The organism is Brevibacillus sp. MS2.2 (assembly GCF_013284345.1).
GTDB classification, from domain to species: domain Bacteria; phylum Bacillota; class Bacilli; order Brevibacillales; family Brevibacillaceae; genus Brevibacillus; species Brevibacillus brevis_C.
Genome location: NZ_JABSUZ010000001.1, coordinates 57,672 through 115,342 on the forward strand (window position 1 = coordinate 57,672; position 57,671 = coordinate 115,342).

At 49.0% G+C, this 57,671-nt stretch carries 57 protein-coding genes (2 of these 57 cut by a window edge); 2 read left to right on the forward strand and 55 right to left on the reverse strand.

The annotated features are described in order from the left end of the window. The 37 genes from nuoL to HP568_RS00390 all read right to left on the reverse strand — a co-directional run. Nucleotides 1–1,440 carry the 5' portion of an NADH-quinone oxidoreductase subunit L gene (gene nuoL / locus HP568_RS00210; protein ID WP_173628001.1) on the reverse strand. It extends 474 nt beyond the left edge of the window, so the window shows 1,440 of its 1,914 coding nt (coding positions 1–1,440); its start codon is at nt 1,438–1,440; the stop codon falls past the left edge of the window. A 27-nt stretch (nt 1,441–1,467) separates the two neighbouring features. Then, nucleotides 1,468–1,779, reverse strand: a complete 312-nt coding sequence (gene nuoK / locus HP568_RS00215; protein WP_007722089.1) for an NADH-quinone oxidoreductase subunit NuoK — start codon at nt 1,777–1,779, stop codon at nt 1,468–1,470. Further along, nucleotides 1,776–2,285 (reverse strand): NADH-quinone oxidoreductase subunit J, encoded by a 510-nt coding sequence (locus tag HP568_RS00220; protein WP_048035075.1) that lies wholly within the window; start codon nt 2,283–2,285, stop codon nt 1,776–1,778. The genes nuoK and HP568_RS00220 overlap by 4 nt, the downstream gene beginning before the upstream one ends. A 1-nt stretch (nt 2,286) precedes the next feature. Then, nucleotides 2,287–2,700, reverse strand: coding sequence for an NADH-quinone oxidoreductase subunit NuoI (gene nuoI, locus HP568_RS00225; protein ID WP_007722093.1), 414 nt, complete (start codon nt 2,698–2,700; stop codon nt 2,287–2,289). Between the two features lie 135 nt (nt 2,701–2,835). After that, entirely contained in the window at nt 2,836–3,846 is a 1,011-nt protein-coding gene (gene nuoH / locus HP568_RS00230) for an NADH-quinone oxidoreductase subunit NuoH (RefSeq protein ID WP_173628003.1), read from the reverse strand. Further along, nucleotides 3,843–4,991, reverse strand: coding sequence for an NADH-quinone oxidoreductase subunit D (locus HP568_RS00235; protein WP_048035077.1), 1,149 nt, complete (start codon nt 4,989–4,991; stop codon nt 3,843–3,845). Before HP568_RS00235 ends, nuoH begins: the two co-directional genes overlap by 4 nt. Nucleotides 4,992–4,994: 3 nt before the next feature. Continuing rightward, the gene (locus tag HP568_RS00240) at nt 4,995–6,269 is read right to left on the reverse strand and encodes an NADH-quinone oxidoreductase subunit C (RefSeq protein ID WP_173628004.1); all 1,275 of its coding nucleotides are present in this window, start codon (nt 6,267–6,269) and stop codon (nt 4,995–4,997) included. Then, nucleotides 6,266–6,784 (reverse strand): NuoB/complex I 20 kDa subunit family protein, encoded by a 519-nt coding sequence (locus HP568_RS00245; RefSeq protein ID WP_007725455.1) that lies wholly within the window; start codon nt 6,782–6,784, stop codon nt 6,266–6,268. Before HP568_RS00245 ends, HP568_RS00240 begins: the two co-directional genes overlap by 4 nt. Continuing rightward, nucleotides 6,775–7,146 (reverse strand): NADH-quinone oxidoreductase subunit A, encoded by a 372-nt coding sequence (locus tag HP568_RS00250; RefSeq protein ID WP_007725457.1) that lies wholly within the window; start codon nt 7,144–7,146, stop codon nt 6,775–6,777. Before HP568_RS00250 ends, HP568_RS00245 begins: the two co-directional genes overlap by 10 nt. A 303-nt stretch (nt 7,147–7,449) precedes the next feature. Next, on the reverse strand, nt 7,450–8,190 hold the full coding sequence (locus tag HP568_RS00255; RefSeq protein ID WP_173628005.1) for a DUF6042 family protein: 741 nt from the start codon (nt 8,188–8,190) through the stop codon (nt 7,450–7,452). A gap of 221 nt (nt 8,191–8,411) precedes the next feature. Beyond that, nucleotides 8,412–8,810, reverse strand: a complete 399-nt coding sequence (locus HP568_RS00260; protein WP_048035080.1) for a F0F1 ATP synthase subunit epsilon — start codon at nt 8,808–8,810, stop codon at nt 8,412–8,414. A 27-nt stretch (nt 8,811–8,837) separates the two neighbouring features. Beyond that, a complete protein-coding gene (gene atpD, locus HP568_RS00265; protein ID WP_007725462.1) occupies nt 8,838–10,247 on the reverse strand; it encodes a F0F1 ATP synthase subunit beta in 1,410 nt (469 codons plus the stop codon). A gap of 48 nt (nt 10,248–10,295) precedes the next feature. Then, a complete protein-coding gene (atpG, locus tag HP568_RS00270) occupies nt 10,296–11,159 on the reverse strand; it encodes an ATP synthase F1 subunit gamma (RefSeq protein WP_048035081.1) in 864 nt (287 codons plus the stop codon). A gap of 74 nt (nt 11,160–11,233) precedes the next feature. Beyond that, a complete protein-coding gene (atpA, locus tag HP568_RS00275; RefSeq protein ID WP_048035082.1) occupies nt 11,234–12,745 on the reverse strand; it encodes a F0F1 ATP synthase subunit alpha in 1,512 nt (503 codons plus the stop codon). Between the two features lie 43 nt (nt 12,746–12,788). Further along, nucleotides 12,789–13,316 (reverse strand): F0F1 ATP synthase subunit delta, encoded by a 528-nt coding sequence (locus HP568_RS00280; RefSeq protein WP_048035083.1) that lies wholly within the window; start codon nt 13,314–13,316, stop codon nt 12,789–12,791. Continuing rightward, a complete protein-coding gene (atpF, locus tag HP568_RS00285; RefSeq protein ID WP_048035084.1) occupies nt 13,313–13,816 on the reverse strand; it encodes a F0F1 ATP synthase subunit B in 504 nt (167 codons plus the stop codon). The genes HP568_RS00280 and atpF overlap by 4 nt, the downstream gene beginning before the upstream one ends. A 175-nt stretch (nt 13,817–13,991) precedes the next feature. Further along, on the reverse strand, nt 13,992–14,222 hold the full coding sequence (gene atpE / locus HP568_RS00290; protein ID WP_017252354.1) for a F0F1 ATP synthase subunit C: 231 nt from the start codon (nt 14,220–14,222) through the stop codon (nt 13,992–13,994). 43 nt (nt 14,223–14,265) lie between these two features. Further along, a complete protein-coding gene (gene atpB, locus HP568_RS00295) occupies nt 14,266–15,060 on the reverse strand; it encodes a F0F1 ATP synthase subunit A (RefSeq protein ID WP_048035085.1) in 795 nt (264 codons plus the stop codon). A 113-nt stretch (nt 15,061–15,173) separates the two neighbouring features. Further along, on the reverse strand, nt 15,174–15,542 hold the full coding sequence (locus tag HP568_RS00300; RefSeq protein WP_056486904.1) for an ATP synthase subunit I: 369 nt from the start codon (nt 15,540–15,542) through the stop codon (nt 15,174–15,176). 13 nt (nt 15,543–15,555) lie between these two features. Then, complete coding sequence (locus HP568_RS00305) at nt 15,556–15,729, reverse strand: AtpZ/AtpI family protein (protein WP_307724157.1); 174 nt, start codon at nt 15,727–15,729, stop codon at nt 15,556–15,558. Nucleotides 15,730–15,894: 165 nt separating this feature from the next. Next, the gene (locus HP568_RS00310; RefSeq protein ID WP_173628007.1) at nt 15,895–17,085 is read right to left on the reverse strand and encodes an acetyl-CoA C-acetyltransferase; all 1,191 of its coding nucleotides are present in this window, start codon (nt 17,083–17,085) and stop codon (nt 15,895–15,897) included. Nucleotides 17,086–17,230: 145 nt separating this feature from the next. Then, nucleotides 17,231–19,213 carry an AraC family transcriptional regulator gene (locus HP568_RS00315; protein ID WP_173628008.1) on the reverse strand — a complete coding sequence of 661 codons (1,983 nt, stop codon included), beginning with the start codon at nt 19,211–19,213 and terminating at the stop codon, nt 17,231–17,233. Nucleotides 19,214–19,312: 99 nt separating this feature from the next. Beyond that, a complete protein-coding gene (gene bioC / locus HP568_RS00320; protein WP_173628009.1) occupies nt 19,313–20,131 on the reverse strand; it encodes a malonyl-ACP O-methyltransferase BioC in 819 nt (272 codons plus the stop codon). Beyond that, a complete protein-coding gene (locus tag HP568_RS00325; RefSeq protein WP_173628010.1) occupies nt 20,100–20,837 on the reverse strand; it encodes an alpha/beta fold hydrolase in 738 nt (245 codons plus the stop codon). Before HP568_RS00325 ends, bioC begins: the two co-directional genes overlap by 32 nt. Beyond that, a complete protein-coding gene (gene bioF / locus HP568_RS00330; protein ID WP_173628011.1) occupies nt 20,834–22,033 on the reverse strand; it encodes an 8-amino-7-oxononanoate synthase in 1,200 nt (399 codons plus the stop codon). The genes HP568_RS00325 and bioF overlap by 4 nt, the downstream gene beginning before the upstream one ends. A 15-nt stretch (nt 22,034–22,048) precedes the next feature. Further along, a complete protein-coding gene (gene bioB, locus HP568_RS00335; protein WP_048035092.1) occupies nt 22,049–23,044 on the reverse strand; it encodes a biotin synthase BioB in 996 nt (331 codons plus the stop codon). Nucleotides 23,045–23,064: 20 nt separating this feature from the next. Continuing rightward, the gene (bioD, locus tag HP568_RS00340) at nt 23,065–23,784 is read right to left on the reverse strand and encodes a dethiobiotin synthase (RefSeq protein ID WP_048035093.1); all 720 of its coding nucleotides are present in this window, start codon (nt 23,782–23,784) and stop codon (nt 23,065–23,067) included. A gap of 5 nt (nt 23,785–23,789) precedes the next feature. Further along, entirely contained in the window at nt 23,790–25,172 is a 1,383-nt protein-coding gene (gene bioA / locus HP568_RS00345) for an adenosylmethionine--8-amino-7-oxononanoate transaminase (RefSeq protein WP_173628013.1), read from the reverse strand. Between the two features lie 420 nt (nt 25,173–25,592). Then, nucleotides 25,593–28,757: a phosphodiester glycosidase family protein gene (locus HP568_RS00350; RefSeq protein ID WP_048035095.1), complete on the reverse strand. Its 3,165-nt coding sequence runs from the start codon at nt 28,755–28,757 to the stop codon at nt 25,593–25,595. Nucleotides 28,758–28,980: 223 nt separating this feature from the next. Then, nucleotides 28,981–30,129: a non-hydrolyzing UDP-N-acetylglucosamine 2-epimerase gene (gene wecB / locus HP568_RS00355; protein ID WP_173628014.1), complete on the reverse strand. Its 1,149-nt coding sequence runs from the start codon at nt 30,127–30,129 to the stop codon at nt 28,981–28,983. 18 nt (nt 30,130–30,147) lie between these two features. Further along, a complete protein-coding gene (gene upp, locus HP568_RS00360) occupies nt 30,148–30,777 on the reverse strand; it encodes a uracil phosphoribosyltransferase (RefSeq protein ID WP_007725492.1) in 630 nt (209 codons plus the stop codon). A gap of 182 nt (nt 30,778–30,959) precedes the next feature. Next, nucleotides 30,960–32,210 carry a serine hydroxymethyltransferase gene (locus HP568_RS00365; RefSeq protein WP_048035097.1) on the reverse strand — a complete coding sequence of 417 codons (1,251 nt, stop codon included), beginning with the start codon at nt 32,208–32,210 and terminating at the stop codon, nt 30,960–30,962. A 19-nt stretch (nt 32,211–32,229) separates the two neighbouring features. Then, nucleotides 32,230–32,799: a TIGR01440 family protein gene (locus tag HP568_RS00370; protein WP_048035098.1), complete on the reverse strand. Its 570-nt coding sequence runs from the start codon at nt 32,797–32,799 to the stop codon at nt 32,230–32,232. Further along, nucleotides 32,800–33,255, reverse strand: a complete 456-nt coding sequence (gene rpiB / locus HP568_RS00375) for a ribose 5-phosphate isomerase B (RefSeq protein WP_007725502.1) — start codon at nt 33,253–33,255, stop codon at nt 32,800–32,802. A 140-nt stretch (nt 33,256–33,395) separates the two neighbouring features. Then, nucleotides 33,396–33,866 (reverse strand): low molecular weight protein arginine phosphatase, encoded by a 471-nt coding sequence (locus HP568_RS00380; protein ID WP_048035099.1) that lies wholly within the window; start codon nt 33,864–33,866, stop codon nt 33,396–33,398. A 32-nt stretch (nt 33,867–33,898) separates the two neighbouring features. Then, complete coding sequence (locus HP568_RS00385) at nt 33,899–34,459, reverse strand: manganese efflux pump MntP (protein ID WP_048035100.1); 561 nt, start codon at nt 34,457–34,459, stop codon at nt 33,899–33,901. Between the two features lie 56 nt (nt 34,460–34,515). Further along, the gene (locus tag HP568_RS00390) at nt 34,516–35,595 is read right to left on the reverse strand and encodes an L-threonylcarbamoyladenylate synthase (RefSeq protein ID WP_173628015.1); all 1,080 of its coding nucleotides are present in this window, start codon (nt 35,593–35,595) and stop codon (nt 34,516–34,518) included. Nucleotides 35,596–35,826: 231 nt separating this feature from the next. Here HP568_RS00390 and HP568_RS00395 point away from each other — a divergent pair, with 231 nt between their 5' ends. Next, nucleotides 35,827–36,624 carry a DUF3298 and DUF4163 domain-containing protein gene (locus tag HP568_RS00395; protein ID WP_048035102.1) on the forward strand — a complete coding sequence of 266 codons (798 nt, stop codon included), beginning with the start codon at nt 35,827–35,829 and terminating at the stop codon, nt 36,622–36,624. 58 nt (nt 36,625–36,682) lie between these two features. On the opposite strand, the gene spoIIR is transcribed toward HP568_RS00395, so the two are convergent. The 15 genes from spoIIR to HP568_RS00470 form a co-directional block, all read right to left on the reverse strand. Next, nucleotides 36,683–37,465 (reverse strand): stage II sporulation protein R, encoded by a 783-nt coding sequence (spoIIR, locus tag HP568_RS00400; RefSeq protein WP_173628016.1) that lies wholly within the window; start codon nt 37,463–37,465, stop codon nt 36,683–36,685. 110 nt (nt 37,466–37,575) lie between these two features. Then, nucleotides 37,576–38,466, reverse strand: coding sequence for a peptide chain release factor N(5)-glutamine methyltransferase (gene prmC, locus HP568_RS00405; RefSeq protein WP_173628017.1), 891 nt, complete (start codon nt 38,464–38,466; stop codon nt 37,576–37,578). Then, nucleotides 38,450–39,526, reverse strand: coding sequence for a peptide chain release factor 1 (gene prfA, locus HP568_RS00410; protein WP_048035105.1), 1,077 nt, complete (start codon nt 39,524–39,526; stop codon nt 38,450–38,452). Before prfA ends, prmC begins: the two co-directional genes overlap by 17 nt. A 236-nt stretch (nt 39,527–39,762) precedes the next feature. Beyond that, on the reverse strand, nt 39,763–40,266 hold the full coding sequence (locus tag HP568_RS00415) for a sporulation protein (protein ID WP_173628018.1): 504 nt from the start codon (nt 40,264–40,266) through the stop codon (nt 39,763–39,765). Nucleotides 40,267–40,352: 86 nt separating this feature from the next. Continuing rightward, on the reverse strand, nt 40,353–40,928 hold the full coding sequence (locus HP568_RS00420) for a thymidine kinase (RefSeq protein WP_173628019.1): 576 nt from the start codon (nt 40,926–40,928) through the stop codon (nt 40,353–40,355). 28 nt (nt 40,929–40,956) lie between these two features. Continuing rightward, the gene (locus tag HP568_RS00425) at nt 40,957–42,411 is read right to left on the reverse strand and encodes a cryptochrome/photolyase family protein (protein WP_048035108.1); all 1,455 of its coding nucleotides are present in this window, start codon (nt 42,409–42,411) and stop codon (nt 40,957–40,959) included. Nucleotides 42,412–42,497: 86 nt separating this feature from the next. Beyond that, entirely contained in the window at nt 42,498–42,695 is a 198-nt protein-coding gene (gene rpmE / locus HP568_RS00430; RefSeq protein ID WP_048035109.1) for a 50S ribosomal protein L31, read from the reverse strand. Nucleotides 42,696–42,801: 106 nt separating this feature from the next. Continuing rightward, nucleotides 42,802–44,067 (reverse strand): radical SAM family protein, encoded by a 1,266-nt coding sequence (locus HP568_RS00435; RefSeq protein ID WP_048035991.1) that lies wholly within the window; start codon nt 44,065–44,067, stop codon nt 42,802–42,804. 70 nt (nt 44,068–44,137) lie between these two features. Then, a complete protein-coding gene (locus tag HP568_RS00440) occupies nt 44,138–45,040 on the reverse strand; it encodes a M23 family metallopeptidase (RefSeq protein ID WP_173628021.1) in 903 nt (300 codons plus the stop codon). A 75-nt stretch (nt 45,041–45,115) separates the two neighbouring features. Beyond that, complete coding sequence (gene rho / locus HP568_RS00445; RefSeq protein WP_048035111.1) at nt 45,116–46,396, reverse strand: transcription termination factor Rho; 1,281 nt, start codon at nt 46,394–46,396, stop codon at nt 45,116–45,118. Nucleotides 46,397–46,462: 66 nt separating this feature from the next. Further along, the gene (glpX, locus tag HP568_RS00450) at nt 46,463–47,425 is read right to left on the reverse strand and encodes a class II fructose-bisphosphatase (protein WP_048035112.1); all 963 of its coding nucleotides are present in this window, start codon (nt 47,423–47,425) and stop codon (nt 46,463–46,465) included. Nucleotides 47,426–47,453: 28 nt separating this feature from the next. After that, nucleotides 47,454–48,737: a UDP-N-acetylglucosamine 1-carboxyvinyltransferase gene (locus HP568_RS00455; protein ID WP_048035113.1), complete on the reverse strand. Its 1,284-nt coding sequence runs from the start codon at nt 48,735–48,737 to the stop codon at nt 47,454–47,456. A gap of 79 nt (nt 48,738–48,816) precedes the next feature. After that, the gene (gene fsa / locus HP568_RS00460; RefSeq protein ID WP_015893657.1) at nt 48,817–49,461 is read right to left on the reverse strand and encodes a fructose-6-phosphate aldolase; all 645 of its coding nucleotides are present in this window, start codon (nt 49,459–49,461) and stop codon (nt 48,817–48,819) included. 14 nt (nt 49,462–49,475) lie between these two features. Continuing rightward, a complete protein-coding gene (gene fba, locus HP568_RS00465) occupies nt 49,476–50,330 on the reverse strand; it encodes a class II fructose-1,6-bisphosphate aldolase (RefSeq protein ID WP_048035114.1) in 855 nt (284 codons plus the stop codon). 103 nt (nt 50,331–50,433) lie between these two features. Further along, nucleotides 50,434–50,808 (reverse strand): response regulator, encoded by a 375-nt coding sequence (locus HP568_RS00470; protein WP_007725537.1) that lies wholly within the window; start codon nt 50,806–50,808, stop codon nt 50,434–50,436. Between the two features lie 171 nt (nt 50,809–50,979). On the opposite strand from HP568_RS00470, the gene HP568_RS00475 reads away from it, so the two are divergent. Continuing rightward, on the forward strand, nt 50,980–51,774 hold the full coding sequence (locus tag HP568_RS00475) for a lipid II flippase Amj family protein (RefSeq protein ID WP_048035115.1): 795 nt from the start codon (nt 50,980–50,982) through the stop codon (nt 51,772–51,774). A 71-nt stretch (nt 51,775–51,845) separates the two neighbouring features. Here the strand turns inward: HP568_RS00475 and HP568_RS00480 are convergent, their stop codons facing one another. From HP568_RS00480 to icmF, 3 genes are all read right to left on the reverse strand, one after another. Beyond that, a complete protein-coding gene (locus tag HP568_RS00480) occupies nt 51,846–53,441 on the reverse strand; it encodes a CTP synthase (RefSeq protein WP_048035116.1) in 1,596 nt (531 codons plus the stop codon). A gap of 205 nt (nt 53,442–53,646) precedes the next feature. Beyond that, entirely contained in the window at nt 53,647–54,207 is a 561-nt protein-coding gene (gene rpoE / locus HP568_RS00485; protein ID WP_048035117.1) for a DNA-directed RNA polymerase subunit delta, read from the reverse strand. Nucleotides 54,208–54,464: 257 nt separating this feature from the next. After that, nucleotides 54,465–57,671 carry the 3' portion of a fused isobutyryl-CoA mutase/GTPase IcmF gene (icmF, locus tag HP568_RS00490; protein ID WP_048035118.1) on the reverse strand. The gene runs 45 nt beyond the window's last position, so 3,207 of the gene's 3,252 nt are visible here — the last part of the coding sequence; its start codon lies off the right edge, out of view; its stop codon occupies nt 54,465–54,467.

The following is a 57,671-nucleotide window of genomic DNA, read 5'->3' on the forward strand; positions in this document are numbered from 1 at the left end:
TAATGGTGCGTACGGTGTATTCACAAAGCCTGCGACAACCGCAAGTAACGCCAAGACCAAGAGCGGACCTGTCATGACTCTTGGAGATTCGTGTGCTTCGTGCTTGCCACGTGCCTTCCCTGCGAATGTCAGGAAGAACAGACGGAACATATAGAATGCGGTAAAGAATGCTGCTAGCAGCGCGATGAACAGCAAATCGTAGCGATGTGCTCCGTAAACAGCTCCCAGGATCGCTTCTTTCGACCAGAAACCAGCGAACGGAAAGATCCCCGCAATTGCCAAGCAACCGATCAAGAAAGTCAAAGCGGTGATCGGCATCTTTTTCCACAAACCACCCATTTCGAATACATCCTGCGTATGTACGGCATGGATGACACTACCTGCTCCAAGGAAGAGCAGTGCTTTGAAAAAGGCGTGAGTCATCAAATGGAAGGAACCCGCTACATAACCAGCAGCACCAGCTACACCCAATGCCAGCATCATGTACCCGAGCTGACTGACTGTGGAATAAGCCAAGACACGCTTGATATCCCGTTGGGTCAGACCGATCGAGGCTGCAAATATGGCGGTGAATCCTCCTACATACGCCACAACTGTCAAAGCCGTATCGGATGCGATAAACAGCGGATAGGTAGCAGCGACCAAATAAACACCAGCCGCGACCATCGTTGCCGCGTGAATTAATGCAGACACAGGTGTTGGACCTTCCATGGCATCAGGCAACCACGTATGAAGCGGAAATTGACCTGATTTTCCCATGGCCCCAACGAAAATGAGGATCGCTGCGAGCGTAATCATCCATGGTTCCAGTCGTCCGAGTGCGATACTCTCAAAAATCGCCCCATACTCAAAACTTCCGGTCCACCAGAACAACAGACATATCCCGATGAAGAGACCAAGGTCCCCGATGCGTGTAACGATAAAAGCCTTTTTGGCAGCCGCTTTTGCCTCTGTCTTGAAGTAGTAGTAGCCAACGAGCAGGAAGGAGCATACCCCGACCAGCTCCCAGAAAATATATACTTGCAACAAATTTGGCGAGATGACTAATCCCAGCATGGAGAACGTGAACAGCGCCAGATATTGATAAAACACCGGAAAGCGTTCATCTCCATGCATGTAGCCTTTTGAATAGATTTGGACCAACAGACTGACCAATGTCACAATGACGAGCATCATGGCATTCAGCGGATTCACTTCGAATCCCATGTTGATCACGATATCGCCGATATGCAGCCAATCTATCACATAATTGTAATCCGCTCCCCCACCCTGGAATCTCTCCCAGAAGATGAGTACTGCGATTCCAAAAGAAACAGCCGTCAGGGTAATGCCCACTATGGCCGCTCCTTCTTTCAATTGGCGACCAAATGAGACGATCACGATGAAAGCAAGAAGCGGAAACAGAGGGATCAGCCAGGCATAGTGCATTAGAGTATCCATCTTTGTCCTCCTTTTCAGGTTTCCCTCTTATCGTTTCATTTGGTCCATTTCATCTACATTCACGGTCTCCTTATTACGGTACAGCGCAATCAGAATCGCTAACCCTACGGCAACCTCGGCAGCTGCAACCGTCATCGTGAACAAGGTAAAGATTTGTCCCGTCACGGATGGATACAGTCCGAATTTGGAAAAGGCGACCAGGTTAATATTTACAGCATTCAGCATCAGCTCGATTGATAACAGGACGACGACTGCATTTCGCTTGGTCAATGCGCCGTACAGGCCTACACAAAAGAGAATCAGAGCGACCATTAAGTAGGAGGAAATGCTTACTGTCATTCGTTATCCCCCTCCTTTTTCGCCATGATGATCGCACCGACCAACGCGACCAACAACAGAACAGACAGCAGTTCAAATGGTATGACGAATTTGGTGAATACTTCGATACCGATTTCTTTTGCATTGTTTACTGGAACCTCTGCTGGTGGCGGTGGCGCAGGCCACGGTGTATTTTGCACACCCCAGAACAACAATCCGAACAGAACGATTACGAAGAGCAGGATAAAACGGTTTTTCCATGTCCGGCCTGTTCCCTCATCGTTCGCATCGTGCTTGGTCAGCATGATTCCAAAGAGCATCAGAATGGAGATAGCCCCTGAATAGACCAGAATTTGTGCGACCCCGACGAACTCCGCTCCCAGCAAAACAAACAGACCTGCAATGCTGATAAACGTAACGCCTAATGAAATGACCATGTGGACGACGCGCGTAAAGCTGATCATAAACACCGCGCCACCGATCGTCAGAAGGGACAGGATAAAAAAGGCTACGAATTCGCCTGTCATACTAATTCTCCTCCCTGACGTTCGTATTGTTGTCGTCCAGCCATTTCAAGTTCTTGTACAATTCGTCCCTGCTATAGGCAGCCAGTTCGAAGTTGTTTGTCATTACAATCGCTTCAGTGGGACAAACCTCTGTGCACAAATCGCATAAAATGCACAGTTCAAAATTGATATCGTACGTATCGATAATCTTTCCTTTTTTCTCCGGATCAGGATGGGGCTTCCCTGTCAGTTGAATACACTCCGTCGGACAAATGCGTGCGCATTGGTTGCAGACGATGCATTTTTCAGGAGAAAAGTGTTGAATACCGCGAAAGCGAGGCGGCATTGGAAAGGGCACATCCGGATAGAAGTGGGTTACTTTTTTCTCCGTGAGCTTTTTAAATGTATACCCCAGGCCTTTGGCCAGTCCTAGCATGTGTGTCACCCCTCAGAATTTGAGAACTTGGCTGCACCACGTTTTTGACGAAAGCAAGCTTTTGACGAAGCAAGCCTATGGCGAAGCCTGCGCTATGAAAACAGTGGGACGAAGTCGTTTTCGATCAAGTCGCTACTAGAACATGCCATTTTGGTAAGAAACCACTACGGCTGTGAGCAGGATGTTGAACAATGCCACGGGCAACAGCACTTTCCAGGCAAACGACATCAGTTGATCGACACGTAAGCGCGGCATCGTGGCGCGAATCCAAAACTGGAGGAAGACGTAAAGTGAAAATTTAAGGATAAACCACACGATTCCCGGAATGAAGTCCAGTGATGGATGAATCGGCAACCATCCACCCAAAAAGAGAATCGTAATCAGGGCACCCATCCCGAACATGTACACATACTCCGCCAGCATGAACATCGCAAAACGGAAACCGGAATACTCGACGTGGTAACCACCAACGAGCTCCGACTCTGCTTCTGGCAAGTCAAACGGCGTACGATTCAGCTCAGCCTGGGCAGCAATGATAAATACAGCAAATCCGATAAACTGCGGAACAATATTCCAGACATCCTGCTGCGCATAGACAATATCCTTGAGATTCATGCTGCCCGTCAATAGAACGATCCCCACCACGGACATGACCAGCGGTACTTCATAGCTGATCATCTGCGCAGCGGAGCGGAGACCCCCGATCAGCGAATACTTGTTATTCGAGGCCCATCCAGCCGTGATCACGCCCAATACGGTGATCCCAGACAAGGCGATATAGTACAACAGCCCTATTCCCAGATCAGCGAACCGAATGCTTTCCGAAAAAGGCATGACCGCCAATACGGCAAAAGCAGGGGCATAAGCCAATATTGGTGCTAAAGTGAACAACGCTTTGTCAGCGTGCTGCGGACGAATATCTTCCTTTAATAGCAGCTTGGCAACATCGGCAACCGTCTGGAGAAGTCCCAATGGTCCTACTCGATTCGGCCCGATGCGTAGCTGCATCCACCCAATCACTTTGCGCTCAAAGTAAATAGCGTACGTAACGAATCCCAACACGACTGCAAGCAGTAAAACGGCCGCTACGATAAACCAAAGCGTGGTTCCCCATGAGGGTGCTTGCTGCAAGAGAGTATTCATCAACAGTCAACCTCCCCGAGCACGATGTCGATACTGCCCAGGATGGCAACCATGTTCGAGAGGTTTTCCCCCTGCAACAGCTTAGGCAGAATTTGCAGATTGGTAAATGAAGGCCGTCTGAACTTCAATCTCCACGGTTTATCCTTGCCTTGACTAGCAATGTAGCAACCAATTTCTCCCCGCGGTGACTCGATGCGCACATATGTCTCCCCAGCAGGCGGGCGAATCACACGTGGTACTTTGCCCATGACTTCGCCTTCACTCGGAAATTGCTCCAATGCCTGCTCAAGAATTCGCAGAGATTGTTCAATTTCAGCCATGCGCAGATGATAGCGCGCCATGCAATCTCCCTCAGTCGCTGTCGGCACATCAAATTCAAAACGATCATAAATGCAATACGGTTCGTCCTTGCGCAGGTCCCACTTGACACCTGTCGAGCGGAGCATGACACCTGATAGCGAGTAATCCAACGCAGTTTTTGTATCGAACTTGCCGATTCCATTGAGACGGTGGATAAAAATCTCGTTACCCGTCACCAGTTGATGGTAGTTATTCAATTCCTTCTTCATATATTGGACAAATTCTTTGGCTTTGTCGGTCCAGCCTGGAGGTGCATCCCATTTCACTCCGCCTACACGCATGTAGTTAAAAGTCATCCGCGCCCCGCATAGCTCATTAAACAAATCTAGAATCGTCTCCCGATCACGGAATGCATACAGGAAGGGCCCCATCGCACCAATGTCCAATAGAAACGTTCCCCACCAAACCAAATGGCTCGCCACCCGGTTCAGTTCCATCGCGATCAATCGTAGAAACTGAGCTCGTTCTGGAATCTCCAGCCCCATCATCGTTTCTACTGCGTGACAGAGAACGTAGTTGTTGGTCATGGCGGACACGTAGTCCATACGGTCTGTATAAGGAATAATTTGTGTATAGGTCAAGTTTTCAGCCAGCTTCTCTGTGCCTCGATGCAGATAACCCATCACCGGAATCGCTTCTTTAATGGTTTCCCCATCGATTTTTACAACCAAGCGAAATACTCCGTGTGTACTCGGATGCTGTGGACCTACGTTTAATAACATCTCTTCCGTACGAAGTCCTGTTTCAGATGAGGTATCAACATGAGTCGTGAGGATGTTATGGTTCATCTGCTAAACCTCCTCGTCGTATTGCACATAATCTTTGCGGAGTGGATACCCTACCCAATCATCCGGCAACAGGATTCGACGTAAATCCTTATGTCCCGGGAAATGAATACCCAAAAGGTCAAAAGTCTCTCTTTCATTCCAATTTGCGCCATGCCAGAGGTCCATTACAGAAGCAACTTTTGACTCTTCTCTGCTTGTTTTGACCTTTACTGCCAAGCTTTGGCGATTTTTGTAGGAATAAAAGTGGTAGTATACCTCCAGGCGATCCTCGTAATCGACACCGTGAAGATCGGACAGGTACTCAAAGCTCAATTGCTCGTCATCTCTTAAAAATTGGGCAACTTGATGCCAACGTTCGTTTTGAATGGTGAGAGTTGGAACTTCCTTTCCCAGCTCGTTAATATACGAAGCCTCGATGACTTCCTGTCCAAATGCTTCGGAAATTCGTGACACGTATTTATCAAGATAGGGCTGGTTTTTGGAAGGTGCTTTTGGAGCTTCCTCTGCCGGTGTCTCATCCCCAGTCGTTTGTGTTGCTTTTGCCTTCGCTGCTGCTGCGGCGGCTGCTTTGGCTTTTGCGGCAGCTGCGGCCTTCGCCTTGGCGTCGTCATCACCGGATTCATCGCCACCTGCTTCGCGTGCAGCTTTTGCCTTTGCTGCTGCTGCGGCGGCAGCCTTGGCTTTTGCGGCAGCTGCGGCTTTCGCCTTGGCATCCGCATCTGGAGTTGAATCATCTGTATTTGCTCCATTTTCCGCGGCTTCTTTTGCTTCCTTGGCTGCTTTTGCCTTGGCTAGTGCTTCTGCGGCAGCCGCTTTCTTGGCTGCTGCCTTTTCTTCCGGCGTCATTTCAGACACGGGCTTTGCTGGTGGTGAAGCAGCTTCTGCCTGTTCCTTCGCTGCTTTTGCCTTGGCAATCGCTTCAGCCGCTGCTGCTTTCTTGGCTGCGGCTTTTTCCTCAGGTGTCATTTCGGACACGGGCTTTGCTGGTGGTGAAGCAGCTTCTGCCTGTTCCTTCGCTGCTTTTGCCTTGGCAATCGCTTCAGCCGCTGCTGCTTTCTTGGCTGCGGCTTTTTCCTCAGGTGTCATTTCGGACACAGGTTTAGCTTCTGGAGCAGAGGCTTCCTCTTTTGGCTCTTGAGCTCCCTCCACTGGGCTCGCCTCTTGGGGAGCCTGCGCTTCCTGTTCTCTTAATTTTCGCAATGCTTCGGCCTTGACACGGGCTTCAGCCGCTGCCGCGGCCTTTTCCTCTGGCGTCGGCTTGCGTTTCTCATCGCTCATAGATTGGTCACCTGCTTCCCAGTCTTCGCTTCGTAACGGATTTTTTCTTGGAGCTTATTGATTCCGTAGATCAAAGCAGCAGGGTTAGGCGGACAACCCGGAATATATACGTCGACAGGCACAATCTGGTCTACACCTTTTACCACGCTGTACGAGCGCACGTACGGACCTCCCGCTGTCGCACAGGAGCCCATGGCAATCACCCACTTCGGTTCAGGCATTTGATCATACAGCCTGCGCAGCAGTGGCGCCATCTTTTTCGTGACGGTTCCGGCTACGATCATGACATCAGATTGTCTTGGGGATGCTCGAAAAATAACGCCAAACCGGTCGAGGTCATAACGCGCTCCACCCGTTCCCATCATCTCGATCGCGCAACAGGCCAAGCCAAAAGTTAATGGCCACAACGAGTTGCTACGAACCCATCCCTTCACTGTTTCCAATGTCGTGAACATGACGTTGCGATTCAGTTCCTCTTGCAATTCAGGCGCAATGCTTGTCAGGTCTAGTTCCATTCCAGCACCTTCTTTCTCCACGCGTAAATCAATCCTACGATGAGCAAGGATATAAAGATGACCATCTCGACTAAGGCAAAGAGCCCCAGTTCTTTGTAAGCGACGGCCCACGGATACAGAAAGAGTGTTTCTACATCAAAGATGACAAACATGAGGGCAAAGATGTAATACTTCACGTTGAAACGCACCCAACTGTCACCAACAGGAATGTTACCGCTTTCATAAGTAGTTTGCTTCTCCCGTGTCGGTTTCTTTGGACGAAGTAATGGACCAACAAAACTGACTGTAGCTACGGGCAACAGCACACCAAGAATTAAAAAGATCGCGACAATCACATAATTGTTGGTATAGATGTCACTCACCCACGTTCCCTCCGCTCTTGAGAAAGGTATGAATCGTCTTGCGCTGTCCTCCAGAAGAAGTCGAGACTCCCTCAAAAGGGTACTGCTCGCAGCATCAAAGGTGTAGGTATGAACGCTGTCGCTAATTGATACTGCTAGAAAAAAATACCTTTATCATTATAGCAAATTGCCAATAGGGTGTCTAACGAAAGCCTTCCTTTTGTGCCATATAAAGGGAAAAAACTCAGAGATTTCTCCCTGAGTTTTTCCAGCATAGTATGATGACCAAACGAATATGCCTGTCTGGCTCTTATATTCTCTTCATTATTGAACGTTGTTTGAAAATTGCTGTCCGAGGAAGTCCTCGTAAATACGCTCCCATACAATTGTGAAGTTCATCTTCTCGTCTTCTGGGATCTCCAGCATATTTTCAATTGCCTCTTCCATATATGGAGTCAGCTTGATCAGAACCTCTGCCAGCATCTGGTCATTGGTGTTCAGCAATTGCTTCATTTCTGCTTTGGACATGCTGAACGTATTTTCTTCCTGCTCGTGCAGCTTCATCACGAGGCGGCTAAAAATCGGATGAACCAATGCTTCCAGTTTAACATGAGCCAATGCAAGAGATTCTGCTTCGCTCAACTTGAACAACTCAGATGCATCTGGGAATGGATAAACCGGTACATCCCAAGCATCTCCATTATCGATTACCAGACCCCACTTCACGAAAAGCTCGATCGTATCGTCAAGAGATGTCGGATATGCATAATCAGAACGGCTCATGAACGCTTTGAATCTGTTCAAGAGGTTCACGTAGCCTTTGAAATCCTCTTCAGACTTAAAGCCTTCTTGAACAGGCTCGGTGAATGTGCCTTTCAATGCATCGAACTCGTCCAAAGCTTTTCTCATTTCTTCTTTTGTCTCATGCTTGGTTACTACAAAACACATTGCCTGGAAGAGAACATTCATTTCATGAGATAGCACGCTTGTCCAGCCATTAGCCTTAAAGCTGCTAGGAATCACTACGCCATCTTGATTGTGGCGGATATCGCGAACGGTTTGCATCAATTACACTCTCCTTTAATCCCAATAGCCAATGCCGCTTTTTCCCGCTGTTTTTCATGCTAACGTAGCTCGTCGGCAGGGCATTAGGTCTATTATACACAGAAACATTAGGCAATTACCAACTGGAAATATCATGCCCGATTTCCATGGCTCATCATTCATCTCCATATAACCGAAAAATCCCCGCAGCCACATGGGCGCGGGGATATCAAGCTTACGCTTTACTTCGCTACGTCGAGACGTGCCATCGCACGTTGCAGCGCGCGTTCTGCACGCTTGACGTCGAGCTCGGCATATTTCTCAGTCAAACGCTTTTCAGCACGCTCTTTCGCTGCCTTCGCGCGTTCAACATCGATGTCTCCCGGCAATTCAGCCGTTTCAGCAAGGATGGTCACTTTATCGCCGCGCACTTCCATGAAGCCGCCGCTTACAGCCATCTTTACTTCTTTATCGCCTTCTGTCTTAATCCGAACTGGCGCTGTTTTCAGCGGGGTTACCAACGGCACGTGGTTCGGCATAATACCGATTTCCCCTTGCAAGCCGCGAGCAATCACCATTTCAGCCTGACCGCTGTAGACAACCCGTTCAGGAGTTACGACTTCAACTGTCATCTTACTCACTTACTCGTCTCCCCTTTCCAGGGTGTCTTACGCCATTTTCTTCGCTTTTTCTACCGCTTCTTCAATTGTACCTACGTACAGGAACGCGCCCTCTGGCAGGTGGTCATGCTTACCTTCGAGGATTTCCTTGAAGCTGCGAACGGTTTCTTTCAATGGAACGTATTGGCCTGGGTTACCAGTGAACTGCTCGGCAACGTGGAAGGACTGGGACAAGAAACGTTGAATGCGGCGTGCGCGTCCAACTACTTGCTTGTCGTCGTCGCTCAACTCGTCCATACCGAGAATCGCGATGATATCTTGCAGTTCTTTGTAACGTTGCAGGATTTTTTGAACGCTACGAGCCACATCATAGTGTTCTTGTCCTACTACATCAGGAGCCAGAGCACGGGAAGTGGATGCGAGTGGGTCTACCGCAGGGAAGATACCCAACTCAGCGATGGAACGCTCCAGGTTTGTTGTAGCGTCCAAGTGAGCAAACGTAGTAGCAGGAGCCGGGTCAGTGTAGTCATCCGCTGGTACGTAGATCGCTTGAATGGACGTTACGGAACCTTTTTTCGTGGAAGTAATACGCTCTTGCAACTGACCCATTTCGGTAGCCAGTGTTGGCTGGTAACCTACCGCAGATGGCATACGGCCCAAGAGAGCAGAAACTTCGGAACCCGCTTGAGTAAAGCGGAAGATGTTATCAACAAAGAGAAGAACGTCGCGGCCTTCTTCATCACGGAAGTATTCCGCCATAGTCAGACCAGTCAACGCTACACGAAGACGTGCACCAGGCGGTTCGTTCATCTGACCGAATACCATCGCGGTTTTCGGCAGTACGCCTGCGTCTTTCATCTCGTGGTACAGGTCGTTACCTTCACGGGTACGCTCACCTACACCAGCGAATACGGAAATACCACCGTGCTCTTGCGCGATGTTGTTGATCAGCTCTTGAATAGTAACGGTTTTACCTACACCCGCACCACCAAACAGACCGATCTTACCACCCTTGATGTACGGAGCCAAGAGGTCAATAACTTTGATACCTGTTTCCAGGATCTCAACAGTCGTTGCTTGGTCTACGAACTCAGGAGCTTTACGGTGAATTGGATCACGACGATCTACTTGACCAAGTTCTTGCAGGTCGATCGGCTCACCCAATACGTTAAATACGCGTCCGAGGGTGATTGCACCCACTGGAACGGAGATAGCTGCACCGGTATCAACTGCTTCCATGCCACGAACCAAACCGTCAGTGGAAGACATTGCAACGGTACGAACCAAGTTATCGCCCAAATGAGTAGCAACCTCAACAGTCAAGTTGATGTCGCGCTCACCAGCGCTTTGTGCTTTATGTTGAATCTTGATCGCATTGTAAATGGCAGGCAGGTGTCCGCGGTCGAACTCGACGTCAACAACCGGACCCATTACCTGAACCACGCGTCCATTCGCCATCTTACTTCTTCCCTCCTGTAAAGCTAAATTGGGAGCTATTCGCTGCCACTAAGCCTGTGCGTTTGCACCTGCAACGATCTCGGAAATCTCTTGTGTAATGGCTGCCTGACGAGCACGGTTGTAGCTCAACGTTAAACGGTTGATCATATCCGTAGCATTGTCTGTCGCGTTGCCCATTGCAGTCATACGGGAACCTTCTTCGGAAGCTTTTGCTTCGAGGAGTGCACTGTAAACCAGTGTTTCCGCATATTTCGGCAACAGGTCCGCCAATACTTCTTCCGAGGACGGCTCATACTCGTAATTCAATTCGCGTGCATTGTTGCTCTCGGGAGCTTCCAGTGGCAGCAATTGTTTTACGGTAGGTATTTGCGAAATTGCACTTTGGAACTTGTTGTAGCACAGGTACAGTTCGTCAATCTGCTCATTCTCGAACATTTGGACTGCTGCACCGGCAATTTTCTTGATATCAGCAAAGGCTGGGCTGACTGGCAGACCTGTAACTTCCTCCAAAAGCGGGTAGTTCCGTTTGCTAAAGAAGTCACGACCTTTGCGGCCAATCACAAAAATACCATACTCATCCTTGGACTTGTGCTTCTCGTTAATGGTAGTTACCACTTTACGGAGAATGTTGGCATTGTAGCCCCCAGCAAGTCCACGGTCGGAAGTGATGACAATATAACCAGTCTTTTTCACTGGACGATTTTGCAACATTGGATGTTTGGAACCAGAGTTCCCACTCGCGATGCTTGCGATCACTTCTTGGATCTTGTCAGCATACGGGCGTGCCGCCTCAGCTTTATCCTGGTTACGGCGAAGCTTTGCAGCCGCCACCATTTTCATCGCTTTCGTGATTTGGCGCATATCTTTTTTACTTTTGATACTGCGTCGAATCTCACGTATTCCTTTAGCCACTCGTTTTCACCACCTTGAGGACGCATGCACGGGCAACTAGCCCGGCATGCATCTGATGTCTATCAGGTTAACGATTAGCGAGTTACCGAAAAGCCTTTTTTGAACTCTTCGATCGCTGCGTTGAATTCTTTTTCATCTGGAAGGTCTTTCGTTGTGCGGATGTGCTCCAACAGTTGCGGTTTGTTGGAATCCAAGAAAGACAACATCTCTTTCTCAAAACGGCGCACTTCTGCTACTGGAATATCATCCAGGAAACCTCTTGTAGCGCTATAGATAGAAGCAACTTGCTTCTCAACAGGCATTGGATCGAACTGACCTTGTTTCATGATTTCCATCAAGCGCTCACCACGGGTCAGACGAGCTTGGGTCGCTTTGTCCAGGTCGGAACCGAACTGAGCAAACGCAGCCAACTCACGGTATTGAGCCAACTCGAGCTTGAGTGGACCTGCTACCTTTTTCATCGCCTTGATTTGCGCGGAACCACCTACACGGGATACGGAAAGACCGGTGTTAACCGCTGGACGTTGACCTGCGTTGAACAAGTCTGTCTCCAGGAAGATCTGACCGTCCGTGATGGAGATCACGTTGGTTGGAATGTACGCGGAAATGTCACCCGCTTGGGTTTCGATGAATGGCAGAGCTGTAATAGAACCAGCGCCCAGATCATCAGACAGTTTCGCAGCGCGCTCCAGCAAACGGGAGTGCAAGTAGAATACGTCACCAGGATATGCTTCGCGACCTGGAGGACGACGGAGCAAGAGGGACATTTCGCGGTATGCAGCAGCCTGCTTGGAGAGGTCATCGTATACGCACAGAACGTGTCCGCCTTTGTACATGAAATACTCACCCATTGTTACACCTGTATATGGAGCCAGGTACAACATTGGAGCTGGGTCAGACGCAGTAGCAGAAACGATGATTGTGTATTCCAGAGCCCCTGCTTTACGCAGAGTTTCTACGATGTTAGCAACGGTGGATTGCTTTTGACCGATTGCAACGTAGATACAAATCATGTCTTTACCTTTTTGGTTGATGATCGTGTCGAGCGCCACTGCTGTTTTACCAGTTTGGCGGTCACCAATGATCAACTCACGCTGTCCACGACCAACTGGGATCATCGCGTCAATCGCTTTGATACCTGTTTGGAGTGGCTCATGTACGGATTTACGTGCCATTACGCCAGGAGCTGGGCTCTCGATTGGACGGAAACCGTTGTTTGCGATAGGGCCTTGACCATCGATTGGTTGACCCAGTGGGTTTACAACGCGGCCGAGCAGCGCTTCCCCTACTGGAACTTCCATAACGCGGCCGGTACGTTTTACAGTATCGCCTTCCTTAATGTCGCGGAAAGGTCCCATAATAACGACACCCACGTTATCTTCTTCCAAGTTGAGTACCATACCCATTACGCCATTTTGGAACTCGAGAAGCTCCCCTTGCATGGCCTTTTCCAAACCGTGAACACGAGCAATACCGTCACCTACTTGGATGACTGTGCCTACATCCACAACTTCGATTTCAGATTTAAAGTTAGCGATCCGCTCTTTAATGAGGGAGCTAATCTCTTCTGGTCTGATTGCACTCACTTAATTCACCCCATTCATCCAACTTCTTAAAAGCCATCGAACTTTACGCCTTTTGCGCAAAGGTTTCCAACTTCGTTTTCAGGCTGCCATCATACAGACGGTCGCCAATTTTGATAATAATGCCGCCGAGAATCGCTGGATCTACGACTGCTGTCATACGCAGCTTTTTGTTCAGCGTTTGGCCGAACTTCTCAGCCAGCTCATTTTGCTCTTCAGTAGAAAGTGGCTTTGCACTTGTCACAATCGCATCTGCGAATCCACGAGCTTCGTTCGCCAATTGTACAAAAGAACGGTAGATATCAACCAGATCAACTTCGCGTCCGTTCTCAATCAGGACGTTCAGAAAATTAAAGGTTTCTTCCCCTACATGGCTTTTGAACAATTCGTCAGCGAGCTGGCTTTTCGCATCTGCTGCGATGTGCGGGTGCAGCATGATCTTTTTCAGATCTTCACTGCCTTCAACCGCTTCCACGATCGCACCCAGGTCTGCTTCTACCTGATCAATCTTGCTACGCTCACTCGCTACTTCAAAGAGAGCGCGAGCATAACGTTTTCCTACTGCGCTACTCATAGGCGATCTCCCACTTGTGCGAGAAATTTGTCAACAGTAGACTTTTGAGCTGCTTCGTCCAGTTCTTTCTCAATGATCTTGGAAGCCAAGAGCACGGAAAGACCAGTCATTTGCTCACGCAGTTCGAGTTTTGCTTTTTCTACTTCACGAGCCAGTTCAGCACTTGCCTCTGCCTTCATACGCTCAGAAACTGCTTGTGCTTCAGCAACGATTTTGCTTGCTTCATCAGACGCTTGCTTTGCAGCACGGTCGATGATCGCTTTAGATTCAGCGCGAGCTTCATCCAAAAGGCGGCGTTGTTCAGCCAAAAGCTTTTCGGATTCCTTGTGGTTACGTTCCGCAGTGGCGAGCTCGTTCTCAACATGAGCACGGCGCTTTTCCAATACGCTCGCAATCGGTCCTGTTGCATATTTGGAAACAACGATCAACAGCAAAATGAAAATAATCACCTGGAGTAGTAATGTGCCCCATTCCAGGGATACGGCTCCAAACTCAACCATTTTTAGTTCACTCCTTCCTGACAAACGAAAGATTCTGCAATAAGTTCTTTGCGTACTTACCAGAATTATTACTAGAAGACTTCCACGCCAAGCTTGTGGCCGAAGCCTGATTTTTCCCTACTAAAAGATAGGCGAAGGTGACCCTCCGCCTATTTAATACTGTTCAACTGTTCGCTTAGCCCAGACGACCCATCAAGATGAAGCCTACAGCTACAGCGATAATTGGAATCGCCTCTACGAGACCCATACCGAGGAACATGATACCCATCAGGTTACCACGAGCTTCAGGTTGACGAGCAACACCTTCAATTGTTTTAGAGATTACGTTACTTGCACCAAAAGCACCACCAAGTGCTGCCAAACCGAAAATAAGACCCATAGCAATAGCTACACCCATAACTTCCATGTTAAAAATACCTCCCTAAATTGTTGTAAACAAAAACTAGATTTTAGTGTTCATCATTCACAAGTTGTGAAATGTAAACCATAGAAAGAGTCAAGAAAATGAACGCCTGAATTGCACCTACGAAGACGGAGTAGCCGAGCCAGATAAACAATGGTGCCGCGGCCAAAACTCCCCCACTCAACAGGAAGGCAATCATGATCTCTTTTGCAAAGAGGTTACCGAACAAACGCAGAGGAAGCGTCAACGGTTTAATGATAAACTCCTCAAGAATGTGGATCGGGTTGAGGAATACGTGCTTAAACCAACCACCTGGACTTTTCTTAATACCGAGGTAGTGGGAGTAGAGCAACACTACCAATGCCAAACCAAATGTTACACTCGGTGTAGCAGTTGGAGACTTCCACCAGATTACATGAGCTCCTTTATCAGCCAGCTCGTGCTCAACGGTTTCGCGCTTCTTCGCTTCGGCTTCCGGCGTAGGAGCAATCGTCAGCATCTTCATAACACTTTCGCTGATTTCACCTTTGTGCACTGTGGTGACGTTGGCGATAACACCTAGCTGGTTCCCAATGAAGATGTAGAGAAACAACGTAATACCAAGCGTCATCATCATCATGACTTTCTTGTGATCCATGTATCCTGCAGTAACATTCTTGACAAAGTCAAAAATCCACTCAACTGCATTTTGCTTAGCACCAGGTACTCCTGTTTCCAGCTTTCGTGTCATTACAAACAGGAAGATAAACACAAGCAGTGCGGTAAGAACCATCATGAGAATCGTAGCGATGTCAAATACCATGCCGCCTAACTGAAACCGTAACGTATAATGATGACCCATCTTTTCACCCCTTTCCATTGATAGATAGAGGTTGTCCGAAACTCTGTCTACACATTGCTATCGAACGCTCTCTGGTAAAAATCATTTCATTAAAAGGAAATGCTGTAACAAATCTATTTTGAATTGCGGAATACGAGTAGATAACTGATCCCTTGGATCAAAAACAACCCAAGTAGAACCCCTGATAATGTGAAGATATGAGGGAAAAGAAAGGTAGCATAGGCGGCTAGCCCGGCAATCATGAACCGAAGCATCGTGCCCGTTCCTTTTGGTCTGACATTAGGGTCATCTGCCATTTGCCCAACAACCCAGACCTTGCTTGCGAGAACGCTGGTATTAATGATTCCTGTCACTGTTCCAAGCAACAAACTCTGCAAGAATACCTTGTGTTCAGGCAATACAACCATCAGCATCACAAACAATGCCATGCACCATAAAGAATAGCGAAAAGTCTTTCGCATCGCTAAAGCAAACGCTTCCATCGTTCGTCACCCCCTACAGATACGGGCGAATGAGTCGATAGACAGTGTATACACCAACCGCAATCCCTGTAATCAAGCCGATAAGCAAGAACCAAGGATCAGTCGCTAGTAGGCGATCCGCGTATCTGCCGATCATAAAACCGGCAACCACACAAATGGCAAAGTCAAGACCAAGTACGCTGACCAAACCAAGTGCTCGCCATGGATTGTCAAGTTTCGCCAGTTTATCCTTCTCCTTTCACATAAGGAGAGGGCACACAATTTCCAAATGCCCTCATCCATATTAACGAAGATTTATTCCCTTTGTCAACGCAAGCGTTTCTGTGTACACAAAGCGTTCACAATTTAAAAATTAAATTTTCTCGACAATTGTGGAAACGCCTTGTCCCCCACCAATGCAAAGAGTCGCTAACCCATATTTTACCCCTTCACGCTTTTGCAATTCATGCACGAGCGTGACCAAGATTCTCGCGCCACTCGCACCGATTGGATGTCCCAACGCGATGGCTCCGCCGTTGACATTCAGCTTCTCGCGATCAAAGCCCAACGCTTTGCCAACAGACAGCGATTGGACGGCAAAAGCTTCGTTTGCTTCGATCAAATCGATGTCAGCGATCGACAGGCCCACTTTTTCCAGTACGCGCTTGGTCGCAGGAACAGGACCGTACCCCATGATGCTCGGATCAACACCTGCACTCGCATTGGCCACGATACGGGCGAGAGGCTTCACCCCCAGCTCTTCTGCCTTCTCGCGTGTCATAATTAAGAGAGCGGCTGCTCCATCGTTGATGCCGGATGCATTCCCGGCTGTCACGGTTCCATCCTTTTTAAATGCAGGCTTCAGCTTGCCTAGCGCTTCGGCTGTCACACCAGCACGCGGGAATTCGTCCACAGCAAAAAGCACTGGATCACCTTTGCGCTGCGGAATCGGAACCGGCACGATTTCTTCTTGAAAACGACCACTAGTGAGCGCTTGCTGAGCCTTTTCCTGGCTCCAAGCTGAAAATTCATCCTGCTCTTCTCGTCCGATCTCGTATTTGGTGCACAGATTCTCCGCTGTAATGCCCATGTGGTAATCGTTGAAAGCACACCACAGCCCGTCGCGAATCATGGAGTCTACTACTTTCTGATCTCCCATACGGTAGCCTGAGCGTGCATCTTCCATTAAGTATGGTGCCTGACTCATATTTTCCATCCCACCAGCCAAGACCACTTCTGCCTCACCTGCAAGGATGGACTGAACAGCCAAATGAACGGCTTTTAGACCTGAACCACAAACTTTGTTGATTGTCAGAGAGGGAACTTCATGAGCAAGGCCCGCGTGAATAGAAGCCTGACGCGCCGGGTTTTGACCCAAACCTGCTGACAGTACATTCCCCATAATCACTTCATCGACTGCATCCTTGGAAACACCTGCACGCTCTAGCGCTGCTTCCAGTACTATTCCGCCCAGCTTTGTGGCGCTGACACCCGCAAGCGTTCCTTGAAAGCTACCTATAGCAGTGCGCACAGCACTCGCAATGACGATTTCTCTTTGACTCATCTTCCACACACCCCTCGAATACACAGGATAGGCAACCTTCTTAAGATTCCATCTTTTCATGATAATTCCTGCCAGGAAATCGCTTTCTTTTCCTGTTCATAAAAAAATGTCACTGCTCAGAGAAGAGAGTGACGGTTTGAATGATTTATAGAAGTGCCTCTGCAATTTCATCGACGATATTGTTGATGGCAATCGGGCCATAATAGGCGATCCACACGGTTGTGTTTACCTCGTACACCTTATTTTCCTTGGCTGCTTTTAGCCCTTTCCAAATGGAGCTGTTTTTGTACTCGTCTGTTAATGCTTGATTCGCTTTGTCCGTTACAACAAATAAGTGATCGGCATTTACCTCTGGCAGCACTTCCAGAGAAATCATCGTAGCTGTATCGGATTTATCCATCGCTGGCTTGGGAGGAGTCAGTCCCAAATCGGTATATAAGATAGCAGCCGTTCGGTGTTCAACTGTGTGCAGTCGAATAGCATTGTCACGAGGACGAATAAGTGCGACGGACTCACCCTTGAGCTTGGTTGCAAGCTCTGCTTTCAATTTGCTCGTTTTTTCTTGGTAGTCCTTTACGATCTGCTCAGCTTCTTGTTCTTTTTCGAGAATTTTTCCGAAGGTAATCAGCGTATCACGCCAGTCTTCGTTTCGATCAAACATGATGGTTGGAGCGATTTTAGATAAGTTATCGTAGATTTTGTCCTGGAATTCCGTGCAAATAATCAAGTCAGGCTCCATAGCCACGACTGCTTCTGAATTTGGCTCGTCCTTTGTTCCAAGTACATGAACATCTCTCAGCTTGTCCATGAGATACTCTGGAAACTTCGTACCGTCACCCGTTGTAATGACACTACCTGCTGGTAGTTCGCCCAGAGCAATCATTTGATCTGCGTATTGCGTATCCAGTACAGCAATTCTGACTGGTTTAAAATCAAGCGTCAGCTCGCCTTTTATGTGCTTGATTGTACGCGTCTCGCTTTTCTTCACTTCTTGATTCGCGCCGGATTGCGTGGTATTCGACTGCGTCGCTACCTGATTCGAAGCGCCTGTTGCAGTGCTCCCAGAATTGCTCGTGTTCGTACCGCCGCCTGAGCAAGCTCCCAACAGCAAGGTAAGGCTCAGCATCAGGTTCAGCGCCAGCATCGCTTTTGTACTCTTATACATCGGTACGGCTCCTCCATCTCTTGAGTGCGAGTGATTTTCATTTTCAATGTGATCATTATATTTCCACAGCTTTTGACCAGCAATGGAATATCGCGACAAGAGTGATGGACTTTGGCGACGCATTTCCGATGTCAGCGGATTTTCCTTATACATTGAAGGAGAGAAGCCTGTATATTTTTTAAAGCTACGACTGAAATAATAGCTGTCTGAATAACCTACTGATTCCGCTATCGCTTTTAATCCCAAATTCGTTTGACGCAGCAGTTCCTGTGCTTTTTGAATGCGCACCTGAATCAGATAGTCGATAGGGCCGACTGCTAGCTGGGCTTTAAAGGTGCGTTGCAGCGATCGGGAGCTACAGTTTAAGAGCGAGGAAAGATCATCGAGAGTAAAATTCTCTGCGTAAAGCTCCTCGATATATCTGACGGCCTGAACGACCAAATTCGGTACCGTTACCCCGATTCCTTGTGACTGCATCTGTGCCATTAGCTCACATACGAGTTGATACAGCAGAGCCTTGGCTCGTAGCTTGTCCAGATTGCCGTTCTGATTCCATGCTTGCTTCATACGTGATATTGCGACAAATACATTTACCGGATGCATGGGGGTAAAGCCGTATTGGATGTGAAAAGGTTGTGTTTTCTCCAGTAAACGTAACAGCTCCTGCCGACAAGGCAACGGCAAATGTGCTTTGTACAAAATCAGATAGTATTCCAGCTCATCCTTTATTTCCTCGATATCCACGTATGTACCTTTGCCAGCATGGGCCATATAGCAATTCTTGATCGCATGCACATTCCCGTCAAGACGAATCAGGCCACTGCCTCTCACCGAAAATAGAAAGGCACTAGCCGGCAATTGATAGGATCTGAGTTGTTCTCCGGCTCGCATGAGGATATGCCGTACATCATGTAATCGTACACTTGCCTGATTCCATAGAAAAATATGATCATCCACGTTCATTGTCCCACACTCAACTCCTTGATAGCCCTCCCATCGTTCTTCTTTTCATTCTATTTGATAATCATTCTCATTTCTATAGCAAAAATCATAGAAAGCACACTACCTCGATGAAACCGCGCGAACGTAAATAACTTCGTAGGTGACAGGGATGCCCGTTTCTCTTTTATACGTCTGCTCATAATAACGAATCATTTCTGCAAGGAGTTTTCTGTGTCCCAGACCGCTCCCTTGCTCCATACTTGCACTGGCGCCCACGGCTTTCACGGCATGCAAGAAATCGCGTACACCCGGGTAAGTGAGCCGTTCATATTTCCTCATCACCTCTACATCCGTAAACCCTGCTTGTTCCAATAGCTCGTGCCAATCACGTGCTGAGAGAAACTCCAAGCCATGACGTACTCCCTTTTCCCCCAAAATCGCATGAGCATTCGCAAACGAATCATGTAGCTCCCAAAACGTATCGGGTCCAAATGTCGAAAAAACCAAAGGTGCTCCGGGCTTCAGGATTCTTCCCAATCCGTTTAGCGTATGCGCTGGCTTGGCAAACCACTGAAAACACGCTCCTGAAACCACCAAATCCTTTGACTTCGCCTGTTGTTCCCAAACCCATTCTTCGGCATCCGCTTGAGAAAATGAACAAATTAGGCCATGCTGCTCCAGATTGCTCTTCGCCTGCTCCAGCATACCTGACGCAATCTCTACCGCCTCGTAATGGGCATCAGAAAAATGGCTGCGAATGACGCGGGTTAATCCCCCTGTCCCACAGCCAATCTCCAGGATGTTTCGCACCTCGTTCTCGTTCGTCATTTCTGTAACCATTTGACTCAAATGATCAGCCATCTTCTTTTGCACGAGTGCGTATTTTTCGTATGAAGCAGCCTTCTCACTAAAACGGCTGCTGATTGCCCTCTTCTGCAAGCTGCTCCACCATCCTCTTTAGCGAATCTCCTACAACCTCCGGAACAAATACATGCGGGGCATGACCACACTCAGGAATTGGCACAAAATTGGCACCTGCAAGGCTACTCGCCAGTTCTTCTCCGGCTGCGAGCGAACAGATAGCATCCTCCATTCCATGAATGACGAGAGTAGGAGTAGTCAGCGAAGACAGGAACGGGCGGCAATCCTCTTCTTCTAAATAGGTCAAGCCCGCAATCAACGCTGCTGTACTCCACTTCTGGCTATCCACCCCCACGTGCAAACCTGTTTTCTCACGCTCTCCTGGTGTTAGCATCTGTTGAACAAATGCGTCCATCACTCGCTCGCGTGCGACGGAAAGCTGCCTTTTCATCCTTTGCAAAACAACAGGATGCCACCCTTTGTGAAGCTCATTCTGTTCACTGGTAAAGCGTGCTGTGGTGCCGATCAAAACAAGTCCTGAAACCGGGTACTGGGCAGCAAGGCGTATTGCGAGCATCCCTCCCATAGACCACCCCACTACAATCAGCTCCTGCGTTGACAGAGAGCGGACTTCTTCTCGTACTCTCTCGTAAAATTGCAAGGAGTCCGTGACGTCCGAATAAGTAGGAATGATGTGCTGATAGGAAGGGAATTGTGAGCGAACAGCATCCCAACTGCAATCTGGCATTCCCCATCCGGTTAGCCACAGCATCACTTTTCTCACGTTATCGTCCCTCCTTTATGAAGCTCGTCCCTGATTTCGCTCACTTGCTCGCAAGCCCACTCCAGCTCTTCGCGCGTATGGGCAGCCATCACCGTAAAACGGATACGCGCGGTTCCTGCTGGCACGGTAGGCGGTCGAATCGCCACTGCTGCAATCCCGCGTTGCCGAAGCCTTTTGCTAAATTGCAAAGTCCATTCATTCTCTCCTAACGTGAGCGGGATGATTGGCGTATCTTCTTCGTCTACGGTAAACCCGCGTGAGCGAAGCAACTGGCGAAACACGAGCGCATTCTGCCTAACTGCTCTTCTTCGCCAAGACTCTGTTTGTACCAAAGACAACGCCGCCAGATTCGAGCCAATCACAGCAGGGGGCAGAGCTGTGGAATATACCAGCGAACGCGCTTTTGTCATCAAGTAACGAATGATGATCTCATCTGCGCATACGTATGCTCCATAAACACCAAATGCCTTGCTGAAGGTTCCCATCAAAACATCGACTTGTCTGGCAATGCCCAGCTCGTGGCACAAGCCCTGCCCTTCTTCACCACGCACTCCCCCTGCATGGGCTTCGTCAACCATCAGCATGGCATCGTAACGATCTCGCAGTTGTACCAATTCAAGAAGGGGAGCTTTATCACCGTCCATGGAGAATATGCTGTCCGTAACGATCCACTTCCGTCTTGCATCCTGGTGCTTTCTCAGCAAAAATTCCAGATGCTCCATGTCATTATGTCTGTACCGAAAATGCTCCGCCCGACTGAGCACGATCCCATCCACGATGCTGGCGTGATTCAACCGATCACTAAAAACAGCGTCGCCTCTTCCGGCAAGTGCTGCAATTACCCCGGTATTTGCCTGGTAGCCATTTGCAAAGACAAGAGCCCCTTCTCTCTCTTTCCACGCCGCCAATTGTTGTTCCAGCTCGTCGTATAACGCGTAGTTGCCATGGACGAGACGAGAGGCAGTTCCTCCTGCCCCCCACTCCTCTGCCGCCTTCTTGCCAGCTTCCACGATTCGTTGATCATGGGCCAAGGCCAAATAGTTGTTCGATGACAGGTTTAATAATGATTTCCCTTCGACTTGAATCCACGTGCCTGCGCGATCACTGGCTGACTCTACGGTGTTCCATTCTCTTGCCAACGATTGTTTCCGCAATGAATCGTATTCTTCTTCCAGCCATGTGTAGCGTTTATTCATAACTGACCTACTGTCTTACAGCGCACACAGTTCGATTTCAAACCCGAGGTCTTCAATCATCTGGTGATCTGTCGTAATTTCCTGCCCGGGCGTCGTCAAATAGTCGCCCACAAACAACGAGTTAGCCGCATACAAGGAAAGGGGCTGCAAGGTGCGCAAATTCACTTCGCGACCACCCGCAACGCGAATTTCTTTATCTGGGCAAATAAATCGGAACAAGGCAAGAACACGTAAAGCCTTCATTGCCGGAGTGCGTCCTTTATCCTCCAACGGAGTTCCGGGAATCGCATTTAAAAAATTGATCGGGATGGAATCTGCGTCCAGATTGCGCAAGGCAAATGCCATTTCAACGATCTCCTCGTCGCTCTCCCCCATGCCGATGATCACGCCTGCGCAGGGCGACATCCCTGCTCTTTTCACGGTATCAACTGTCTGAACACGCTGATCGTACGTGTGCGTTGTCGTAATCGCTTCGTAATGATTGCGACTCGTGTTGAGATTATGGTTGTAGCGGTGAACACCAGAATCTTTTAGGCGCGTTGCTTGTTCGTCGCTTAGTATCCCTAAGCACGCGCAAATTTTCAGCGGCATCGTTTCGCGGATTTCTTTGACTGCCTCGATGACCTGACCCAGCTCTTTTTCCGTAGGGCCACGACCTGAGGCGACAATACAGTATGTACCTGCTTTTCGATTCATGGCTTCTCGCGCACCTGCGAGCAATGTCTCCTTGTCCAGCATCGTGTACTTGGATACGGGAGCATTCGAAACAATCGACTGCGAGCAGTAACCGCAATCCTCGGGGCAAAGGCCGCTTTTGGCGTTAATGATCATGTTCAGCTTGACCTTTTTTCCGAAAAAGTGCTTTCTGACGCGAAAAGCTTCGTTCATGACCAGCAGCAGCTCATCATCTGGCGCTTGCAGCACCTTCATTGCCTCTTCCTGTGAAAACTCTGCTTTGGTAATCGCTTTATGAGAGTATTCCTTCCAATCCAGACAGGTGCTTTGCTTCATTTTCTCATCTCCCCTTTATATTATTGATGGCTCCACTGACACAACTGCCCGATGTCTACACATTCTTTGATCAACTGTGTCAACTGCTGACGCTCTAACGGTTGGTCTATCCATGGAAGTACGCCCCATACGGGAACTCCCCCATAGCTCTCAATCATGCTCGCGTTTGTTTTGACACTCTCATCGGTGACGCCGGCTGAGTTGCTTTGATTCAGGATGACACCTACAACCTCGATCCCGAGTTCCCGTGCATACCAAACGGACAAGAGCGTATGGTTAATCGTGCCGAGACCAGCCCGCGCCACGATGAGCATAGGCAGGTTCAGTCGAGCAGCAAGATCCGCCATCGTTTCGGTTGGAGTCAATGGCACAATCAGCCCACCTGCTCCTTCGACAAGGAGTGCCGGATGACGTTCCATCAGGGGTCGCCCTCCAGCGATTACTTCCTCCATGGTCAAGCTTTTCCCCTCTGCTTCCGCAGCTAGAAAGGGGGTAAGCGGTGCCTCAAAACAGAGCGGGGCTATCTCCTCACACGCGTCAGGCACTCCACTCCACGATCTCAAGTGCATAGCGTCACTGCCCTCGTCATTGGCTCGTGCTCCTGACTGGACTGGCTTCCAAACTCCTATGTCCACTCCGGTCTCACGCAATACGGATGCGATTCCGGCAGTCACAACCGTTTTGCCTACCCCTGTATCGGTTCCTGTGATGAACAATCCGGAAAAGGGGCGATCAGTCATATCAATCACTCCTCCGTTTGACCTGTCGTTACATCCTGAATTGATTCCGTCAAAATCCCAACCATGTCAGCCAATTCTTCAGTAGTAGATACAAGCGGTGGGATAAAAACGATGACGTTGCCCAACGGTCGTGTCAGAAGCCCTTTTTCTCTCGCTACCTGACAAACACGCACACCAATCCGCTCATTCCAGTGATAAGGCTCCTTGGTCTCTTTATCCCGAACCAGCTCGATTCCCGCCATCAAGCCTTTTTGTCGGATATCTCCTACATGGGGCAGATCGCGAAGTTGCCTTAGCAATTGATCCAGATCGGTTGCTTTTTGTGCTACTTGTTGAACGACTCCGCGCTCCTCCATCAGACGCAGGTTGGCGAGAGCAACTGCACAGCCAAGTGGATTTCCCGTGAACGAATGTCCGTGGAAAAAGGTTTTCTGTTCCTCATAGTCGGCGAAAAAAGCATCATAAATCTGCTCGGTTACTAAGGTAGCCGCAACAGGCAAATACCCTCCCGTGAGCCCTTTTGCGACCGCCATAATGTCTGGCACGACCCCATCATGCTCACAAGCAAACATTTTGCCCGTACGTCCAAATCCTGTCGCTACTTCGTCTGCGATCAGCAATACATCATGGGTGCGCAACAGCTCCGCGATTTTTTTCAAGCAACCGTCTGGCATGATAATCATGCCGCTTGCTCCCTGCACGACAGGCTCCACGATCATCGCCGCAATCTCATGAGCTCTTTCCTTAAGCAAACTCTCCAGACTGCTCAATGTGGCCTGAACGGCTGCTTCTTCGCCGCCTTGTCTGTATGGGTAAGGGTATGGAATGACATGTGGAGAAAAGAGCAGTGGTTTATAGACCTGATGGTAGAGAGGAATGGCCCCCACACTGGTAGCTCCAATCGTATCTCCGTGATAGGCATTGTTCATCGTAATAAACGAATGCTTTCCAGTCTGCCCGCGATTTTGCCAGTATTGGAACGCCATTTTCAGTGAGATTTCGACTGCCGTTGCCCCGTTGTCAGAGTAAAAGACTTTGCTTAATCCTTTTGGTGCGAGATTGATCAGCTTTTCCGCTAATAGAATGGAGGGGACATTTGCCATGCCGAGCAAGGTAGAGTGGGCAAGCTGGTCGAGCTGCTCCGTGATCGCCTGATTCAGCTCGGGAACGTTGTGGCCATGGACATTCAACCACACAGAGGAAAAACCGTCGTAGTAAGCCTTGCCGTTCACATCGAACAGCCTGATCCCTTCTCCTCTCGCAATAATCAGCGGCTCCTGTGCGACGTAGTCTTTCATTTGGGTGAAGGGATGCCAAACGTATTGCTTGTTTTTGGCAGAGAGCTCTGCATAACTATTTAACAACCTAATCACAACCTTGGTTAACATATATTTGTTAGCCGTTATTTTAAAATGGTTAACTCATTTTGGCAAAGCTTTTTTTCGATCTTGAAAATTAAAAAGACTTTCTGGTTTGAGTCAACATAGTGGAGGAGAAGAAAAAGCACAGTTCTCTTCGACTCTGACACGCCCGCATGGGGGATTCACTGTCCGTCTACACTTCCAAAAGGGGACCGTCGAGCCAAAGCCACCCTACAGGCGGAAGCTTCTCAAGGAAGAAGTGTTCGACAAGCGTGGTCCCCTTTTGGAAGCTCCGACTGGGAAGGCGTTGTCAAGGTCTACGAGCCCTGCGCTTTTTCTTCTCACCAGCTTTGTCAGTTCATCGATATCTTCTAAAACTCAGGAAGCCGACAAAAAAAAGGTCAAGCTCCTCTTCGTTAGAGGAGCTTGACCTTTTATGTTCCGATTCTATTTATCTTGATGCAGGATGCGATAAAGCGCTACGACACACACTGCTCTCGTCGTCGGTTTATTCGGCTGATAATTTCCTCCAACTGGATCAATCAAACCGAGTCCGACCATGTTGTTGATGGATGTAGATGCCCAGGATGGCCATGTCCCTTTATCGGAGAGCTTTTTCGTCGCTCCCTTTTTATTCACGAGACGATCGAGAATGACTGCAGCCTCTGCACGTGTCACCGGCTGATCGGGACGGAAAGTATTATCGTTATACCCCTTCACCAGACCTTTGGAAACAGCAACCTGTACGGCACCTTGCGCATAGGAAGGCACCTTATCCTTGAATTTCAGCTTTGGTGAGGATGGAAGCTCCCATTCAAATGTGCGTGCGAGAAGGGTGACGAACTGTGCTCTGGTCAAAGAAACCTCTGGCCCGAACGTCGTCTCCGTCAAACCCTTCACGTAGCCCTTTTCCGCCATATAGGTGATTTCTGCCTTGGCTGGATGCTTCGCGATATCGGTAAAACCAGCACTGCTCGTGCCTGCATTGTCCAGGTAGTACGGAATGTACTTGCCGTAGCTATTGACTTCATATACCCACTGACCTTGCGCATTCATGGTTCCCAGAAGCGGGTCCAAAGTATTGTTCACTTCGTTTACGTACAAGAGTCCAACGCCTTTTCCAGCGAGCCATTGCTTCGGTGCCAAGGTCAACTGAATCGACGAAGTGGAAATCCCGTCCTCTTGTCCTGCTTTTAGTTCGCCCGGCTTAATCGTAAACGAATAATCAGCAGGCACATATCCTGGCATCGGCTGGGTCACGATCGACTCCACATCAATCAGAGCACTATCCAGGTAAGGCGCAGTATTTGCAAAGGAATAATGGAGATCGAGCTCCGCCCCGAGGGACATGCTGCCTGGTAGTTCAGGAACAACCGCTACATCGCTCGGTTGACCTGACTGGTTGCCCAAGAGGAGCGAGAATTCGTCAAAGTACAGTGTTCCTTTGTCGTGTGTAATGCCATCATTGGCTTGGTCAACGACATACACACTCTTCAACTGCAATGGATACGCAACATTACTTGGGAAGTATCCTTTAACCTGCTTCCAGCCTGTCCAATTGATCTCTTTTGCCAGATCGACGTAGACCGGCTTGCCGTTTGCATCGACTGCTTCTGCACGGAGCCAATGTCCGCTGTTGTCACCATTGACCCACAAGCCCAATCCGAGGGGTTTGCCAGGGATGGTCACAGGTTTTGCCCCCAGAACGCCGTACGAAATCCGCATGTTGTTCGCTGGTGCTCCAGAGAAGTTGTACACCAGCTTCGCTGCCTTCTTCGTGCGGAATGTCTGATCGGAAACGAGCGCGAACGAACCAGCAGAACTGATGCTGGATGGATTTGCCGCATGGTACATGCCAGCCTGATTATCGAAGGTGAGCCATGGCTGCTCAAATTGTCCAACGGCAAATGGTACGGTTGTCGCCACACCATCATACGTAATCGTCAGGTTTCCGTTGCCCGGCTCATTACCTGCTACCAATTGCAGATTGTCGTTAATCGTCGCTACAGAAGAATCGACACTCGCTTTTACGCTAAGTGGCGTCGCTTGTACGGTAGAACCCTTCTTCGTTTTGATTTTGACATCCAGATTAATGGATTGTCCCGGTGCAATCGTGATCGGATTCGGGGAAACAATAATTTGCTGCACATCGTTGCCGGAAATGACTTGAATGTCTTTATTTTGCGTCACATTGCCCAATCGCGCAGTCAATGTGATCTTGCCGGAGCGAGCTGGTGTGAATTGCTTGCCATTTACGGTTCCCGCTTCGGACTGACTAGCATCCCAACTCACATCACCTGAATTGATCGCGTACGGTTGGTAATGCACATCATATCCTTTGGATGCGCTGAGTGAGATGGTTTGCCCGATAAGCACATCTGCCGGTACATCGATTTGGAAGCCTCTCAATTCTCCAGCAGGTGCCGTGTTGTATACGGCCAGTCCAGTAGGCACACGACGCTCAGCACCGCCGCTCGGCTTGTTCGCCAGATTCGCGTGTGTCTCACCCAGCATGCGTGCTGCCATGGTCGTAGAGCCACCACCGTCAAAGTTTACAGCCCGATAAGAGCCGAGCTCCGCCATGATTTTTGCCAGCTCGTCCAAATAAACGCCTTGGCTCGCATCGATCGTGACCATGTACAAGGTCTTTCCGTCCTGGGAAACACCGACCGCTGTGCGCGCCGTCTTGTTCGTGATGGACTTGTCCGCTGGAAAGGACGACAATGCTTTCCCTTGATCGACCAAAATGACATTGCCACCCACCGCATGGTTCAAGTCGAGTGTCTGCGGGGTCGTTTGGTACTCAACCGTCGCAGTAGCGCCTACTGGGAAGTTTTGTTTGAGAAATGCTCCTGCTGCTCCATGTCCCCAAAGGACATAGCCGTTGTAAGGTATGTATACGCCTGGTTGATTCACACGAACTTCCTTGGCTACGTTGTCAACAAACAGAATCTCGACGACATCTTTGTAGCCCGATATCGTCCCCAAGCTGGTTTTGCCAAAGGAAGGGGTATAAACGTTCAGTTGGTTCTGGTGACTTTTTCGTCCGTCACTCGGGTTGTACTCTTCCTTATTGACACCCTGAATCGAATAGGTAGCGCCATTAGGAGCAGTAACCTTCCCGCCAAAACCAAATTTGTCGACGATGGCCATCTTGTCTCCGGTCAAGCCTAGGGCGTACCAGTAGGAGACCAAGCCCATGGAAGAAATGAGTTCATCGTCTTTCATGACAATACCAAACGGCGCTCCCCGCTTCGACATGTTAAAAAAGTCGGCATTGATCGCTGCTACGGCTCCTGTTTCACGCGCCATTTGTGTCACCGTCTGCCTGTCTGTCAGCTTGCCTTTCGTTCCGTATACCGGTTTGACCTCAACGTAAGGATTGTTCAAATCCACCTTGGTCACCATGATCGTGACTACTTGATTGGCAAATGATTTCGTATATTTCTGCAAAGTGGTCCCCTCACCAATTGGGGTTTGCCACATCATATTCAATGCACTGGTCTCCGCTCTGGCGTGTGCGACATTGGTCGCAAACGGCACAAACGGAACAAAAGCTCCCCAGGCCATTGTCGTGGCCGTGAGCAGCGTCACTATCCTTTGCGCTCTCATGTTGGTAACTCCTCTCCGTATTCCAAACTCTGTCTTTCTACCTTCTAAGCCAAGCAACTAAATATTAGACGCAAAAGGTCATGGATAGTTTCGCCAATTCTCTTGATTCTCTATTAGAAAAACATACCAAATCATCAGTCATCAAAACCAAGATTATCCCTCTACAACAAGAAACCCGCCCGGTTTAGACGAACGGTACCTGGCGGGTTTTCCTAGCTGTATGTTACTGACCTGGTTGGAAAGGCTCTGGTTGTTCAGCACGCAAACCAAAATGATAGAGGATTGCTTCTACGATACGACGGGAAGCCTCGCCATCCCCGTACGGGTTAACAGCGTGCGCCATTGCATCATAAGCTACTTGGTTGGTCAGCAATTCTTTTGCCATTGCATACACTTGCTCTTCGTCGGTTCCCACGAGCTTCAACGTGCCTGCTTCAATCCCCTCAGGACGTTCTGTCGTATCGCGCAGAACCAGGACAGGTACGCCAAGAGACGGCGCTTCCTCCTGCACCCCGCCAGAATCGGTCAGGATGAGATGGGCACGACGAGCGAAGTTGTGGAAATCAAGGGCATCCAATGGTTCGATCAACGAAATGCGATCGTGGTTTCCGAGAATCTCCTGCGCTACTTCTTGTACAGCAGGATTCAAGTGAACCGGATACACAACAGCAATCTCAGGATGCTCGTCCACCAGTCTTCGAACTGCACGGAAAATACGGCGCATCGGCTCGCCCAAATTTTCGCGGCGGTGTGCCGTCATCAGCACCAGCTTCTGACCAGCTACGCGATCAAGCACCGGATGCGTGTAATCCTCGCGAACTGTTGTTTTCAGCGCGTCAATCGCTGTGTTTCCTGTTACGTAGATACTCTTTTCCGGCTTTGCTTCGCGACGAAGATTGTCAGCCGATCCATTGGTCGGAGAGAAGTGCAGGTCAGCCATTACACCTGTCAACTGGCGGTTCATCTCTTCCGGGAACGGCGAGTACTTGTCCCATGTACGCAAGCCCGCTTCCACGTGTCCGATCGCAACTTGATTATAAAAAGCAGCCAGACTCGCAACAAAAGTGGTTGTCGTATCCCCGTGTACGAGGACAATGTCCGGTTTTACTTCCTTCATCGTTTCATCCAGGCTCTCCAATGCGCGAGTTGTCACACCCACCAGCGTTTGGCGATCCTTCATGATGTTCAAATCAATGTCTGGTTGAATATCAAAAATGTCCAAAACCTGATCGAGCATTTGACGATGCTGGGCCGTCACGCAAACGACCGATTCAATCTGCTCGCTATACTTGTTCAATTCATGGACAAGTGGCGCCATTTTGATCGCTTCCGGACGTGTGCCGAATACCGTCATTACTTTTACAGTTTTCATCTGTTTTTCCCTCTCCGACTACTTCGTGCCGTACAAGCGGTCACCCGCATCGCCCAAGCCTGGCACGATGTATCCATGGTCGTTTAAATATTCATCAACAGCCGCTACGTAAATATCTACATCAGGATGCTCGTCCTGAACCAGCTTGATGCCTTCTGGAGCAGCGATGAGGCACATCAGTTTCAAGTTTTTCGCTCCACGTTTTTTCAAGGCAGTAAGAGCGGCTACAGCAGAGCCACCAGTCGCCAGCATCGGATCAGTTACGATCAACTCACGCTCAGCAACATCGGATGGCAGCTTCACATAATACTCAACAGGCTGAAGGGTTTCCGGATCACGGTAAAGACCTACGTGTCCTACTTTGGCAGCAGGGATCAGCCTCATCAGGCCATCCACCATACCAAGGCCCGCACGCAGAATCGGTACCAACCCTACTTTTTTACCAGCAATTACATTCGACTGACAGGTAGCCACTGGCGTTTCGATGGTGGTTTGCTCCAACGGCATATCACGGGTAATTTCATAGCCCATCAGAGTAGTCACTTCATCTACCAGTTCGCGAAATTCCTTGGTCCCTGTATTCTTGTCACGAATATACGTAACTTTATGCTGAATCAGCGGATGGTCAAACACATATACACGGCTCATGTCATTTCCTCCGTTTCCCTATCAATACATCCTTTCTATAATAGCTGGTGAGAGTAGCTCCGTCAATTTGCCTAATCTTCGTACTTTTTCGCATACCTGCCCCCTATCAACAGCCGATAAGTGGAAAAAAAGCAGACCCGTATAGGAAAATTTCCACTGGGTCTGCTTTCTCGTTGCCTTGATTAGATATTCAATCCTTCGTACATCGGGAAGCGTTGGCACAAAGCTGCCACACGTTGGCGTGCTTCTTCGTGCTTCGCAGCATCCTCTGGGTTTTTCAATGTCAGAGCAATAATGGCTGCTACTTCTTTCATTGCTTCCTCATCAAAACCGCGGCTTGTTACTGCTGGCGTACCCATGCGCACACCACTTGTAACAAACGGGCTTTGTGTATCGTAAGGAATGGTATTTTTGTTCGTCGTAATGCTTACTTCGTCCAACAGATGCTCAGCTACTTTACCTGTCAGGCCAATTTTGCTTACATCAACCAAAACGAGGTGGTTATCCGTTCCGCCGGAAACAAGCGTCAGACCTTCAGCAGTCAGCGCTTCAGCAAACGCACGTGCGTTCTTGATGATGCGAGCTGCGTAATCCTTGAACTCTGGTTGCAGGTTTTCGCCGAAAGCAACCGCTTTTGCTGCGATCACGTGCATCAACGGACCACCTTGAACGCCTGGGAACACGGATTTGTCGATGCCTTTCGCGAACTCTTCCTTGCACAAAATCAAACCGCCACGTGGTCCACGCAGAGTCTTGTGCGTCGTAGAAGTAACGAAATGCGCGTGCGGTACTGGGTTTGGATGCAGACCTGCCGCAACCAGACCAGCGATGTGCGCCATGTCCACCATGAAGTACGCGCCCACTTCATCCGCGATTTCACGGAACTTGGCAAAATCAATTGTACGCGGATAGGCACTCGCACCACAAACGATCAGTTTTGGCTTGTGCTCCAACGCTTTTGCACGAACAACTTCATAATTGATCAGGTGAGTATCTTCGTCTACACCGTAATCAACGAAATTGTAGAGAGTACCGGAGAAGTTCACCGCACTACCATGTGTCAAGTGACCACCGTGGGACAGATTCATTCCTAGTACGGTGTCGCCTGGCTGAAGGATCGTGAAGTATACAGCCATGTTCGCCTGAGCACCAGAGTGTGGCTGTACGTTTGCATGCTCAGCGCCAAAAATTTCTTTTACGCGGTCGCGCGCGATGTTTTCCACGATATCCACATACTCGCAACCACCGTAATAGCGGCGGCCTGGATATCCTTCTGCGTATTTATTCGTCAAAACGGTTCCCATTGCTTCCATAACTGCGCGGCTTACGAAGTTCTCAGAAGCAATCAGCTCAATCTTGTCGCGTTGTCTTCCGAGCTCCAGTTGAATGGCTTCCATTACTTGCGGGTCTTGATTACGCAAAAAATCTAGCATAATAGTTTCTCCTCCTCTTTTACGTGCAGCTTTCATTCGGTGGTGTCTTCTCATACACGGCACGCGGTCCGCCAATCAGCTTGGGACGTGTGCGCGCTGCCGTAACATGGGCTTGTCCAACGAGGCGCTGTGTCGGACGCACCGGTACTGCCACATGCTTTAGATGCATGCCGATTAGCGTATGGCCGATATCAATGCCTGCGTGCGCGCGAATATGCTCCACGACGGCTGCATCTGTGAACTGTGTAAACGCATGCGCAGCCATAGAGCCCCCGGCAGTCGGAACGGGAACAACCGAGACCTCTTCCAGTCCGTACCGCAATGCAACATCGCGCTCGACGACCAAAGCCCTGTTCAAATGTTCACAACATTGAAAGGCAACAGCAAAGCCGCGCTTCTCTACAACAGATTGAATCCCTCGATACAGAGCTTTCGCTACATCCTGGCTGCCAGCTTTACCGATATGCTCCCCGAGCACCTCGCTGGTACTGCACCCAATCACCATGAGTTGTCCAGCTTTCAGCTCTGCCATATCGGCTACTTCTTCGACAATGTCACTGATTTGTTTTTCGATAGCGGATAAATCCACTTACTTCACTCCCGCATGCTTCGCTTCAATTTGGGAAATCTTTTCCACACGGCGCTCGTGACGACCACCTTGAAACTCTGTTTCCAACCAAATTTTCACGATATCAAGCGCAAGACCCGGTCCAATGACCCGCTCACCCATCGCCAACACATTGGTGTTGTTATGCTCACGGGTAGCACGTGCAGAAAACGTATCATGCACAAGTGCACAACGGATGCCTGGAACCTTGTTGGCTGCGATCGACATGCCGATACCTGTTCCGCAAACGAGAATGCCTCGATCAAACTCCCCCGCTGCCACCTTTTCCGCTACTGGCAAAGCATAATCGGGATAATCAACCGATTCCTCGCAGGTGCAGCCGAAGTCTTCCGTCTGGATGTTCATGGAGGCCAGCAGAGTCTTGATCTCCTCTTTCAGCTTGTATCCACCGTGATCAGCAGCAAGTGCTACTTTCATCTGTCATCCCTCGCTTGTCTCATAATCTTCGTCTAGTATACATCAAAAAACAATAAGTAAAAAGTGAACATTTTTATCAAAGCACTAAAAAATCGTTCGTACTCTCACAAAAAACAAGGCCCTGGCTATACACCAGCACCCTATTCATCCACCGATTTACGAAGACCTGGGTCCTTGAGCATCATGGAGAGCCTTTCCAGTGACTCTTCGATTTCCTCGGCACATCTGCGATAATCCATCAGTGATCCCCCATACGGATCAGCAATATCACTAAAACCTTCTACCCCTACGAACTCCTGGAGGGTATGCACCTTTTCAGCCGCTGAGGGGAAATACGTCAAGATGGCTCGCTTGTGACCGTGTGTCATCGTCAAAATGACATCAGACCATTCAATCAATCCTTCGTCTACCTTGCTGGCCTTATGATTGTGGGCAATTCCTCGCTCTTCTAATACTTGTTTGGCGTGCAAGGAAGCATCCTGTCCGGCAAATGCCGCCACGCCAGCTGAGCGTATCTCAAGTCCCTGCCCATCTGTCTTCGAACGGAACATCGCTTCTGCCATTGGGCTTCGGCACGTATTTCCCGTACAGACGAAAAGTATCCGTTTCACGTATCGTTCCTCCTCTCCTATTAATTAGTCGGTTATATCATAAATTTTAACCCAAAACCAAACAAAATAAGTCCACCTACTAATTCGCTATAATCCCCAAGCCACCCTCCCACGCTTCTGCCTAACAATAAACCGAAGTAGGACATGGTGGCACCCATTACTCCAAAAAGGGAGATGGCCAAAATTCTATTGACCTCGATCAAGCCGAATGAAAAACCGACGGTGAAAGCATCCAGGCTGACACTAAATGCAAAAAGCATAAGTCCGAAGCCTTTTGTCTTCAATACACTTTTTTGATCCCCTTGAACGAAGCCATTCCATAGCATATGCAAGCCAATGATCATCAGGACCCCACCGCCAATAAACACGGCAATATCTCCAACCAAATCGGACAAGTACGCTCCAACGACAATCCCGATGATCGGCATCATAATATGAAACAGTCCGATGGTGATACTTACTTTGATAATCTCTCGTAACCGAATCCCAACCATACCTACGCCAATTCCTAACGAAAAGGCATCCATACTTAAGGCGAAAGCAATAATGAGCAACGTCAAAAATTGCCCCCATTGAAATAACACCTGGTCCAAGCAGCTCCCCTCCCGTCTCTTCACCTTATGCGGACAAGGGGGAGTTTAGGACAGGTTTACACGGACAAGACTCGGCCTCCAGCCGCCTTTTCCAAGCGATTCATCACAGCCATACCCAACCCGTTTCGCGGAAAAGTCTCACCGACAATATACTGCACTTCTTGATCGTCGAATTCTCGCAGCACAGCATAGAGCTGTTGGGCAACCACTTCCAGATCCGCTTGTGATCCGACCACAAGAACGACATCTGCCGCCTCGTGACTTTGCCAAAAGGGTGCTGTTTCCTCCGTTGCCAGCACACCTGTTTTTTGACCGTGCTGCTTCGCCTGTTGCAGCATGTCTTCCATTTTCGCCCGAACTTTTTCACTCTCTCCTGACACTAGCCACATTTCCCCTTCAGGAGCGTAGTGCGTATATTTCATCCCTGGAGAGCGCGGTGCCTCGGCTGCTCCCACTTGAAAAGAAGGGTCGAGCTCTACGTAGCCAATCACTGGTTCCATTTGCTCCCGTGTGATGCCGCCCGGGCGCAGAATCATGGGTGGGTCCTGCGTCACATCAATAACCGTAGATTCTACCCCAACACCTGTTGCCCCACCATCGACCACACCTGCTACGCGTCCATCCAAATCAGCCAATACATGCGCCGCAGTCGTTGGACTCGGACGTCCAGAGCGATTGGCGCTCGGAGCTGCAATCGGTACCCCCGCTTCCTTGATCAATGCCAAGGCAATCGGATGATCAGGCATGCGAACCCCGACTGAATCCAAACCTGCCGTTACCAGCGAAGCTACCTGATCCGTTTTTGGCAAAATCACCGTCAAGGGTCCAGGCCAAAACGCATTCATCAGCTTTTTCCCTTTCTCCGGAACCTCACTTGCTACCGTGGACAACTGGTCCCACGCCCCAATATGTACAATCAGCGGATTATCGCTGGGTCTGCCTTTTGCTGTAAATATTTTTTCCACTGCTTCATCTGATAATGCATTCGCTCCCAAGCCGTAAACCGTCTCCGTGGGAAACGCGACAACTGCCCCTTCTCGAAGAAAACGGGCTGCATCCACAATCTGTGCACAACTATGCTGATTTTCCACATCGTTATCCACAGACCAGACTTTTGTCACAAAATTCATTTCCATCGTTAAAAAATCCTTTCTCTAGCTCGTTTCTTTGTAAGGAGTGCCTTAAGTATAGATGTGCACCAAAAAGTTTTCAACAGGCTGTGGGTAACTTGTGAATAACTTTTCTGAACAGCGTGGAAAAGAGAACATTGTTACCTTTTTTTAACTTCATCCGTCTCAACCTTGTAGTAGAATGAACACGAAAACAAGAACAACAACTTTCCCTTTATTGAAAGGACCGTGAATAATATGTCATCTTTTAAATCCATTACTTCTAGCCTGCTCGGTACGGCTGTATTGTTAACAGCCGTCGCTGCCCCAGTATTTGCAGCACCCGCTTCACCTGCAACCTCTACAAAGCCTGCTGTACAAGCGCCAAAGCCACAAGCTAACGGTGTCGTGTTCACACCAAAAACCATTACGGTCGATACGAAAGAATTTCAAGGGAAAGTATCCATCCCGGTTATTAGCGGGATGAAGGATAAAGCTTTTGAAGCAAAACTGAATGCTACTCTGCTGAAAGAAGCGCAAACTGGCTTGGCGGAAGGACAAAAAGCCGGGAAAGATGATGCGGCAGAAGCGAAAAAACACGGCTGGGAGCCACGCCCTCACGCTCTCGACATCTCCTATGAGGTACACAATGCTGGCAAGCTCGTTTCTTTCTCCGTACAAACATACATTTATACGGGCGGAGCACATGGCATGACGGATGTTACGTATTACACCATCGATAATCAGGCCAAAGCAAAACAGCTGAAGCTGGCTGATCTGTTCCAGCCTGGTTATGATTACCTTACGATTCTCAATCAAATCATTACGCAGCAAATGAAGGAAAAAACTTCACCAGACGGCATCAATCCTTATTTTAGCTTCGAGGGCATCAGTGAAGATCAAGGCTTCTCCTTTAAAGACGGCAACCTGGTGATCCATTTTGGTCAATATGAAATTGCCCCGTATGCTGCGGGAATGCCTGAGTTCGCAATCCCCGCTCATCGTTACCAAAGTCTGTTGAAGCCTGAGATTCGCGAGGCTTTGTTCAAAAAGTAATCATCGCAATTCAAAACGACACCTGCACGTGCGGCGGGTGTCGTTTTTTATGCCCAGCTTAGGAGAGCCAGCTCTCGATTTTTTCCCATAAGTAAAATCTCACTTCTACCTCAGGTGCAGAGACAGTTACTTCTTCTGCTTTTTCTACTTCTTCGGACTCTTCTACCTCTACTTTTGTTTGCTCAGTGTCCACTATATTTGATTCGGAATTTAGCCCTACTTCGTTCTCTTCTAGGGGTACGACCGCTACTTGCTTTCTATCAAATCGATCGTAGTCTTCCTCTTCCTCGGATACAGTTGCTGTCGTTTGCTCAGATTCTTCAGGCTTTGGAGTTGGCTCTGCTTGTACAGCGTCGCCATTGGACATGTCAATAAAGCAGAGCGGCGGGAACAGGACACACCACCAGTTTTGACCTTTTGCCTCTCCAATTTGTACACGGACTGCTCGGTAATTACCCGCAGGATACACATAGGAGCCATACAGCTTCGTTGGAAAAGGGACTTCGCCAAAATCGACTACAGCTTTGTATGAAAAACCGCGTTCCTTGATCGTCTTGTCTACGACTTGTTGAAGGACAGGCAATTGTGTTTGAATCACTTGCTCTGCTTCCTCCAAAGTCTTGATATCATCCGCCCACGTATTCATTTGAGCGATAATCGCATCTCTTACTTCGCGCTTCAACCATTGGTCTTGGACAGAATCGCTGTTCGCAATAATGCGCAAGCGAACGGATTCCTGAGGGATCGGCCCATTATCCAACACATTGGCCGAAGTAAGCTGCCCCTCCCAGCTCATCATAAGCATAAACAGGCTAAATGCCATTAATAATATCCGTTTCATCGTTACCGTCTCCCTCTATACTGATCTTCTCTCTTTAGCAATCAGTATGGACGGATTCACACGATTTCAAACATTCTTTCCTTATGTAAAAAAGGCGAGACGAGTCAGCGCTATCGTCTCACTCCGATAACAACCCGCTCGATCCCCGCCAAATCTGGAACAATCTCTACCTCATCCATGACACCGGATGCCCTCATCAATGCCGCTACATCCCCAGCCTGATAAATGCCTACCTCAAACGCTACAACCGCTCTTTCTTTCAATAGATTAGGCAGCGCCTCACACAGTCGACGATAGCAATCCAGACCATCTTCGCCGCCATCCAAAGCCATGCGAGGTTCATGTACGCGTACTTCATCGTCCAGCTCCTCGACATCGCGACTCGGAATATAAGGTGGATTGGACACGAGGATGTCTACCTTTTCGCCTGCTTCCAAAAGCGGCTGCACCAAATCGCCTTGTAGAAAGCGGACATCTGCACCAAGACGACTTGCATTTTCCCGTGCGATTGCCGTTGCCTCCGGAGAGAGGTCCACCGTAGTCACGCGCCATTGCGTTTTTTCTAACGCGAGCGTAATGCAAATGGCTCCGCTCCCTGTGCCGATATCCACCACCGCTAGCTCTTCCCGCTCAGGCCAGAGCTTTGCAGCCGCAGCCATCACTTGCTCCACCAGGATTTCCGTTTCTGGTCTTGGGATCAGCACACCTGGTCGCACCGTAAAAGGACGCCCGTAAAACTCCTGTTCGCCAAACATGTATTGCAATGGTTCATTATTCGCCCGACGCACGCACAGTCCGTCCAGCTTCATCAATGTTTCTGCATCGATTGAATCCGTCATCGCCATTAAAAAGCGCGTCCGATCCCAGTCGAGGCAATGACGAATCATTAGCTCCGCTTCAAACAAAGGATCCTTTGTCCCTTTTTCCCGCAAAAAGGAAGAAGCCCGTAACAGGGCTTCTCGAATCGTCGTGACATCAGACCAATCAAGCTGAGTGTGCATGGCTTTTCAAAAGCTCCGTTTGTTCATGCAGGATCAGGTTGTCGATCACTTCATCCAATTCGCCTTCCAATACCGATTCCAGTCGGTGCAGGGTCAGACCGATGCGGTGGTCGGTCACGCGGCTTTGTGGATAGTTGTACGTGCGGATGCGCTCGCTTCGGTCACCAGTACCCACCAAGCTTTTGCGCGTAGCATCTGCTTCCGCATTTTGTTGTTGCATGTAGAAATCATACAGACGTGCGCGCAATACACGCAGCGCCTTGTCTTTGTTGGAATGCTGGGATTTTTCGTCCTGACAAGAAACCATGATCCCTGTAGGAATATGCGTTACGCGAACCGCAGACTTGGTCGTGTTAACGCTCTGACCGCCCGCACCACTGGAGCAGAACGTATCGATGCGGATATCTTTTTCGTGTACTTCTACTTCCACGTCTTCTGCTTCTGGCAGAACCAGCACAGTCGCAGTAGAAGTATGGATACGTCCACCGGACTCAGTAGCCGGGATGCGTTGCACACGATGCGCGCCGCTTTCGAATTTCATTTTGCTGTAAGCACCGCGGCCAGACAGCGAGAAGACAATTTCCTTGTACCCGCCAATATCGGTTGGGCTTGCCTCCAGCACTTCAATTTTAAAAGCGTTGCGCTCCGCAAAACGCGTGTACATACGGAAAAGCACCGCTGCAAACAGTGCAGCTTCATCGCCGCCCGCAGCACCGCGGATTTCCACAATGACGTTTTTCTCATCGTTCGGGTCTTTTGGAAGCAACAGGATCTTCAAGCGATCTTCCAGTTGTTCCTTGCGTGCTGACAATTCACTGAGTTCGAGCTTGACCATTTCGCGCATCTCGTCATCCAGTTTCTCTTCCAGCATCGCTTTCGCGTCGTCGATTTGACTCACCACTGATTTATATTCACGGTATGCCGTTACCGTCTCTTCCAACGAAGATTGTTCCTTGGACAGTTCACGCAAGCGTTTTGTATCACTAATGACGTCGGGGTCACATAGGAGATTCGTTACTTCTTCAAAACGCTCTTCGACTGCAGATAAGCGTGTAAACATTTTTATTTCACCCCATCGCAAAGAATAATAGCCTTTTGGCGCAGGCGAAGCCTTGGTAGCATGTATGTTAGATATGAATTGCGATAAAAATGCTATCTACCATAAAAACGGTTATAACAGATAAATTATAGGAGGAAAGGCGCGAGAAGTCAAAGTGCATTATAACTGGAAATGTTTTACCGATGCCAAACAGGCCCGGCTATGCCGAGCCTTGCTACATACGTCCTGCTCACCTGTCAGCGATGGTAACCGTCATGCGAGGTTAAGTGAAAATCGTAGTTTGGAATTCTTTCCCGAAGAAGTGAAATCACCTGCTGCTCGATGGTACGCGCTTGATTCGCAGTGATGTTATGCACAAGGTCAAGAGTAACATATGCATTGGCATCGCTGAGTGTGATGCGAGCATTTTCTACACCTTTCACCGACATGGCCATCCTCTCCATATTGGTTACTTCGACTGGCGTATTGCGCACATTGGCTTGACCGGTAACCATATTCGGATTTTGATTGCGCCCCATTAGCGGGTCGCGGTCAGCAGCAACAGGGGTACGGCCTTGCAGCGTATTGCCGCTTTGATCCCCTCTGACCTTCATATTGTGCTGCGTATTCCTCATATCCGTACGATAGCCCTGTTGCTTAGCTGTATTTCCTCCGCAGCCGACGGTGAGGACAGTCGTAAGTACAACCAAACCCAGAACGACACGCGAGCTGCGCAAAAGCCAAATAGGTTGTGTCCGCATGAAAAAGCCACCTCCTGTTTTGCTTAGTCTGCGCATCGCCTCTTGGGCTCATGCACGGGACAAACAGGGGGTGGCTAATGCTTTCTTTATTCGGCAACAGGTGGGGTATAGTAATGCTTGCGACAGACGCTGCTGTACGTATCATTTCCAGCAATTTCAATCGTCTCCCCAGAGTAAACGGGGTGTCCATTTTTGAACTTGAGAATATGTGTCGCCTTTTTATTGCAATAAACGCAGACGGTTTTAATCTCTTCGACCTTGTCAGCCTCACACAAGAGCGCGGCACTGCCGGGGAAGAGCTCATTCTTGAAGTTTTTCAACAAGCCATAGACGATTACAGGGATACCCAGCTTGTCTACGATCCTGACGAGCTGATTCACATGGTGGCGGCTGATGAACTGAGCCTCGTCAACCAACACGCAATGCGGCTTGACTGACTCTGCCTCGACGATTTGATACAGATCAGTCTCTTCGCTAATCGGAATTGCTTCCCGGCTAATCCCAACTCGCGAAGCAACTTTTCCCACGCCATAGCGATCATCCACTGCTGGAGTAAACACTACTACTTTTTTCCCCGATTGCTCGTAGTTGTGGGCAACGGTCAATAATTGAATGGATTTGGAAGCGTTCATCGCTCCATACCGAAAGTATAGTTGTGCCACGTCTCTATCTCCCTTTGCCTAAAAGTCGTTACTCAGTCTTTGCATGGCGGCCTTTTGCCTCCTGAAACAAGGCCATGGCCAGCTTTCTTCTTTGTGCGTGGTCCACACAAGGAATCGGGTAGTCGAAGCCAATCTTGCAGCCTGCTTGCTCTTGAATATGCTCCGGCATGTCCCACGGTTTATGAATATATTGTAGAGGTACTTCACGCAATACGGGAAGATATTTTTTGACGAAAACGCCGTCTGGATCAAACTTTTCCCCTTGTGTGACAGGATTGAATATCCGAAAATACGGCTGCGCATCGGTACCAGTCGAGGCACTCCACTGCCACCCCCCAATGTTTGCCGCTTCATCGAAATCGATCAACTGCTGTGCGAAGTAGGCCATTCCCCAACGCCAATCCACAAGCAAATCCTTTGTCAAAAATGATGCAGTAATCATCCGCAGCCGATTGTGCATCCATCCCGTCTCATTCAACTGCTTCATGGCAGCATCGACAATCGGGTAGCCCGTCTCCCCTTGACACCAACGGGTAAAAAGGTCCGTCCTGTTTTCCCAAGCGACCTTTTCAAATTGTGGCAAATAGGCATGGTCAGTCGTGTGCGGATGGAAATAGAGCACCTGCTGATAAAATTCTCTCCAAATGAGTTCCGTAAGAAAAGCTTCGATCGAGGTAACCTGCTCACCCCGTGCCCCAGCAAGCACTTCCTGTACGCTATGATACACCGTTCGTATAGACAGAGTACCTGCGTTGAGAGCAAAAGACAGCCGGGAGGTCGCATTCACCCCTGGCATGTCGCGTTTTTCTTTATACGTATAAATGTCACCATCTAAAAATTGCTGCAATCGTTTACGTGCCGCTTGCTCCCCGAACTGTTCCATCTCCCACTCGGTACCGATTGGTCGTTTTCGTCCAAACGCCTCCACAGTAGGAACTGGCTCACTCGCTAACTCCTTCAACCCATCCAATAGATTCCATCTTGTCGGTTGAGGGAACGGTCGGTCTTTTGGGAGCGTCTGCCAAACGCGGCGATAAGGCGTAAAAACGGCATACGGTGCCCGCAGCTTCGTCATAATTTCCCCGGGCTCATGCAAAATCAGATCCTTGCATGTATGTACAAACACGCCCTGACTGCTCAACACTTCTGACACGAGCTCGTCTCGCTTGCGAGCCTCTGGCGTATAATCCCGATTGAAAAACAGCTTATTTGCACCCGTCTCTTGCGCTAATTGACAGAGCACTTGCTGTGGGTTGCCGTGGCGAATCAGGAGGCGTCCTCCCAGTTGAGCCAAAGCGTCGTCGAGTGCAGCTATCGCGGAAAAATGCGCATACAGTCGCTTATCTCCTGCAGCCGCAGAACGACAAAGCGACTCCTCCACTATATAAACAGGGATAATCGGATCGCCTGTGAGCATAGCTGCATACAGAGCAGCATGGTCGTGCAAGCGCAGATCCCGACGGAACCAGACTATGGCAGTCATCGTTTGTCCTCCCGAAAAACTTAGTGCCAGAAAAAGACAAAACCAGGCAGATTGCTCTACCTGGTTGTTCCCATACATTCTGATTCTTACAGATTGTATTTGCGTTTGAAACGGTCTACACGGCCGCCTGCATCAACGAATTTTTGTTTTCCTGTGAAGAAAGGGTGGCAGTTGGAGCAGATCTCCACTTTCAGCACTTGTTTCACGGAACCGGATTCAAATTCGTTACCGCATGCGCAGCTAACTGTTACTACGTTGTACTTAGGATGAATGTCTTGTTTCATCTCTTCTACACCTCTTTCCGCCCTGAATCGTTTGCCGAAACAGAGTTATATAAACACATATCAGATAGTAGCATGAAACACTGCCAAAATGCAACTGGTTGGCCGATTACGCCATGTTTTTCCTACGCTGGAGCAGATCTGGAGGAATATGCGTAAACGAACCGATTACCACATCTGGCAGCTCTTGCTGATAAATTTCGATGGCTTGCTTCATGCCAAATACTTCGCCTTGCGCTTTTGGAATCATCGCCAAGTAGCTCTCTGGATCGATATTCAGATTCCGCAACTGAATCAGCTTAATGCCTGTTCTGCGGATGAACTCGATCATCGCTTCCATTTCCTCTTCGCGGTCAAACACGCCAGGGAAGCACAGGTAGTTAATCGACGTATACACACCCTTGGATGCAGCGTACTCAGCAGAACGCGCTACATTTTCCAACGTGTAGTTGCGCGGGCGGTAGTAGGCATTATAGTGTTCGTCAATCGCACTGATGATACTCACGCGCATCAGATCAAGCCCGGCATCAACAATGCCTTTGATATGATCCGTCAAGCCCGCATTCGTATTGATGTTGATAAAGCCCATATCTGTCGTTTCTCGTACACGACGCATAGCAGGAACAATGATGGAAGCCATCGTAGAAGGCTCACCCTCACAACCCTGTCCGAAGCTGATAATGCTCTCCGGTGTTTTCAAGTGGTGCAGCATGACTTCTACCAGCTCGTCCTCTGTCGGTTTGAAATTCATCCGTGTCTGTGGAGAAGGGAAACCACTGTCATCTGGTTGCTCGGAAATACAGCCGTAGCAACCGGCATTACAGGTATAGGAAACAGGCAAGCTGCCTTCCCAGCGGTTGAAAAAGTTATTGGAGGCCGTCAAGCATTCGTACTCCAACGCACAGTGGGACAAGTGGTTCAAAATGCGGTTTTGCGGAAACGTCTCCAACGTCTTTGCCACTCGCTGGCGCAGTTCATCCATCGGGAAGTTCAACGGGTCCCATTTGTAAATATCGTCACTCTCACGCCCCGTTACCCAGAATCGGTTATCCTTCCAGACGACTGCGGAATAGCCAAACAACGGCAGCTTGCTTTCCTTGTTCGTTTTCACATAGCCTGGCAGCAAGAGCCTTGTAATTCCTTGTGGCACAAGTGCGCCTACTGCTGTACAGCCATCCAACTTGACCATTTCACCTGTGTCAGGGTCCATTCCGATCGGCTCGGTGTCCGGCAAACTGACCAACGTCGATCCTTCCGGGAGCGGGATCAGTTCTTCTTCCAGAATTTCTGTCAATATATCTCCGTTACGAGCCACTGCAAAAAGACCTGGGTGGTCGTATACATTGCCTTTTTCATCTGCGTAAACTAAATACATGGGAAAATCGCCTCGCTTCTTTGCTTTGCCCATTGTATCGCATTGAAAAAGCAATGTAAATTGTATAGGGTTACCTGCCAAGATAGGGAAGTGGATTAATCGGCACATCATCCTGTCGCACTTCAAAGTGCAAATGATATCCCGTAGAGTTACCCGTTTGCCCCATGTATCCCAATATCTCCCCCGCTTCTACGGTTTGACCAGGTGACACCAGCAAGAGACGCATATGGGCATAAAAGGTTTGCAAGCCATCTCCGTGATCAATCACGACCATCCGCCCGTACCCTGACCTGTTGGCCCCTGCCTCCACAACAACTCCTGCCCTTGCTGCCAAGATCGGTGTCTTTGCTTCCTGTTCATTCCACAAATCCACACCCTTGTGTGTTTTTCCCCAACGCGCACCAAATCCGCTTGTAAGCGTAGCTTCTCTGACTGGCCAACTGAGACCGCCGCGAATCCTCGTAATCACTTGCCGACTTGCCGCTTGAACGGCACTTCGCTTCTGCTCTGGATCATTGCCCAACATCGGATTACCCTTAGCGATAGGGACATACACGACCTGTCCTACATACAGGTTGTCCGACAGCCATTTTAGTAGCGGATTTCGTTCGATTAACGATTCCCGACTCACACCATACCGTCTTGCTATGTAATCCAGCGTTTCTCCTCGTTTCACCATATGTCCGACTTCATCACGCTTGATAATTAACTTCATGCCCACACTCAACAGATGGGGATTCGTAATGCTATTAGCCTCTACCAGATTTTTCAAAGATAGACCGTAGCGCTGGGCAATACCGGATAGCGTATCTCCTTGCCGAACAGCGTACACCACCGATTTTCCTTTCGTTGCTGGTGAGGGTGAAGCCAGACTGGCATAGGGATTAAACGCTTGAAATAGCGCCTGCTCCACGACAGCTTTTTTCGCTTCCATCTGTGACTCCACCGGAGCGCTAACTTGCACGTACTCCACGAAGCATCTCCTCCTTCTTTTCCAGCTCCCTTCCTAACGGTATGCCAACGCCACAAAAAAAATGACGGTGAGTCATCATGAACTCACCGTCGTGCTAGCTGCTTTCCCTCTGCTCTGTTGCTTAGACTCAAGGGTTTGCAAAAATTCTTCGTTTGTTTTTGTATCTGCCAACTTTTTAATAAAGGAGTCGACAAACTCATTTGTTTCATTCATGTTCTTCCGGATCATCCACAGTTTATCCAGCTCTTCTTTGGTGAGCAGAAGCTCTTCGCGGCGCGTACCCGAACGGCGGATATCGATCGCCGGGAAAATTCTGCGCTCCGCCAGCTTGCGATCCAAATGAAGCTCCATGTTTCCGGTTCCTTTGAACTCCTCATAGATCACATCGTCCATGCGAGAGCCGGTCTCAACCAAAGCCGTAGCCAAAATGGTCAAGCTGCCGCCTTCTTCAATGTTCCGCGCTGAACCAAAAAAGCGCTTCGGACGATGGAAGGCTGCCGGATCAATACCACCGGACAATGTTCGACCACTTGGAGGAATAACCAAGTTGTAGGCACGAGCGAGACGTGTAATGGAATCCAGCAGGATCACCACGTCTTTTTTGTGCTCAACCAGTCGCTTCGCACGCTCCAAGACAAGCTCAGCAACTTTGATGTGATTCTCAGGCAACTCGTCAAAAGTCGAGGCAACTACCTCTCCTTTGACAGATCGTTGCATATCCGTCACCTCTTCCGGACGCTCATCAATGAGCAAGACAAACAAGTGGATATCCGGGCGGCTTTCGGTAATGCTGTTGGCAATCTCTTTGATCAGCATGGTTTTCCCCGCTTTTGGCGGAGCCACAATCAATCCACGCTGACCCAGTCCAACAGGAGAGAGAAGATCCATCAGGCGAGTGGAAACACGTGCAGGGGCTGTCTCCAATACAAGCTTGGTTTGAGGATACAACGGTGTCAATGCGGGGAAATGTAGACGCTCTGCGGCTGTCTCAGGGTCTTCTCCGTTCACTGCCTCTACTTGAAGGAGTCCAAAATAACGTTCATTCTCCTTCGGTGGTCTTGCTTTTCCAGATACCACATCCCCCATCCGCAGATCAAAACGGCGAATCTGCGACTGGGAGATGTAGATATCTTCCGAACTGGGGAGATAGTTAATGGGACGAAGGAAACCGTATCCCTCCGGCAATATTTCGAGAACCCCCTCCATAAACATGAGACCATCCCGCTCCGCTCGTGCCCGAAGAATCGCGAAAATCAATTCCTTCTTCTTCAGCTGGGAGTAGTACGGAATATGGTATTCCTTAGCAAGCTTATAGAGGTCGGTCAACTTCTTTTCTTCTAGTTCAGAAAGTAACATACATCCACCACTCTTTATTTACTCTTAAAAAACCTAGCTCAACAAATAAATGCGAAAATTGTTTTCTTACAAACCGTTACTCGGCTTGCGTTCTAAGCGGTGGTTCCCTTCAATGAAACGTACCGTTCCGGTTTTTGCACGCATAACAACGGAATTAGTCGTCGCACGAGTTCCTTGGAAGCGAACCCCTTTGAGCAACTCGCCATCTGTTACACCTGTCGCTGCAAAAATGGCGTCATCACCTTTCACCAAATCATCCATGAACAGTACTTGATGAGGGTTCGTTAATCCCATTTTGACACAGCGTTTAATCTCATCTTCATTTTGTGGTAACAGCTTGCCCTGAATTTCTCCCCCGAGGCATTTCAAGGCAACTGCTGCCAGAACACCTTCAGGAGCTCCTCCAGAACCGAACAAAATGTCTACACCTGTATCCGGGAAAGCGGTATTGATCGCAGCAGCTACGTCTCCGTCTGAGATGAGGCGAATACGCGCACCTGCCTCACGAATTTCGTGGATCACCCTAGAGTGACGATCACGGTCAAGCACAATAGCAACCAAATCGCTGATATCTTTCCCCTGTGCTTGCGCTACCGCTTTCAGGTTGTCACGAACCGGTGCGTTGATATCGACTTTGCCGACTGCTTTAGGCCCTACTGCCATTTTCTCCATATACATGTCAGGAGCATGCAACAAATTTCCACGGTCTGCAATGGCAATGACCGAAATCGCTCCCCATGTACCTTTTGCGAGGATATTGGTTCCCTCCAAAGGGTCAACAGCCACATCGACTGCCGGAGCCACTCCCTGGCCCAATCGCTCACCGATGTACAGCATTGGTGCTTCGTCCATTTCGCCCTCACCAATTACTACCACGCCATCCATCGGCACTTTCATAAATTCATTGCGCATTGCGGTCGTTGCCGCATCGTCAGCCTCATCTTTTTTTCCGAGACCCATCCAACTGGCAGAAGCCAAAGCAGCAGCTTCAGTCACACGTACCAGTTCAAGTGTTAAACTGCGTTCCATTCTGGAAGACTCCTCTCCTGGTGATTGGTTAACGCTGGTGGTTTTCCATGCTTTGCAGGCCTACCCGAGTAATATCGGCCCCCAAGGCTTGCAGTTTGCCCACCAAGTTTTCGTAGCCACGATCTATATGTTCAAGTCCTTCTAATTCTGTCGTGCCGTTTGTTGCCAGTCCGGCAATGAACAGAGCTGCTCCCGCACGCAAATCCGAAGCTACCACTTTGGCACCATTCAGTTTGCTTCCGCCTTCGATGACAGCCGATCTTCCTTCAATCCTCAAGGAAGCTCCCATACGGCGCAGTTCATCTACATGTCGAAAACGCGAGCTGTAAATATTGTCCGTCACGATGCTTGAGCCTTTGGCAAGAGTCAGCAAGGTCGTGATCGGCTGCTGAAGATCCGTTGGAAAACCCGGATACGGACTCGTTTTCACATCGATTGATCGATAAGAATCATATCCGATGACTTGGATACTATCATCCTGCTCTACCACTTGCACACCGATTTCGCGCAGCTTGGCCGTCACAGACTCCAAATGCTTTGGAATGACATTCTCCACCATCACATTGCCGTTCGTAGCCGCTGCTGCAATCATGTACGTCCCCGCTTCGATTCGATCAGGGATAATCGTATGACGGCATCCGCGCAAGCGTTCTACGCCTTGAATGCGGATCATGTCCGTTCCCGCGCCTTTGATGTTTGCTCCCATGTTGTTGAGCAAGGTCGCTACATCGACGATCTCAGGCTCACGGGCAGCGTTTTCAATAATGGTCACACCATCTGCTTTGGCAGCAGCCAGCATAATGTTAATGGTCGCACCAACACTGACCAGATCGAGATAAATTCGCGCGCCCTGCAACCGTCCATTTTGGGCACGAATAGTCATGACGCCGTTTTTGTTCTCCACCTCGGCGCCCATCGCTTCAAAGCCTTTGATATGCAAATCTACTGGACGCGGGCCCAAATCACAGCCACCTGGCAAGCCAACCTGCGCTTCACCGAACTTGGCGAGCAAGGCTCCCCACAAATAGTACGAGGCGCGAAGCTTTTTGATGCGACCATTTGGCATGAGCATTAGCCTCATACCGCGTCCATCGATTTCCATCCAATCTTCTTCGAACAGCACGTCAGCTCCCATTTCCTGCAAGAGCTCGTGATAAATACCTACATCCTGAATACGGGGGAGATTCTCAATAACAACGGGTCCATCTGCCAGCAACGCTGCTGGGATGAGTGCGACTGCGCTGTTTTTTGCTCCGCTGATGGTCACCGTCCCCGCGAGCGGTTTTCCACCGTTGATGATCAGCTTATCCATGCTTTGCTCTCCTCAGGCGTAATCGGGAAAGAAGCACCTTCCCCAATGGAAAAGGTGCTTGGACTTTCAACACATGTCCTTATTTTTGCATGCTTGCCCAGTCAGCGAGGAATTTCTCCAAGCCACTGTCTGTCAGTGGATGGGCAATCAGTTGTTTGAATACTTTCGCTGGAATGGTAGCGAAGTGAGAACCACGGCGAGCTGCCTCTGTTACGTGAACAGGGTGGCGCACAGATGCCGCAATGATCTCGGTGTCGATACCATGAACAGAAAAGATTTCTGCAATATCTTCGATCAATTGCATGCCATCTTGACCAATATCATCCAGGCGTCCCAAGAACGGAGACACAAAGCTCGCACCTGCGCGCGCAGCCAAAAGTGCCTGGTTCGCGGAGAACACCAGTGTTACGTTTGTTCTGATTTTGCGTTTAGCAAAATACTTCGTTGCCTTCAAACCTTCTGCGGTCATTGGCAGCTTGATGACGATGTTTTTCGAAAGAGCAGCGAGCTTCTCTCCCTCTTCAATCATGCCTTTTGCATCTGTACTGATGACTTCGGCACTGATCGGACCGTCAACAATATCGAGAATTTCTTTCAGGGTTTCTACAAAATCGCGTCCTTCTTTGGCAACCAGGGACGGATTTGTCGTTACACCTGCCAGAACTCCCCATTCGTGAATCTCGCGGATTTCTTCAACGTTTGCTGTATCAATCAAAAAACGCATGATTAGCCTCCCAGTTACGCGCGGTTGCTGCTTCCGAACAAGCGCATTTTTCCTTTTACTACTTCCTTGATCGCATCGCGAGCAGGGCTCAGGTATTTGCGTGGGTCGATCTCATTCGGCTTAGCAGCCAGCACTTTGCGAACTGTTTCCGTGCATGCGACTTGGCTTTCTGTATTTACATTGATTTTTCCTACGCCCAAACGGATGGATTCGATAATCGCTTCGTCTGGTACGCCGGAACCACCGTGAAGAACGATCGGCGCTCCAATGTTGCTCGCTACTTTTTCGATAATGTCGTAGCGGATTTTTGGAACTCCTTTGTACATACCGTGTGCTGTACCTACAGCAATCGCTACGTAGTCTACTTTTGTTTCTTCCCAGAAGCGGATTGCTTCCTCAGGATTTGCCAGAGTAGCATCTTCCTCGTCAACAGACAAGTCGTCTTCCACTCCGCCGATGGTACCGAGTTCACCTTCTACCGATACGCCAACAGCGTGAGCAGCCTCTACAACCTGTTTGGTCAGGCGAAGGTTATCTTCAAACGAATGATGGGAACCATCGAACATAACAGAAGAGAACCCAGCGCGAATGCACTTCATTACCATGTCGAAATTGCTACCATGGTCAAGATGCAAAGCAACAGGAACTCCTGCGCGTTCAGCAGCCACTTTTGCAATCGCTACTGTATAATCGATCCCCATGTATTTCAATGCACCCTCAGAAACACCAAAGATCACAGGCGATTTTTCTTCCATCGCAGCTTCCGTAATCGCTTGAGTAAACTCCAGATTGTTCAGGTTAAATTGTCCGACGGCGTATTTATGCTTTTTGACGTCTTCGGTAAAAGCGGTCATAGGTACCAGTGGCATTTTGTAAATCCTCCTCTAGCAGACTTCAGTCATGTGGCTTATTATACCACAGACAAGCATTTGTTAACAGGGACGCTTGTACCCTGACCTTAGCAGTCAGTTCCTAACAAGCTAATTGCTGATGCACCGCCATTCGTAGTTCATCGATATCAAATGGCTTTGTAAAATGAGTCAAAGCTCCCAGTTGTGTTGCTTCTTTGATCATGTCCAGCTCTCCGTAAGCTGTCATCATGATGACTTTGATTTCCTGATTGATCTTCTTGATGTGTTTCAAGATCTCAATACCATCCATCCCAGGGATCTTCATGTCGAGGATAACCAAATCTGGCGATTCTTTTTCCACAATCTCTAATGCCATTTTCCCGTTTGCTGCCTGAAAGGTCTTGTACCCTTCTTTCCCCAGCACCTCATACAGTAAAATGCGAATCCCATACTGGTCATCCACAACCAGTACCTTTTTATCTTGTTTGTCGAACATTCTGATTCCCCCCTGACGAATGCGTTTTCTTAATTATTATGGGTTCGCCTAAAATCAGGAAACTCCTTCACCTTTTTTGCTGAACGTCTGCTTAAAATTTCCCATAGGCCTCATTTCGAGTATAATGGGAAAAACCAATTTCCCCTACACACAAGGAGCCAGATACTTACTATGGATGCTCTGTGGCTGATTTGCTTGTTAACATTTATTATCCATACAACAGAGACACTTACCTACGGAATCCGTTTTGCAGGGGTACAAACAGGCAGGATAGCTGTAGCGATGTCTCTGGTCGGGATCGTATTGCTCCTCTCCCGTACTTCCAACCTGATTCAAGGACCCTTTACCGGGGGATTGATGGATCAAGCTGCGATCGAGCACTTTGATCCTAGCACGCAATTGCACGTGATTATTGCAGCGTCCTCGCTCGGAACCTTGGCGGCTATCGTACTGTTCCCCACTTTTGTCCAACTATCGAAACGAATGATCTCGCACTTGGAGATAGCGGGCTCAATTCCGCAAATGATTCGCACGGCAGTTACTGTCGAAACCATCCGCCGTGTCCACCATCATGTCCGGATTCCTAGCTGGCAAGCCATCTCTCGGTTTCGAATCAAAGGCGTTCCCAAACGATTACTGTTACTTAATGCATTGGGGACAGCTATCTACACAAGCAGCGTACTGTCCGTGTTGTACGCGACATTGCTAGCCCCGGATTACAAAGCAACCGTTCTGATGTCTTCCGGATTAATCAACGGCTTTGCCACGATTTTCATGACGATTCTGGTAGACCCGCAAATTGCCCTTTTGACAGAAAAAGCAATGCAAGGGAAAACTACGCAGCAATCCATTCGCGACATGTACCTATGGCTGATGATCTCACGTTTTATCGGAACGATTTTGGCTCAATTCCTGCTCATTCCGTCCGCCTACTGGGTAGCCTGGCTATCTCCCTTGTTCCATTGATCTACTTGGAAAGCACAAGACGCACCTGCGACTATACATCGCGGGTGCGTCTTTCTATTTAACGAACTATGTTATTTGTTCAGGGAAGCCTTCACGAAGTCACGGAACAGTGGCTGTGGACGGTTCGGACGGGATGTGAACTCTGGATGGAACTGTGTCGCTACATACCATGGATGTTCTGGAACTTCCACGATTTCAACCAGACGACCATCTGGAGTTGTACCTGCAAAACGCAAGCCCAACTGCGCCAATTGATCACGGTATTCGTTGTTCACTTCATAACGATGACGATGACGCTCATAAACCAGGGTACTTCCGTATGCAGCCTCAGTCAGCGTGCCTTCTTCCACTTTGGTTGGACCGAGACCCAGACGCATTGTACCGCCCTTGTCCTCGATATCTTTTTGCTCTGGCAAGAGGTCAATAACCGGATATGCTGTATTCGGGTTGATCTCGGAGCTGTTTGCGCCGTCCATACCCGCTACGTGGCGAGCGAACTCGATCACAGCGATTTGCATACCCAGGCAAATTCCGAGGAATGGTACTTTATTTTCACGAGCATAGCGCGTAGCGATGATTTTACCTTCGATACCACGATCGCCAAAGCCGCCTGGTACGAGGATACCTTTTACATCACCGAGCAGTTCGCCAACATTTTCTGGCGTAACTTCTTCCGCGTGCACCCATTTGATTTCTACTTTGGAGTCGTTCGCATAGCCACCATGGTACAGCGCTTCTGCTACGGACAAGTACGCATCATGCAATTCTACATATTTACCAACGATTGCAATGGTAGTCGTCTTGGACAGGTTTTTGATTTTCGATACGAGCGATTTCCACTCTGTCATATCCGCTTCTTGGCAAGTCAGACCCAAGTGGCGGCATACATAATCGTCCAATCCTTGTGCTTGCAATTGCAGTGGTACATCGTAAAGGCTATCAGCGTCTACACATTCCACTACCGCATTTTTATCAATATCACAGAACAGAGCCAACTTGTCTTTCATTTCTTGCGTCATCGGTTGCTCGGTACGTGTCACGATTACATTTGGTTGAATACCCAAGCTGCGCAGTTCTTTCACGCTATGTTGCGTAGGCTTGGTTTTCATTTCACCTGCTGCCTTGATGTATGGTACCAGGGTTACGTGAATGTACATGACGTTTTCGCGACCGATGTCACTTTTGATCTGGCGAATGGATTCAAGGAATGGCAAGCTCTCGATATCCCCTACAGTTCCACCGATCTCGGTAATCACTACATCTGCCCCGGTTTCGCGACCTGCACGGAAAATGCGATCTTTGATTTCGTTCGTGATGTGAGGAATAACTTGAACGGTTCCTCCCAAATAGTCGCCACGGCGTTCTTTGGCGATGACAGTCGAGTAAATTCTACCAGTCGTCATATTGGAGTTAGCGCTCAGGTTGATATCGATAAAGCGCTCATAGTGGCCCAAGTCCAGGTCTGTTTCCGCACCATCGTCCGTTACGAAAACTTCCCCGTGTTGATACGGACTCATCGTTCCCGGGTCAACGTTGATGTATGGGTCACACTTTTGGATAGTTACCTTCAGACCCCTATTTTTCAAGAGTCGGCCCAGAGAAGCCGCTGTAATTCCTTTTCCCAACGAGGATACAACCCCGCCTGTCACAAAAATATACTTCGTCATCGTTACGTCCCCTCTTTCCCTCACCCTTAAGTTGTTATAAAAATCGAATGAAGACGGCTCCAAAAAAAAAGAAAAACAAAAGCGAGTCCTATCCCGTAAAGAAATGGGGTAGGGGCACTTTTGTTTTATAGTTTCCCATATTTGATCCTTCTTCATGTGAAGCCCAAGGAGTATTTTATCTGTCCCTCAAGCGGAAGTCAAGGACCTATTTCTCGTCTTCGTCGTCGAGCTCTTCGTCAGATTCCTCTTCCTCAAGCTCTTCGTCCTCTTCGAACATCTCATCATCTTCGTCTTCGAGTTCTTCCTCGTCGATTTCTCCATCGATTTCTTCTTCTTCGATTTCAGAATCCTCGTCAACGAATTCCTCTTCGTCCTCAAAGATGACAACATCGTCGTCCTCGAATTCTTCGACACCTTCGTCTTCGGAATCGTAATCGTCGAAGTCGTCTTCCGTGACGATTTTCTTCTTCTTCGTTCCGCCACCCTCTTGGGTTTCTTCCACGGTGTCGGTTGGGTACCAGCGTTTCAATCCCCATACGTTGTCACCGAGGCACACGAAGCGGCCATCAATGTTAATTTCTGTGTATACTTGCGCGATGATTGCCATGAGTTGTTCATCTGTCAGCTTGCGCACTGCAACCAGTTCATTCATCAGCTCGCGGAAGTTGTAAGTGCGGTTAGTTTCACGCAAAATTTCATACGCAATGTCAACTAACGCCATCTCACTCAGTTTCTCGGAATCCATATGAGCAAACAATTGACTCACTCAGGGCACGTCCTTTCCATATAAAAACGATTGATTTGAATACTGACCCGGTGCCCTGTTCGGGGGACGCAGGCTGGTATAAGTCATTCATAAATGATATCGATTTCTTCGATTGTACATTGTACAACATAAGAAGGCTATCATACAGTATTCCTTATTTTAGACGAAAATGCAAGGCTTTCAAACAGGGGCTGACTAATTCTTGTCGACACCAAAACCAAAGACATCCCTCGGCAATCGCTACCGAGGGATTTGTCTTACATATTTCTGCGGTATTGACCGCCTACTTCATACAGAGCAGCACTGATTTGTCCAAGCGATGCTACTTTTACCGTCTCCATCAGCTCAGCAAAGATGTTCTCTCCCGCCATGGCCACTTCCTGCAGGCGCCGCAGCGCAGTCGCAGACACATCCTTGTGGCGCTCCTGGAATGCACGGAGATTTATGATTTGCTGTTCTTTTTCCTCTTCGGTTGCCCGAGCCAATTCAATCTCGTAATCGTCCTCAGATGCATTCGGATTGATGAACGTGTTCACCCCAATAATTGGCAGCTCGCCTGTATGCTTTTTCATCTCGTAATACATGGACTCGTCTTGAATTTTGCCGCGCTGGTATTGAGTCTCCATCGCTCCCAGTACGCCTCCGCGAGAACTGATCCGCTCGAACTCTTGCATAACTGCCTCTTCTACCAAATCAGTCAACTCGTCGATGATGAATGCCCCTTGAAGCGGGTTCTCATTTTTCGCGAGTCCCATTTCCTTGTTGATGATCATCTGAATCGCCATCGCGCGCCGCACAGAATTCTCTGTCGGGGTCGTAATCGCCTCGTCGTATGCATTCGTGTGAAGTGAATTACAGTTGTCGTAAATGGCAATCAAGGCCTGCAAGGTCGTTCTGATATCGTTGAAATCCATCTCCTGCGCGTGCAAGGAACGGCCGGATGTCTGGATGTGGTACTTCAGCTTTTGGCTGCGGTCATTTGCACCATAACGATTCTTCATCACGGTTGCCCAAATCCGGCGAGCCACACGTCCAATCACGGTGTATTCCGGATCGAGACCATTGGAGAAGAAGAAAGACAAGTTCGGCGCAAAGTCATCGATGTTCATGCCACGGCTTAAATAGTACTCGACGTAGGTAAATCCGTTAGACAGCGTAAACGCAAGCTGCGTAATCGGATTCGCCCCCGCCTCCGCAATATGATAGCCGGAAATGGACACAGAGTAGTAGTTCCGCACTTTCTGATCGATAAAATACTGCTGGATATCCCCCATCATCCGCAAGGCAAATTCTGTCGAGAAGATACACGTGTTTTGCCCCTGATCCTCTTTCAAAATATCCGCCTGAACGGTTCCGCGAACGGTCGACAGCGTGTACGCCCTGATTTGCTTCGCTTCGTCCTCGGTAGGCTGGCGCCCTTCTTTTTGGACAAAAGCATCTAGCTGCTGCTCAATCGCCGTATTCATGAACATGGCCAAAATCATGGGCGCAGGACCGTTGATCGTCATGGACACAGAAGTGCTAGGTGCACATAGATCAAAGCCGGCGTACAGCTTTTTCATGTCATCCAGGGTGCAAATGCTAACCCCACTCGTACCGATCTTCCCGTAAATGTCCGGGCGGTAGTCAGGGTCCTCACCATACAGCGTAACCGAGTCAAAAGCCGTACTGAGTCGCTTCGCATCATCATTTTGAGACAGGAAGTGAAAGCGTTTGTTCGTCCGCTCTGGAGTACCTTCGCCAGCAAATTGTCGCTTAGGGTCCTCTCCCTCACGTTTAAACGGAAATACTCCTGCGGTATAAGGGAATTCACCTGGTACGTTTTCTTTTAACGACCACTTTAAAATTTCTCCCCAATCCTCGTAATCAGGGACGGCTACTTTTGAAATGCGTGTACCAGACAACGATACACTGAAAAGCTTGGTAATCAATTCCTTGTCGCGAATTTTCGTGACGAATTGATCCTTCCGATACGCTTCCTTGAGCTTAGGCCAATTTTCGAGAATACGTCGGCACTCCGGATGTAGCTTTTCTTCAAAAAGAACGATTTGCTTATCGAGCACCGCTGCCAGCTCGGTAGCCGCAGAATCTCCCGAGGCAAGTACCGTCTCCTTTGCGCCCTGCAACTGGAACAGCTTGCGGGCAATCAACGACTGCTCTTCGGCATAGGCACGGTATTGGCGGACGGTGTTGGCAATGTCTTGCAAATAATTGATTCTCTCTGTCGGAATCAACGAAGTTTTATGAATGTTAACAGGAGTCGTATCCAGATGCTCCACAGGCCAGTCAACGCCAGTCTTTTCTACCATTCGATGCATCAAGGCAGCAAATAACACATTCGTTCCCGGATCGTTAAACTGGCTCGCAATCGTACCATACACAGGAACCTTTTCATCCGGCAGCTCAAAAAGCTGATGATTGCGTCGATATTGCTTGCGAACCTCGCGAAGAGCGTCCTCCGAGCCTTTGCGCTCAAATTTGTTGATCGCGATCACATCAGCAAAGTCGAGCATATCAATCTTTTCCAACTGGGATGGTGCCCCGAATTCACTGGTCATGACGTACATGGAGACGTCGCACACTTCTGTGACCTGCGCATCCCCCTGACCAATCCCGCTCGTTTCCACAATAATCAGATCAAAATGGGCAGAACGGGTTACTTGAATCGCGTCTTTTAATGCAGCAGACAGCTCCATGCCTGATTTGCGGGTGGCGAGACTGCGCATGTATACGCGCGGTGTCGAATTCGCATTCATACGGATACGGTCACCTAGTAACGCTCCACCTGATTTTTGCTTGGATGGATCGACAGATAAGATCGCAACCGTCTTCTCGGGATAAGTGCGAATAAATCGACGAACAAGCTCATCGGTTAATGAGCTTTTTCCTGCTCCACCCGTGCCTGTGATCCCTAATACCGGAATGGTTGAATCAGCTTCCACTAAAATTTCCCGGAGAGGTTCTGTCCATACGGGTTGGTCCACTGCATACTCAGCAACGGAAATAAGCCGGGCAATCGCCTGATGGTTTTGCTCGCGTAAGCCTGCTACTTCTTCCTCCAGTTGCTTAACGGTTGGGAAATCGCTATGTCTGATCATGTCGTTGATCATGCCTTGCAAGCCCAATCGTCTGCCATCATCTGGCGAGTAAATTTTACAGACTCCGTACTCTTCCAATTCCCGAATCTCGCGTGGAACGATAACGCCGCCACCGCCGCCAAAAACACGGATATGCTCTGCTCCCCGCTCGCGTAATAGATCAATTACGTATTTGAAATACTCCACATGACCGCCTTGGTAGGAACTGATGGCAATCCCTTGCACATCCTCCTGGACAGCGGCTGTTACAATATCGTCAACAGAGCGGTTGTGTCCGAGATGGATGACCTCTACTCCCGACGATTGTAAAATACGGCGCATGATATTAATCGAGGCATCGTGACCATCATACAGACTGGCTGCGGT

Bases quoted from the DNA above. Each gene is read 5' to 3' on its own strand.
- nuoK (WP_007722089.1), bottom strand. From the start codon at position 1,779: ATGACAGTAAGCATTTCCTCCTACTTAATGGTCGCTCTGATTCTCTTT.
- HP568_RS00220 (WP_048035075.1), bottom strand. From the start codon at position 2,285: ATGACAGGCGAATTCGTAGCCTTTTTTATCCTGTCCCTTCTGACGATC.
- nuoI (WP_007722093.1), bottom strand. From the start codon at position 2,700: ATGCTAGGACTGGCCAAAGGCCTGGGGTATACATTTAAAAAGCTCACG.
- HP568_RS00235 (WP_048035077.1), bottom strand. From the start codon at position 4,991: ATGAACCATAACATCCTCACGACTCATGTTGATACCTCATCTGAAACA.
- HP568_RS00240 (WP_173628004.1), bottom strand. From the start codon at position 6,269: ATGAGCGATGAGAAACGCAAGCCGACGCCAGAGGAAAAGGCCGCGGCA.
- HP568_RS00245 (WP_007725455.1), bottom strand. From the start codon at position 6,784: ATGGAACTAGACCTGACAAGCATTGCGCCTGAATTGCAAGAGGAACTG.
- HP568_RS00255 (WP_173628005.1), bottom strand. From the start codon at position 8,190: ATGCAAACCGTTCGCGATATCCGCCACAATCAAGATGGCGTAGTGATT.
- atpD (WP_007725462.1), bottom strand. From the start codon at position 10,247: ATGGCGAATGGACGCGTGGTTCAGGTAATGGGTCCGGTTGTTGACGTC.
- HP568_RS00280 (WP_048035083.1), bottom strand. From the start codon at position 13,316: ATGAGTAGCGCAGTAGGAAAACGTTATGCTCGCGCTCTCTTTGAAGTA.
- atpF (WP_048035084.1), bottom strand. From the start codon at position 13,816: ATGGTTGAGTTTGGAGCCGTATCCCTGGAATGGGGCACATTACTACTC.
- atpE (WP_017252354.1), bottom strand. From the start codon at position 14,222: ATGGAAGTTATGGGTGTAGCTATTGCTATGGGTCTTATTTTCGGTTTG.
- atpB (WP_048035085.1), bottom strand. From the start codon at position 15,060: ATGGGTCATCATTATACGTTACGGTTTCAGTTAGGCGGCATGGTATTT.
- HP568_RS00300 (WP_056486904.1), bottom strand. From the start codon at position 15,542: ATGGAAGCGTTTGCTTTAGCGATGCGAAAGACTTTTCGCTATTCTTTA.
- HP568_RS00310 (WP_173628007.1), bottom strand. From the start codon at position 17,085: ATGAGTCAAAGAGAAATCGTCATTGCGAGTGCTGTGCGCACTGCTATA.
- HP568_RS00315 (WP_173628008.1), bottom strand. From the start codon at position 19,213: ATGAACGTGGATGATCATATTTTTCTATGGAATCAGGCAAGTGTACGA.
- bioF (WP_173628011.1), bottom strand. From the start codon at position 22,033: ATGAATAAACGCTACACATGGCTGGAAGAAGAATACGATTCATTGCGG.
- bioB (WP_048035092.1), bottom strand. From the start codon at position 23,044: ATGAAGCAAAGCACCTGTCTGGATTGGAAGGAATACTCTCATAAAGCG.
- bioD (WP_048035093.1), bottom strand. From the start codon at position 23,784: ATGACTGATCGCCCCTTTTCCGGATTGTTCATCACAGGAACCGATACA.
- bioA (WP_173628013.1), bottom strand. From the start codon at position 25,172: ATGTTAACCAAGGTTGTGATTAGGTTGTTAAATAGTTATGCAGAGCTC.
- HP568_RS00350 (WP_048035095.1), bottom strand. From the start codon at position 28,757: ATGAGAGCGCAAAGGATAGTGACGCTGCTCACGGCCACGACAATGGCC.
- wecB (WP_173628014.1), bottom strand. From the start codon at position 30,129: ATGAAAACTGTAAAAGTAATGACGGTATTCGGCACACGTCCGGAAGCG.
- upp (WP_007725492.1), bottom strand. From the start codon at position 30,777: ATGAGCCGTGTATATGTGTTTGACCATCCGCTGATTCAGCATAAAGTT.
- HP568_RS00365 (WP_048035097.1), bottom strand. From the start codon at position 32,210: ATGCTAGATTTTTTGCGTAATCAAGACCCGCAAGTAATGGAAGCCATT.
- rpiB (WP_007725502.1), bottom strand. From the start codon at position 33,255: ATGAAAGTAGCACTTGCTGCTGATCACGGTGGATACAAGCTGAAAGAG.
- HP568_RS00390 (WP_173628015.1), bottom strand. From the start codon at position 35,595: ATGGAAATGAATTTTGTGACAAAAGTCTGGTCTGTGGATAACGATGTG.
- HP568_RS00395 (WP_048035102.1), top strand. From the start codon at position 35,827: ATGTCATCTTTTAAATCCATTACTTCTAGCCTGCTCGGTACGGCTGTA.
- spoIIR (WP_173628016.1), bottom strand. From the start codon at position 37,465: ATGAAACGGATATTATTAATGGCATTTAGCCTGTTTATGCTTATGATG.
- prmC (WP_173628017.1), bottom strand. From the start codon at position 38,466: ATGCACACTCAGCTTGATTGGTCTGATGTCACGACGATTCGAGAAGCC.
- prfA (WP_048035105.1), bottom strand. From the start codon at position 39,526: ATGTTTACACGCTTATCTGCAGTCGAAGAGCGTTTTGAAGAAGTAACG.
- HP568_RS00415 (WP_173628018.1), bottom strand. From the start codon at position 40,266: ATGCGGACACAACCTATTTGGCTTTTGCGCAGCTCGCGTGTCGTTCTG.
- HP568_RS00425 (WP_048035108.1), bottom strand. From the start codon at position 42,411: ATGACTGCCATAGTCTGGTTCCGTCGGGATCTGCGCTTGCACGACCAT.
- rpmE (WP_048035109.1), bottom strand. From the start codon at position 42,695: ATGAAACAAGACATTCATCCTAAGTACAACGTAGTAACAGTTAGCTGC.
- HP568_RS00435 (WP_048035991.1), bottom strand. From the start codon at position 44,067: ATGTATTTAGTTTACGCAGATGAAAAAGGCAATGTATACGACCACCCA.
- rho (WP_048035111.1), bottom strand. From the start codon at position 46,396: ATGTTACTTTCTGAACTAGAAGAAAAGAAGTTGACCGACCTCTATAAG.
- glpX (WP_048035112.1), bottom strand. From the start codon at position 47,425: ATGGAACGCAGTTTAACACTTGAACTGGTACGTGTGACTGAAGCTGCT.
- HP568_RS00455 (WP_048035113.1), bottom strand. From the start codon at position 48,737: ATGGATAAGCTGATCATCAACGGTGGAAAACCGCTCGCGGGGACGGTG.
- fsa (WP_015893657.1), bottom strand. From the start codon at position 49,461: ATGCGTTTTTTGATTGATACAGCAAACGTTGAAGAAATCCGCGAGATT.
- fba (WP_048035114.1), bottom strand. From the start codon at position 50,330: ATGCCACTGGTACCTATGACCGCTTTTACCGAAGACGTCAAAAAGCAT.
- HP568_RS00470 (WP_007725537.1), bottom strand. From the start codon at position 50,808: ATGTTCGACAAACAAGATAAAAAGGTACTGGTTGTGGATGACCAGTAT.
- HP568_RS00475 (WP_048035115.1), top strand. From the start codon at position 50,980: ATGGATGCTCTGTGGCTGATTTGCTTGTTAACATTTATTATCCATACA.
- HP568_RS00480 (WP_048035116.1), bottom strand. From the start codon at position 53,441: ATGACGAAGTATATTTTTGTGACAGGCGGGGTTGTATCCTCGTTGGGA.